The organism is Mesorhizobium sp. WSM3873 (assembly GCF_001672445.1).
In the GTDB taxonomy this organism is placed as follows: Bacteria; Pseudomonadota; Alphaproteobacteria; order Rhizobiales; family Rhizobiaceae; genus Mesorhizobium.
In genome coordinates, this window is record NZ_LYTM01000012.1 from 1 (window position 1) to 57671 (window position 57671).

Sequence of the window (57671 nt, forward strand, 5' to 3'; positions counted from 1 at the left end):
CTCGCCGAACGAGGGCTTGAGGTCGACTATCGCTCGGTCTGGGAGTTCGTCCACGCCGAGGGTCTGTCGTACAAAAAAAGACGTTGGTCGCGGCCGAGCAGGATCGCCCCGACGTAGCGCGCCGACGGGCGCAATGGCTGGCCTATCAGAACCGCATCGATCCTGCCCGCCTGGTGTTCATCGACGAAACCTGGACCAAGACCAACATGGCGCCACTCAGAGGCTGGGCGCCAGTTGGGCAGCGCATCAAGGCAAAGGTGCCGCACGGCGACTGGAAAACCATGACGTTCCTGGCCGCCTTGCGCCATGACGGCATCACCGCGCCATGGCTCATCGATGGGCCGATCAATGGCGAGCGCTTCCGCCTCTATATCGAGACCGTGCTGGTTCCGACCCTGAAGCCCGGCGACATCGTCGTCATGGACAATCTCGGCTCGCATAAGGGCAAGGCCGTGCGTCGCACCATTCGCAAGGCAGGGGCCAAGTTGATTCTCCTGCCCAAATACTCACCCGACCTCAATCCCATCGAACAGTTCTTCGCCAAGCTCAAACACTGGCTTCGAAAGGCGGCCAAACGGACGGCCGAGACCGTCTGCCAGGCGATCGGCGAAATCCTCAACCGGACGACACCCGCCGAGTGCTCAAACTACTTCGCCAATGCAGGATACGACCGGAGATGACTTCATCCCGCTCTAGCTTCAGGCGGTCGCGCACGCCTATGCCGAAGCGTACTTTGAACGAAATGCGCCGGCTTACCCGCAATTAGGTCACGGCTTCCACTTGCGGCCGCTTGAGACCGCGCAGCCGCGCGGCAAAGCTCGGGCTGAACTTGTCGATCTCGTGCAGGATGCGGCGACGGCTGAAATGAACCTGCCGGCGCGCGCGCCAGCGCAGGTCCGTGTCGATGGTCAGGCTGCGGCGGAAATTCGCCAACTCGAGCCCCCGTTCATCCATCGCCTGCTTCATGGGATCATCATAAAAGGCGGCGATCTTCGCTGCCGCCATGCCGGGCGAGGCCATCCACTGCGGCACGTGCACCATGCACAGGCGCTCCACATCGGTGAGAAGGCGGCTGACACCTGTTCCGGCGGCCGGACAGGATGTCTGATAAGCGTCTCCGATCAGGACGACGCCGTCGCGCTTGCAATTTTCGGCGACGGTGATGTCGGTGAGCCAGCTCGAGACGCGGTCGATGACCTCGAAATCGCCAAAGGTCTTGAGGAGTCCCGGAAGCGTTTCGATGAGCGTTTCGCGCGGGCGGTCGCGCAGCGCCTTGACCCACGGGTCGGTATGCTCCCGGAAAACAAAGAGGTTGGCGCGGGTAACGCCGCCGGCCGGGAAGAAGTTCAGGTAATCGATGCCGTCCGAAACGCGTTCGCCGTAATAGGTCAGTGCCGGATGCTTGAACGCGCTTGCTCCCGCCGGCCGGACATTAAAACCGAAAGTCAGCGATTGGCGCTGGTGGACGAACCGGCGCTCGATGCCGACGTCGCGGCGCAGGATGTCGCCCATGCCGGTGGCAAGCACAAGCAGGCGAGCCGTCACATCCGGCTGCCCGATGATCGACACACGTTGCCGCTCCGGCCCGGCCTGCACCGCGCTCACCCTGCCGGCGACGAAGCGAACGGTCTTGGGCAGTTCGGCCCGCATCGCCGCGACGAGGTCGTCGTAAAAGATGCCGTAATGGCGGGCTCGCGTGCGGTCGAGCACTCGCCCCCTGCGCACGTTGACGATCTCGTCGAATGCCGCGGCCGCCGTGGAAAGACTGTCGAGGAGGCCGATCCGGCGCAGCTTGTTGATCTGGTCGCCGGCGATCTTCTCGACACGGAACTCGCGCGGAAAAACGGGATGGCGGTCGATCAATGTGACACGGTAGCCCGACCGGCTGAGGAGAGTCGCGGCAAGTGTCCCGGAGAGCCCGCCGCCGACGACAGCGATCTCCGTGTCGGTTCCCTCCGGCAGCGGACCAAGCGAATGTTCGGCTGTCATTGGGAATACCTCAACAGGGCATAAAGGGCACGGGGATTGGTGGTGAAGTAGCGCCAGAACAGCCGGCGCGGCTCCATCAACATGCGCCACAGCCATTCGAAACCCGCCTTCTGGACCCAGAGCGGGGCGCGCCGGACCTTGCCGGCAATATGGTCGAACAGCCCTCCGGAAGTCTTGATCACACCGACATTCGAGAGCCGCGAGCCAAAATCGCGGACAAAGATCTGCTCGCGCGGCACGCCGAGGCCGAGCCACAAAATGTCCGGTGCAAGCGCGTCGATCTCTTCGAGCTTTTTCTCGAGCGCTTCGCCGGTGAGGTAGCCATGGCTGTGGCCGACGATGCGCAGGCGCGGATAGCTGGCTTTGATGGCGGTCACGGCCTTGGCGTTCCCGGCCTCAGTCGATCCAAGCAGGTAGAAGGTCGCGGCTTCGTTCTCGGCGAGCTTTGCCACATCGTGGAACAGATCGGTGGTGGCCACCCGTTCCGGCAACCGCGTGCGGCACAATAGGCGCGAGGCGAGCACAAGCGGCTGGCCGTCGGCGAAGATCTGGTCGGCTTCGCGGAAGAGGGCGGCGATCTCCGATTTCGCGCGAGCCTGGGCGATGACCTCGCCGTTGGCGGAGGTGAAGTAGTAGGGACGGCTGCCATGGCGGTGCTGCCGCGCCGCCGCGAGCATCAGGCGGGCGGCGCCCTGCCGGTCGATCACGGTGACAGGCAGCCCGCCAAGCTGCACCGTCGGCAATGCAGGCAGGTCCTGCCGGGAAGGGGCTGCTTCCAGCGCTGCCACGGCGGTCACGCTTGGACGTCCGGTCGAAGTCTGGTGCTGCAACCGGGGAAAACGAGAGGTCTCATGGTTCGCGGACGTCAGATGTTGGCTGGAGTGGAGCGGATCCGATCCGCCGGTCGTAACGCTGTGTTGTTCAAAATCTCTTTTTGAAGTTTCTAAAACTTTTCGCATAGGAGAAGTCGCCCCACTCTCCGGTAGTTCAAACTACCTCCTTCATGGCACCATACGTAAAAAAATCAAAAAGTTAAGCGACATGTTAATAGTTAGTTAATATGGACAATTTGAATCGAAATATAAATCAGTTTAACCTTTTGACCTCGACTTCACTTGCTTTTTGGGTGATTTTGAAGCTGCGTTTTCAACACGAATGCGATGCGATCGCCACTGGTGCGACCACATTGCAATGCCAACGAGCTCCTGATCTATCCTAGGTGATCGTCGGGGCCACGAAATAGTTGGTGAGGCGGGCAGCGACATGCATGGCGCCCGCCAGACGCGCAAAGCGGAAATCGTCCGGCGTCAGCTACTCCGGCAAAGGCCAAGACCGATCTTCATGGCTCTATTTCACACCGATGCCGGCGGTCAGGCCGCCGTCTATCTTGTAATCCGCGCCGGTGCAGAAGCTCGCTCTGGAGGAGCACAGAAAGGCGATGAGTTCGGCCACTTCTTCCGGTTCGCCGATGCGGCCAAGCGGATGCGCCGCACCGAAGCGCCTGTACGCTTCCTCGACATCGGCATCGCTGCCGGTTTCGCCACGCGCGGCCTTCTCCAGGATCGGTGTGCGGATCGAGCCTGGGCTGACCGAATTGACCCGGATTCCGGCCGCCGCGTAATCGAGCGCCAGCGAACGCGTCAGCGTGTGGATGGCGCCCTTGGTCGTGGCATAGGCGGCGACGTTCTGCTGGCAGGCGAAACCCTGCACCGAGGCGACATTGACGATGGCGCCGCCACCGCGGCGGATCATTTCGGGGATGCCGAAATGCGCCGTCAGGTAGATCGAGCCGACATTGACCGTCATGGCCTTGTTCCATGTTTCCCAGTCGGTCGTGGTCGCGGTTCCGTAGGGATGGACGGCCGCCGAATTGACGATCACGTCGAGGCCGCAGAACCGTGCCACCCCGGCAGCGACGGCATCGCGGACCTGGTCCGCCACGGAGACGTCGGTGTCGACGACCAGCGCGCCGGCTTCGGAGCTTTCCAGCTCCGCTCTCATTGCCGCATTGGCCGAGCGGTCGATGCCGCAGGCGATGATCGCAGCACCCCCCGCGGCGAGGCGCCTGGCGGTTGCCAGACCGATTCCCGTCGTCCCCGTCACCAGGGCGACCTTGCCAACAAAATCCTTCATTGCGGGAACTCCTTCAGTCACGTGTCGGAACCCGGCTCTTCCGGCAGGAATCGCAGGGCGAAATCCAGATGGCGGCTCATCAGGTAGGCGTAGGCCACCCTGTCGCGCGCGCGCAGGGCGGCGACGATCTCGCCATGCGCGGCGCGGGTGTCGGCCAGGACCGGGCGCATCTCCTTGCCGATGGTCATGATCCGCAGGATCACCGGGGAAAGGAAGGAATACATGTCCGACAGCATGCGGTTGTCCGCCAGCCCGATCAACGCCATGTGGAAGTCGAAATCATTCTCGGCGGCCTCCTGGATCGAGCGGCTCTCGACGATCCGCGCGTTGACCGCGTCGAGCGCTTCGATCTGCTCGTTGGTGGCGTTGAGCACGATGTGGTCGCCGATGCCGACTTCGATGATGCGCCTGAAGCCCTGAATGTCGGCGAAGGAGGAGCGCGAGACATCCATATGCGCGGCAAAGAAGTTCTGGATGGCGATGCTATGCCCGTCAGCGAGCACAGCCCCGACGCGGGGTTTCGGTTCGATCAGCCCGTAGGTCCGGATAGCGCGCAAAGCCTCGCGCACGGTGTTGCGACTGGCGCCGGTGATCTCGCTGAGCTCGCGCTCTGTCGGCAGCACGTCGCCGACATTGAGCTGCCGCGAGCGGATGAGATCGAGGATCCGCCCGGCCGCGGCATCGACCGCCGAGCTGCCGCCGGCGTGGCGGCGGGCGCCGCTCTCGCGCGCGGCGTGAGAATTTTCCAATGACGAATCTCCCAAATTGTTGGACCAGGATATCCCAAGATTCCGGGAAAACAATCGAGTTGGGCGCCGTCTCGATCAGTTTACCGCGCTACCTGTCGGCCATTAGGCGTCCGATAAAGCCCAAATTGTCATTGACTCTCATCGTGGTCCAACAATAACTTGCCGCTCCCTCTCAAAGGAAGGCAGAAAATGGAGCAGTGCTGGCGTTGGTATGGCCCAGACGATCCGGTGACGCTCGATCACGTCAAGCAGGCCGGGGCGACCGGAATCGTCTCGGCGCTGCACGACATCTATGACGGGCGCGCCTGGCCGCTGGAAAACATCCTGGAGCGCAAGCGGATCATCGAGGCGGCGGGGCTGACCTGGTCGGTCGTCGAGAGCATCCCCGTCCACAACTCGATCAAGATCGGCTCGCCGGAACGGCTGCGCTATGTCGGCTTTTACAAGGATACCATCCGAGCGCTGGCGAAGGCCGGCATCGCGACGATCTGCTACAATTTCATGCCGGTGGTCGACTGGACCCGCACCGATCTGGCGAATCGCCTTCCGACGACGGGTTATGCATTGCGTTTCGACGCGATCGATTTCGCGGCCTACGACCTGTTCGTGCTGAAGCGCCGGAATGCCGAGGCCGGCTACATCGCCGCCCGCATCGCCGAAGCGGAAGCGCGATTGAAAGAGCTCAGCGACGAGAAAATCGACCGGATCGAGCGTAACCTTATCGCCGGACTGCCCGCCACCGAGCGCAGCTACAACCGGGACACTTTTCGCGAGGCCTTGGCCGAGTACGATTCAATTGGGCCAAGGGAATTGCGCGACAATCTCGCCTGGTTCCTGCGCGAGATTATTCCGGTCGCCGAACAGGAAGGGGTGCGCATGTGCATCCATCCCGACGATCCGCCCTTCTCGCTCTACGGCCTGCCGCGCATCGTTTCGACAGCTGACGATGCGCGATTCATCCTCAATGCCGTGGACAGCCCGGCAAACGGGCTGACATTCTGCACAGGCTCCTACGGCACGCGCGCCGACAACGACATCGTCGCCATGGTCAAGGAGTTCGCGGGCCGCATCCATTTCGTCCATCTGCGCAACGTCACCATCGAGGATGACGGCTCCTTCTATGAGGCCGAGCATCTCGAGGGCGGCACCGACATGGCGCATGTCATCCTCGCCCTGATGCAGGAGGAAGCGCGCCGTCGGAAGGAAGGCCGCGCCGACTGGCGCATTCCGATGCGGCCCGATCACGGACATCTGCTCGCCGACGACATCGGCAAGACCAGGATCAATCCCGGTTATTCGCTGATCGGCAGGCTGAAGGGCCTCGCCGAACTGCGCGGCATCATGCGGGCCGTCGAACGGTTCGGGCTGGCATAGGAATCGAAGCCTTCCACCGACGCTACCGGCGAGCGAAATCCGCTGCATGATGACCGCGTGCCGACCGACCAATCGGTGTTCGGCAAGCTGATCCTCCACGGCCGCGTCAGTTCTGGTACTCTCAATACCTGGTCGCGGAGGATTTGCCTGGGGCCGGGACGGTCTTTCTCGAAATCGCATGGAAGTTCGTCAAGGCGGTCGGCGTTGACGAGGCGATCACCGGACGCGTGGAGGTCAAGAAGTTGCGCCCCGACAAGCCGATCTGCAAGATCGAGACCAGCCTGCGCAACGGCCAGGGGGAGTTTTGTCCCACCGGCGCGGTGGCCGTGTTGACCGTCCCGCTGCAAGGCGCATGAGCGCGGTGAGCGGCAGCCCGCTTGGCATGGCCGCCGACAGCGGCCGCTGGCGCGTGCTGTCGCTGCTTTGCCTGGCGGTCGTTCTGTCGCTGACCACCTGGTTTTCGGCGACCGCCATCCTGCCCGAACTGAGGCAGGAGCTTGCGCTCGGCGCCGGCGGGGAGGCCTGGCTGACCAACGGCGTTCAGGTCGGCTTCGTGATCGGTGCGCTGGGGGCGAGCCTGGTCAATCTTCCCGATTTGGTGCGGCTCAGCCGGCTGATGGCGGCCGCCGCCTTTGTCGCCGCGCTCGCCAATGCGAGCCTGCTGCTTCATCCCGGGCCAGGCAGCGTGATCGCCGCGCGTATTGTCACCGGCGCAGCGCTTGCCGGCGTCTATCCGCCGGCGCTGAAGCTCGTCGCCACCTGGTTCACGCGCGACCGGGGGCTGGCGCTCGGCGCAGTCATAGGCGCGCTCACCATCGGCTCGGCGCTGCCGCATCTTTTTCGCGCTGTCCTGACCGCGCTCGGCTGGCGGCCGGTGGTCGCGGCCGCCAGTGTAGCAACGACGGTCGGCGCGCTCCTGTTTCTCTTGTTCGCAAGGGAGGGGCCCTATCCTTTCGGCAAGGCGGTGTTCGAGCCATCGCGCATCGGGCAGGTGTGTCGCGAGCGGCCGCTGCTCCTGGCCAATCTCGGCTATCTCGGCCATATGTGGGAACTCTACGCCATGTGGGCGTGGCTGCTTGCCTATACGCGCTCGGCATTCGAGGCGCAGGCGATCGGATCGGCCGCTGCCGCCTCGCTTTCGACCTTCTTCGTCGTCGCCTCCGGCATCATTGGCTGCCTGTTGGGCGGCTATCTGTCGGACCGCATCGGCAGAACCGCGACCACCGCCGGCATGATGATCGTCTCGGGAAGCTGTGCGCTGCTTATGGGCTTCCTGTTTGCCGGGCCGCTTTGGCTCTTCATGCTGGTCGCCGTCGTCTGGGGTATTTCGGTGATCGGCGATTCGGCGCAATTCTCCGCCGCAGTGACCGAGCTTGGCGATCGCCGCTTCGTCGGCACAGCGCTGTCGGTGCAGCTTGGCGCCGGCTTTGCGCTGACGGTGCTCGCCATCTGGCTCACGCCGCGCTTCGCCGACTTCATCGGCGGCTGGCGCTGGGCCTTCCTGCTGCTGGTGCCGGGCCCGCTTCTCGGGGCGGCCGCTATGCTGTGGTTGCGAAACTTGCCGGAGAGCGTGAAAATGGCCGGCGGCCTCCGCTAGCGCTCTTGCTCCTCGACTGTCTAGCGCTGGAGCCGATTGAGAACTTCGTCGCTACGCAAATCGCCAGCGCTGGGCCCGCGCTGCTCCGTTGGGCGTAAGGTTGGCGATTGCACATTTGCCGGGAACAATGCAGCCTAGCTTCGAGGCTCGAAAGCTGCCTCCCGGAGCGGGGCCATGCAGGCAGGATACGCGGCACAGTTACTGGTGCAGATGTCATGACACGCGCCCAGTTGGCCGGCGTCATCCTGGGTCTGTCGCTGGTCGCAGCGCTTACCATTGTCCGGGCGAGCGACCCGCAGCCGTTGAGACTCGCCCGCGAAGCGACGTTCGACCAGTATCAGAGGCTGGCACCTCGCCGCTTCGAGTCGATGCCCGTCCGCGTGGTGGACATCGACGAGGTCTCATTGCAGCAGTTCGGGCAGTGGCCGTGGCCCAGGGATCGCATGGCGGCCCTGGTCGAAAAGCTGACGGAGCTTGGTGCGGCAGCCATCGCGTTTGACATTCTTTTCGCCGAGCCCGACCGGCTGTCGCCTCGCACTGTCCTCCGCGACGTGCCGGGCATCGATCCGGCCCTGCTCGACCGCCTGCCCGACAATGACGAGATCTTCGCCGGGTCGATCGCCGGCAAGCCAGTTATCCTGGGCTACGGCATCTCCAACGAAGGGAACTATCGGCCGCAAATCAAGGCTGGCATTGCCTTTATGGGCGAGAGCCCGATCGCTGCTCCTCCGCCTATCAAGGCAGCCACGCCGCTGCGGCCGCAGCTTGAGGCCAATTCACCCGGCATCGGACACATCAGCCTCAATCCCGGCAGATCGACCGCTGTGGTGAGGACAGCCCCACTCTTTCTGACTGATGGCGAGCAGCTTTATCCGGATCTTGCCCTCGAAGCCATAAGAGTAGCGCAGGGGGCCTCCACCTACCTCATTGCCGGCGCGCCGGATCGGCAGGGCATAATGACCTCCGTCAAGATCGGCGACTTCGTTATCCCGGTGACCTCGGCCGGCGAACTCTGGCTCTATGTCAGTCCCGACAGGGCCGAGCGTTATGTTTCGGCGAAGGACGTGCTTGCACCCGGCGGCGTCTCGTCCGAAACGAGGGCCGCGATCGAAGGCAGCATCGTGTTTGTCGGCACTTCGGCCGCCGGGCTGCAGGACATTCGTGTCACCGCGCTCGGTGAGAACGTGCCGGGCGTCTCGATCCACGCGCAGATCGTTGAACAGGTGCTGTCCGGCCACTATCTGTCTCGGCCCGATTGGGCAAACGGGCTGGAAATCGCGTCGATCGCGATGCTCGGCAGCCTCCTGGTGATTCTGACGATTTTCGTAAGCCCCGCGATTGCGCTCGCCTGCGGCCTTGCGATCACGGGACTGGCGCTCGTCGCATCATGGTTTGCCTTTTCGCTTGCGGGACTGCTGTTCGACCCGTTTGCGCCGATCCTCATGGGCACGATCACGCATTTCGCGACAACCTCTTTCCGCTTCCTGGTGACTGATCGAGAGCGGCGCGCGATCCGGCGGGCCTTCGGTCAGTATTTGTCGCCATCGCTTCTCTACCGGATCGAGCACACGCGCGACGCGCTTCGTCTTGGCGGCGACGACCGAGAGCTGACCGTGATGTTTGTCGATGTGCGAAACTTCACGGAGATCAGCGAAAGACTGCCGCCCACCGCCGTCGTGCGGTTTTTGAACACGCTTCTCGACGCGCTCAGCCGTCATGTCACCGCCAATGAGGGCACGCTCGACAAGTTCATCGGCGATTCGATCATGGCCTTTTGGAATGCCCCGGTCGACGTCACCGATCATCCCCGCAAAGCCGCTCGCGCGGCATTGGCGATGCGCGAGACGATTGCCCGCCTCAACGAAAGCGATGCATTCGGATTCGGGGCCGGGCAGACGGTTCGCATCGGTATCGGAATCCATACCGGCGTCGCCTGTGTCGGAAATATGGGCGCGGAGTCGCGTTTCAACTATTCGGCCGTTGGCGACGCGGTGAACATCGCAGCGCGTATCGAGACAACGTGCAAGACGGTGAGTTTCGATATCCTCGCGTCCGACGACACAGTAAGATCGCTGCAAGGCTGGGCCTTGCTCGATGCGGGATCGCTGGAACTCAAGGGAAAGAGCACGAGGACCAGAATCAATGCCGTCGTCGGCGATGAGAACGTTGCGTCGTCGCCGGATTTTGCGGAATTGCGGCTTCTCCATGGCAAGCTCGTGGAGGCGTTGCAATCGCGCTTGCCAGGCAGCCGAAAGATGATCGCGGCGGCAAAAGTCAAGGCCGCGGGCCTGCCGGCAGGGTTGCAGGAATTCTATGGCCGGATCCCGCGCAGAGCGGACGATTTTGTTGGCAAGCGAGCGGGAGCGGCGATGGAAACGAATGCCGGCTATGCGGAGCAACAATTCGGCTCCGGTTCCTGACCTTCATTCATGCAGGGCGGTCGACCGCTCGACTCGGTGGTGTTCAAGGGCAACAATTTCGTCCACCCCGACGTAGAGGCGAGTTGGCCCAGACCGGTTGGCGAAGTGCGGATACGGACGCGCCGAGAAAAAGAGCGGCTATCCGTTGCTCTTGCCGCTGCCGGCCACCGCCGTCGTCGCTACTTTTTGCCAGGACCCTTGGATTTTCCGGGATTGCTGGGATCGTGCTTGCCCGGATCATTTCCATGGCCGTTGTTGCCGTCATCTTTGTCGCCCCGCGGCGGGCTCGGCGGATCGGGGGTGCCCGGACCGGGTGGTGCCGGTGAGTTGCGCCGCTGCGGCCGCGCCGTATGCTCCTGCTGAATGGCAGCCGTAAGCCCGCAATTTCCGCCGATTGCGTCAAAGCCTCCCGAGAGCTGCTGATTGCCGGTCAGAAACGGCAATGCCCGCGAGGTCCCGAGTGTGGTGAGCACAGATCGATTGACCTTGACAACGTCGGTCATTGAGCCTGACGGCGTCGCGACCACACAATCGCAGCGCCGCTTCAGTTCCCTGCATCCGCCGCCGCTGCAGAATCGGGCCGACCCCTTAAGCAGCACGACGGCGGTTTTGCCGTTGGGCGCGATGTGGACATCGAATGCTGTTCCCCGCACGCCTATTGTGCCTGCGGGCGTCACAATCTGGTAGGCGGACGAAGGCGAGTTCCCGCTTATCCAGCGAAACGTTCCCTTGGCAGCGCGGATGGTGAGCTTCTTCACCGAATTATCATCGTTGAAGACGTATTTGTCGAGGACGACGGAAGAACCCCACCCCACCGCCAGCTTGGTGCCATCCCGGAACACGAATTGGCCAAGCCCGGTGTTGGATGTCCTGATACGTTCGTCCCGATGAACGGGTGCGCTGACCACCAGTGGTCCGGTTGCGCCGGTAACGGCAGTCTTGATCACGACTGCCCGGCCCACTGCTTCGGCGGCTATGGTCGGCGCATTGATGAGATTCGCGGCAAGCGCGACAACTGCAGCCCACCTCAAGGACGGCATGGCATCCTCCCCGAAACGCCTTTATTAGCACATGCTTGAAAGGCTGTCCCCGCGGAGTCATACCTCAATTTGAGTAGGACATGGCTCTTTCGCTCGGGCGACGCTCGAAGGCACAATTGTCGACGTTAGGTCCTGCGCTTGGGTGGGCCGCGCGGGTTGCCCCCTCGCTCATCGGGTCGGAGGTGGGATAACGCCAATGCTGTTACTGAATTCGTCTGGCTGAGGGACAAGGCGATGTTCTGCGTGGGCGGCGCGAGAGCGCCCGCATCTGGGGCATCGATCACGGTTTGTGTCGGCGCGCTGTCTTTGCAGATCTTCAGCCCATTCTTGGGCAGTTTAGCCGCGTCGGCCACGAGGGAGGAGCGCCATCGCCCTGGCCGCATTTCTGAAAGCAAGCAATCGGCCAGCCCGCGACCCGTCTCGATACGAGTGCATGTATCCACCGTGATCTATCTGCAGCGCACGAGGCCGACAAGGCAAATAGGCTGGGCATCGGATCCAATGTGCATAGCAGCTGAGCAGACGCTGCTCAGCATATGAACCCTCTTGGGTAATATAATTTGAAAAAATTGCTCCCTCATGTTCAAAACAGGTCGATAGACCCGCGAGAAATGGGTTCGAATCCTGCGGGGGCCCGCGGTCCTCAGGCGAGAATTCTAAAGAGGTTCGACAATGACCCAGCACGTACAAGATGCTCGAATTCTCATGTACAGCCACGACACGTTCGGGCTCGGCCACTTGCAGCGCTGCCGCACGATCGCGCATTCCCTGGTCGAGGATTTCCACGGACTTCAGGTGCTGATCATTTCGGGCGCGCCTATCGCCGGCGCCTTCGACTACCGCGCCCGCGTCGACTTCGTGAAGATCCCGAGCGTCATCAAGTTGCGCAACGGCGAATACACTTCGCTGGAAAAGGATATCGATCTGCATGAGACGCTAAGAATGCGCCAGTCGATCATTCGCCACACAGCCGAGACGTTTCGGCCGGATATCTTCATCGTCGACAAGGAACCGCTCGGGCTGCGCGGTGAGATCGAGGACACGCTGTCCTACCTCAAGACGCGAGGCACTACGCTGGTGCTTGGCCTGCGCGAGGTGATGGATGCGCCGCATCTGCTGGAAGCAGAGTGGGAACGCAGGGATGTGATGCGCAAGATAGGCCTGTTCTACGACAAGGTCTGGGCCTACGGTCCGCCGGATTTTTACGATCCGTTGACCGGCCTGGATGTGCCGCCGGCTATCAGGGCAAAGATGAAGTTCGTCGGTTTCCTGCAACGGAGCCTGCAGAAGAACGAGTTGCCCGGCCACCGCCCCGAGGGCGACTATATCCTCGTTACGACCGGTGGCGGCGGCGACGGCGCCGATCTGATCCACAACGTTATCGATGCCTATCAGCAGGATCCGCAATTGCAGCATAGGGCGTTGATCGTGCTTGGGCCCTACATGCCGGCGCGCAAGCGCAACAAGTTTCTTAAGAAGGGGTCCAAAATCCCATATATCAAGATCATCGAATTCGACAACCGCATGGAAGAGCTGATTGCCGGCGCCAAGGCGGTAGTGGCGATGGGCGGTTACAACACCTATTGCGAGATACTGTCTTTCGACAAGCCGGCGCTGATCGTGCCGCGCGTCAAGCCGCGCGAGGAGCAACTGATCCGCGCACGGCGAGCAGCCGAACTCGGTCTCATCAAGATGCTTTCGCCGGAAGAAGCCGAGGATTCCCAGCGGTTTGCCGATACACTGAAGGTGCTGCCGGATCGGCCCCGCCCATCGCAGAGCAATCCGCATCTGAGGCTGGAAGGGCTGCCTCATATTTCCGCGATCGTCGCGGAACTGCTCGACAGGCGGGCGGGCCATCATCTTTCGGTCATTGAAGGCATCAACTGAGTTGCAACATCGCAAGATCGTCGTGGTTCTGAAGGGTTATCCGCGGCTGTCGGAAACCTTCATCGCGCAGGAACTGCTCGGGTTGGAGCGAGCGGGGTTCGACCTGATACTCGTTGCGCTGAGGCGGCCAACCGACGCAAAACGCCATCTGGTGCATAACGAGATCAAAGCGCCCGTCCATTATCTGCCGGAATACCTGCATGAAGAACCGCTGCGCGTGGCTCGCTCGCTGTTTGCTTGTCTGCTGCGGCCAGGCTTCTGGCGCGCGCTCGGATCGCTGGCTGCCGACATCCCCCGCGACTTTACGCGCAATCGCGTGCGCCGCTTCGGGCAAGCGCTCGTGCTGGCGGCCGAATGGCCGGAAGATGCGGGCTGGCTGCATGCGCATTTCGCGCACACACCGGCATCGGTGACACGCTATGCCAGCCAGCTTCGCGGTCTGCCCTGGAGCTGCTCGGCCCATGCCAAGGACATCTGGACTTCGGCTGACTGGGATCTGGCCGGCAAGCTTTCCTCGGCGCGCTGGACGGTCACCTGCACGAAAACCGGCTTCGACCGTCTAAAAAAACTCGCTAACGGCAACTCGTCATTACATCTGAGCTATCATGGGCTCGACCTTGATCGCTTCGGCAGCTTCCGCGGGGCGCGGAAACCGCATGACGGCTCGGCACCGGACGAACCGGTTGTCGTTCTGAGTGTCGGGCGCGCCGTTGAAAAGAAAGGTTACGATACGTTGCTGGAGGCGCTTGCCCTCCTGCCTGGTGATTTGGCGTGGCGTTTCGAGCATATCGGCGGTGGCGACGAACTGGAACGGCTCAAGGCGTTGGCGCAAAAGCTCGGCCTGGATGGTCGCGTCTCTTGGAAAGGCGCGCTTGCTCAGGAGGAGGTGCTTGAGCACTACCGCCGCGCCGACATCTTCGCCCTGGCCTGCAGGATCACCGCAAATGGCGACCGGGACGGTCTGCCGAATGTTCTGGTTGAGGCGGCCAGCCAGCGGCTTGCCTGCGTGTCGACCGATATTTCCGGCGTGCCGGAGCTTTTATCTTCGGATGAAACCGGGCTGCTGGTCCCGACAGAAAATCCAATTGCCCTGGCACAGGCGCTGGAGCGCCTTATCCGTGATCCCCTGCTGCGCGCCCGCCTCGGTGACGCTGCAGAGTGGCGCGTGCGCGCCAATTTCGATCATATGACAAGCATTGGGCAGCTCAAGGAACTGTTCGAGCGGGAGTGGCGGGCCGCCGAATGAAGCGACTGCGCGCCTTCTTCTATGTCCAGCACCTCCTCGGTATCGGCCATCTTGCGCGCGCCAGCCGCATTGCGGCGGCTCTGGTCGATGACGGGTTTGACGTAACCGTGGTGACGGGCGGCGCGCCGATCGCGGGGTTTCCAGGATCGGGCGTCAAATCTGTATCTCTGCCTCCCGTCACCTCCGGCGATGAAGGATTTTCCGGACTTGTCGACCTGCAGGGCAAACCCATCGACGATGCTTTCAAGAAATGGCGTTCGGAGATGCTGTTGCAGGCCTATCGGGATTGCGGGCCCGATATCGTCATCGTCGAGGCGTTTCCATTTGGACGCCGGCAGATGCGTTTCGAACTCCTGCCGCTGATCGAGTCCATCGAGGCGACATCACCCAGACCGCTGCTGGCGACGTCCGTCCGTGATATCCTTCAGGAGCGCGTCAAGCCGGGCCGAAACGAGGAAACGGTCGATCTCATCAACAGGCATTTCGACCTTGTCATGGTCCACGGCGATCCGGCTTTCGCAACCATCGACAAGACCTTTCCATTGGCTGGGGCGATCAGGGCCAAGGTTGCCTACACTGGGCTCGTTGCCGCGCCGCCACCGCCCGCGGTCTCCGAGCGCTTCGACGTTCTGGTGTCGGTTGGCGGCGGGGCTGCCGGAAAGAGCCTCGTCAGTGCCACTGTCGCAGCGGCGCGGAATGCCAACGGCGCTTGGAAATGGTGTTTGATCACCGGTCCAAACCTGCCGAAAGGCGAGTTCGATGCGATCGCACGCGATGCCACGCCGGGCCTGTCGATCTTCCGGTTCCGCGAGGATTTCGCCAGCCTGCTGAACGGCGCCCGCCTGTCAGTCTCGCAGGCGGGTTACAACACGGTCTGCGACGTCCTGCGCGCGGGTTGTCGCTCGCTGCTCGTTCCGTTTGCAGCGGGCGCGGAAACCGAACAGACGGTTCGCGCCCTGATGCTCGAAGAACTCGGTCTTGCAACGGTGCTGACGGAAAAGGACCTAACGCCTGAAGGTTTGGCACGAGCGATCGAACAGGCGCTTGCTGGACCGAGGCCGTCCGCGCATCGTCTCGATCTGGAAGGCGCGCGTCGCTCAGCGCAAATCCTGCGCGAGCGACATCGAACATGGTCCCTGAAAACGGAACTCTAGCTAACGCGCGTCGCCCCGGTGAGATTCGCGCGACGTCGTTATTCGAGAGCCGCCACGCTTTGAGCGAAATGCGTTAAACAGTTCCAATCAGCATGAAGCGCGTATAATTTTTTGTCGGCAGTTCGCCCGAGAACCGCACCTCCCGTAGCGCCGCCATTGCTTCGAAGGCTGCCAGTGAAGCCACGCAGTTGATGTGGGTCGGCTCGCTGAAATAATCGTTCGATTGCAGCAATACATTCGTGCCCCGCGGAAGCAGGGCAAGCCAGGCGCGCAGATCGACTATGTGTTCGCAGCTCGTATTGACCACCAGGTCGGGCTGCGCGGCCGCATAGTCAACGGCGTACATATCTGCCGTCAGCGCCCGGAACCGGTCAACGGCATCCCGGTTGAGGGTCCGGGCGACCGGCGCGACTTCGGGATCGATGTCGACGCTATCAATCGCCCCGATGTCGAAGCGAGCATCGTTGAAAAGCATTGCCGGCAGTACGCCGTACCATCCACCCAGAACACATATGCGCCCGAACCGGCCGCCGCAGCTGTCGAACAGCTTGTCGAGTGCCCACATCTTGCAGGCGACCTGCTTGTGGTTGAAGGCGTTGGCGATATCGGCCTGCGGATGCCTGGCGATGACGCGCGCCAGCCCTGCCACGAGAGGGTGGTTGACATAGGCGGCAATTCCCCGCGTGAGGTCCAAGGCCTGTTCGTGCCCGTCCATGCCCGCATTGCGTGGTTGCGTGACATCCATCATACTCGTCTTGTAGGTTGGGATTTCGGGCGACACAACGCAATCTTGCCCCGGCAAGGCTGGTTGGTTCGCGGACGTTGATCATGCTGCACGCCGCTTCGCCATTGCCCCGTGCCGGAGAGGGGCTGTCGCATCAGTCCGGACCATCGGCGTTCATGCGCCAGCATCAGCAGCGCAGCTGTGGCGGCCGTTCGCCAAAACGCCACGGCAGCCGTCAATCGTTTGGCCAGCTGCTTTCTTCGCTGATCAACAATGCCCGTGTTGCGGTCATCGACCATGCGCCTGAACTGGATCGCGCCGCCTCGCAGCGTCCTTTCATCGTTGAGCGCAGGACAATCACGGTGCACTGTGGCTCGAAGCATGTCGTTGGCGATGAAGAAATTGCCGATGCGCCATTAGCCAGGTGCTTCTATGTCCTGCAGCCTTGCAATTGAACGGTCCACGGTCGGATGGAACCCAGTCTAGCCCGCTATATCTGGACGCACACCAAGAAGCAGCAGGTCTGGATATTGATGATCGTCGTGCTTTCGATGATCCCCTATTTCATATCCTTCGATCTGCCGAAGCTGATCGTCAACGGCCCTATCCAAGGTAAGGGTTTCGGAGAACCCGGCGCGACCCAGCCGTTCATGAGGCTGCACTATGACCTGCCGTTCATTGGTGAGGTGCAGTTCTTCTCCGGCTTTCAGCTCGACCGCACGGAGACGCTGTTTGCGCTGAGCATTGTTTTCCTTTTGCTAGTCATCATCAACGGCCTGTTCAAACTCTACATCAACACATACAAAGGCCGACTTGGCGAGCGCATGCTGCGGCGTATCCGTTTCGATCTGATCGATCGCGTGCTGCGGTTTCCGCCGATTTACTTCAAACGCGTGAAATCCGCCGAAGTGGCGACCATGGTGAAGGACGAGGTGGAGCCGCTGGGGGGCTTCATCGGCGATGCCTTCCTGCAGCCGGTGCTGCTCGGCGGTCAGGCGCTGACGGCCATGCTGTTCATCATGGTGCAAAACTTCTGGCTCGGAACGATTGCGGTCGTGATCGTGGTGATCCAGATCGTGCTCATCCCGCGCATGCGGCGGCGGCTGATCGTGCTCGGGCGCGAACGGCAGTTGACGGCGCGCGCGCTCTCGGGCCGGGTCGCCGAAATCGTCGACGGCATCGGCGCGGTTCACGTCCACGACACATCAAACTACGAGCGCGCCGACATAGCTGCCCGGCTCGGCCTCATCTTCAAGATCCGCTTCGATCTTTACCAATGGAAATTCATGGTGAAGTTCCTCAACAATTTTCTGGCGCAGCTCACGCCCTTTCTGTTCTACATGATCGGTGGCTACCTGGTCATCCGGGGGCGGCTGGACGTCGGCCAGCTGGTGGCCGTGATCAGCGCCTACAAGGACCTGCCCGGACCGATGAAGGAACTGATCGACTGGGATCAGGCTCGCCAGGACGTCCAGGTCAAATACCAGCAGGTCGTTGAACAATTCACCGTCGAGGGTCTCATCGCGCCGAGAATTGGAGCGTTGAGGATCGACGCTCCCGGTCCGATGACCAACCCGCTGTCGGCGATCAATCTGTCCATAGCGGACGATGGCGGTGGAATGCTCCTCGACCGGATCTCGCTCCAGGTCAAGCCGGGTGAGACGGTGGCGCTGGTCAGCACCGCAACAGGTGGAGCGGAGGCGCTGGCAGAAGCCTTCGCGCGGTTGAACTGGCCGGACAGCGGAAAGATCGCTTCGGGCGCCGACGACCTGCTTGAACTTCCCGAAGCGGTGACCGGGCGGCGCATGTCCTACGCCTCGTCGGATGTTTTCCTGTTCCATGCAAGCCTCCGCGATAACCTGCTCTACGGGTTGAAGCATGCGCCGCTGACATCGGTGCCTTATGAGGGTGCTGCGGCAGACCAGCAGCGCTGGAACATTCACGAGGCGCGGCGGTCGGGCAATTCGGACCTCGATATCCGGAGCGACTGGATCGACTATGCTTCCGCCGGGGCCACCGGCCCGCACGACCTCTTTGAGGCAGTGCGCCGGGTGCTCGACGCGGTTCTTCTGTCGCGCGACATTCTGGATCTCGGCTTGCGCTCCTCGGCTGACCTGACGCGTCACACGGAACTCGCCAGGCGTATCGTCGAACTGCGTGCGGCGCTGCGAACCAGGCTGGAACAGGAAGGGCTGAGCGGACTGGTGGTTCCTTTCGAACCAGGCGCCTACAACAAGGAAGCATCGATCGGCCAAAACCTGCTCTTCGGCGCCGCCGCCGGCCCCGAACTGGCCGACAAGGCGCTAGCGGCCAATCCCTATTTTGCTTCTGTGCTGAGACAAGCCGGGCTCGACCGCACGCTTTTCGAAATGGGCATGGAGATCGCCGAACAGGCGATCGAGCTGTTTGCCGACCTGCCGCCCGATCACCAGTTCTTCCAGCAGCTCGCCTTCATGGGCGCCGAAGAGATACCCGCCTACGAAACCTTGCTACAACGGCTCAAGAACCGTCCCTACGAGGCAGTTTCGGAGAACGATCGCGCCATGATCGTTACACTGAGCTTTGCCTATATCGAGCCCCGGCACCGCTTCGGCCTGCTGAGCGAGGATTTGATGAGCAAGATCGTCGCTGCACGCAACCGGTTCTATGAAACCCTGCCGTCCGAACTGCAAAATGCGATCGAACGGTATGATCCTGCCAAATACATTGCCGCGGCCAGCGTCATGGATAATGTCCTGTTCGGGCGTGTGGGCAACAACCATCCCGACGCGCCGGATCGCATCCGCTCCATCGTCTATGACATTCTCGACGAATTGGGGCTTTATGCCGAACTTCTGGATGTTGGCCTGGACTTCAACGTCGGCGCCGGCGGCAGGCGGCTGACCGCTGGACAGCGGCAGAAGCTCGACGTTGCCCGGGCCCTGCTCAAGCGTCCCGATTTTCTCATTCTCAACCGGCCGCTGTCGGCGCTCGACCAGCGTGCGCAGGACAAGGTGCTGCGAAACGTGCTCGACGAAGCCAGGTGCGACGGCCATTCGCCGGCAATTGTGTGGGTCGTGACGAATCCAGCAATGGGGATGATGTTCGATCGCGTTATCGTCTTCGACTCGGGTAAATTGGTGGAAGACGGAACGCTCGAGACACTTTTGGCAGGGAAGGGTATCTTCAAGGAACTGCTGTCTTAGACCAACGGGCATTGAGATGGGATCGTTCTGTCGGTGGGAATTGGCTGCAAGGCCACGGGATACGGCGCCTGGCAAACGCGAATTTTGAGAAGGTTTGCGACAATGCTGCTCAAGGATGAAGTTGGAATGCTGCAACGCGTTCCCTTGTTCTCCGGCATCGAACCGACAAAGCTCAAGCTGCTTGCGTTCACATCCGATCGTGTGAGCTACAGCGCCGGCCAGATCCTTTTCCGGCAGGGCGACGAGGGAGACGCCGCCTATGTCATCCTTTCAGGCAGGGCGGATGTTCTGGTCGATTCCGACAGCGGGCCAATAAAAGTTGCCGAACTGGCGCCAAATTCGATCGTTGGCGAGATCGCCATATTGTGCAACAGCTCCCGCACTGCCACCGTCAGAGCGGCAAGTCCGCTGGAAGCCTTGAAAATCAGCAAGGATCATTTCCTGAGGCTTATGAAGGAGTTCCCGGAGATGACCATCGAGATATTGCGGGTTCTTGCCGATCGTCTAAGCCATACGACCGCGGACCTGATCGACGCACGAAACGCCTAGCAGCAGTTGTTTGGCCACGACGGGCGAAGGAGCAGCATGGATTTCCTGGTCAGGTTTTGGGGCGTGCGGGGCAGCATTTCGGTATCGGGACCAGAATTCTCTCGCTATGGCGGCAACACGAGCTGCATTGAGATGCGATGCGGCAAGCATATGCTTCTGTTCGACGCCGGCTCTGGCCTAGGGCTTGCCGGCAGAGCGTTTCGGGCCTCGGGCGTGACCGATTTCGAGCTGTTTTTCACCCATTGCCATTACGATCACATCATCGGGCTGCCGGCTTTCAAACCAATCTATGACCGGAGCGTCAAGGTCAGGCTTTGGTCCGGCCATCTTGCAGGACGCATGACGACCCGTCAGATGGTCGATGAATTCATGCGGCCGCCGTGGTTTCCGGCCAAGCTCGACATCTGCAAGGCAAGCATCGACTGCCGCGATTTCGTATCCGGAGACGTTCTAAGGCCGCGCGAAGGAGTGGTCGTCCGGACCGGCAGTCTCAACCATCCGGGAGGCTGCATAGGTTACCGCGTCGAATGGGGCGGCCGCATCGTGGCGGTGATCACAGACACTGAGCACGAGCCGGGTAAGCTCGATCAGGCGGTGCTCGACCTGATCGAAGACGCCGACCTCGTCATCTACGATTGCACCTACACCGAGGACGAAATGGAAGACCGCCGTGGCAACGGGCACTCGACATGGCAGCAGGGCGTCAAACTGTGTGAGGCAGCCGGTGCCCGAGGGCTTGGGCTGTTCCACCACGATCCGACACGCACCGACGACCAATTGGACGAGATCGAGAAACTGGCCAAAGCCAGGTTTGCCGGCGCTTTTGCCGCGCGGGACGGCCAGACGCTCAAATTTCCAGTCTCATTGCACAAAAAGCGCTGAGCTATTTTGCTCTATCTTATTGTTTTGATGCAATTCCGGAGGAAAATCGCTCACACTTTTCCTGGAATTGCTCTACCGCCGCTACGCCCGATCAATGTCCTGATCGGAAGCCATGCGCAGGCTTCAGTCTGTGCGGCGACTGTGAACAGCCGTTCGAGAAAAAGCCAGGCCGATTCATCGTGGACGAGATGATGGGTGAGCAGGCCGACCGGTTCGCCACCGTCGAATGCATGCCGCAATTGCGCAATGATGGCCTGAACCAAGGACCCATGATCGCGACAGCCGCGCGTGCCATGCCAATCGATGATGTCGACATTGCTGTTGATGACCGGCACTGGGGCCGGCTTCGGCGGCCCAAAGACCGACAATGCCGCAAATCCTACCGATCCAAGCTCCGATACCAAGCCGGGGTCGATTCTGTTCCAGGGTGGCACCAGCATCGGAACGGCACGCGCGCCGTGCAGCCCGGTTAGGCGCGACAGCCCGCGAGCCATATCATCGAGCACCGCCTGGCGTGGCCGATGCGCGCCGAGTTCCTGCTTTTTCTGGTCCTCCGGCGCATAGTTTCGGTGCGCCCAGCCATGGATGGCGACCGAGGCATGCGGCGCCTCGTCAAGCCGGACGACAAGCCTCTCGTCAGTCAGCGCCGGAATGACGGCCAGAGTGAGCGGAACCGCGAATTCACGGGTGAGGTCCAGCAGCCGATCAAGCGCAGCCGTCGGATCCACAGCGTCGTCGTCGCGCAACCAGAACTCCGCCTTGCGGTCCGCCCGTCGCCAGCACGCCAGTTCTTCCACCAAGGGCTGCCAGATCTGATCGAATGTCATGCAACCGCGATCTTCGCAAGGAGTTCGGAAAGACACGCCGCTGCAGTAGCGAGGGAGCGTTTTTCGAGGATGAAACGTCTGGCGTTGCCGGCCATGGCGGTTCTTTCGTCGTCACGGACCAGAAGCCTTTCAATGGCAGACGTGAACGCTGCCACATCGCCCGGCGGGGTGAGAAATCCGGTCTGGCCATCCCGCACGACCTCCGGCACGCCGGCGATGTCCTGCGCCACCACCGGAAGGCCGGCAGCTTGTGCTTCAAGATAGGCAACGCCATAAGCTTCGCCGCAACCCGGCCAGACGTAGATCCCTCCACTGTAGAGGACATCCGGCACGGCGGCTGGCTCGATCGCGCCAAGCCATTCGATCCGGTCGGCGGGCAGGCCGGCGAATTGCGCTTTGACCTCGTCACGGGCAGGCCCGTCCCCGACGACCGACATGGTCCAGGGCAGGTGGCCGATCGGAGCGAGGGCGTGCGCGAGCATGCGATAGCTATCGACCTTGTCGCCCGGTCGCATCATGGCGACGGTAACGAGACGCGTCGGACAACCACGCGCCGGCAGTTCCCGGAATACCGATGTGTCGATGAAGGGCGAAAGCATGCCGAAAACGGCGTCTGGAAGAGCGTCTGTCAGTCCCCGACGATCCCTTTGCGTGAAGCAGATGTTCAGCGCCGCCTGTTCGACGGCTCGCGCCACCAAGGCTTGCATATCGGTCCAAAAACCGACGTTGCGCCGCTTCGAATAGGAGGCTTCCGCGGTCACATAGGGGATGGCAAAGGCCGACGCCAGCTCGGGCCCGATCAGGTCGGGCGCCTTGTAATAGAGATGATAGGAGAACCAGAGGTCGGGCTTGCCGTCACGCTGCCAAAGCTCTGTCAGCCGCGCGACTTCCTGTCGGGCTTCGACCTTGAGCGCATCGAAACTTTTCGACTCCGGTTCGCGTAGATAGAAGCGCAATTCGGATGCCAGATCGACGCGATGCCCTCCATGCTCAAGCGCCTTGATCAACATCCGTGCCATCTGACGGTCGCCAGAGGCAACGGCATGATTGGGCGACTTCAGCGGCGCGTAGAAGGCAATTCGCATCGCCGGAGCCTATCATTCGAAAGCCTGCGCAAGTCAATTTCGAAGCATGATCGAGTTTCACCTTCAAGCAGTGGAATGTGCTATTGCATGCTCATGGAAACAGCCGCAGCGTCCGACCCGTTCGTCGCTTCCTTGCCGGTGTTCGCGAAGTTCGAAAGCGTTGCCGACATCGACAACTATCGGCCGCTCCCCGATGGCTGGGCGCTGGCCACCGCCGACATCGTCGGCTCGACCAAGGCGATCGGGGCCGGGCGCTATAAAACCGTGAATATGGCCGGCGCCAGCGTCATTTCGGCGCTGCTCAATGCGCTGGGTCGGCAAGATCTTCCCTTTGTCTTCGGCGGCGACGGCGCGCTCGTGGCGTTTCCGAGCTCGGCCCTGGAGATAACGCGCAACGCCCTGGCGGCGGTCCAGCGATGGGTGGCGGACGAGTTGGCCCTGACCCTGCGCGCCGCAATCGTGCCGATAGAGGATATAAGAGCGCAAGGCCTCGACGTTCGGGTAGCGAGGTTCCGGGCCTCCGAAGCGGTGTTCTATGCCATGTTTGCCGGCGGCGGCGGCAGTTGGGCGGAGGCCGAGATGAAAGCGGGGCGCTACCTGATCGATCCTGCGCCGGCCAACGCGCGGCCGGATTTGACCGGTCTCTCCTGCCGCTGGAGCCCGATCGAAGCCCGGCATGGCGAAATCGTCTCGATCATAGCCGTTCCGGGGGCCTCGCGCGATGTGCGCGGCTTTCAGGTTCTGGCTTCCGACATCATCGCCCTTGTCGGTCGACAGGAACGCGATGGCCATCCGGTGCCGGTGAACGGGCCGGCCTACGGTTTTTCGCCCGCCGGCCTCGATCTCGAGGCCCGGGCCGTCGCGCCGGCGGGAAGGCGGTGGTTGTCGAAGCTGTGGATAGTGTTCCTGTTGTCGCTTGCGGCTGTGACCGATCGATATGGCTGGACGATCGGGAGGTTCGATCCGAAGATCTACAAACGCGACGTGGCCAGCAATTCGGATTTCCGGAAGTTCGATGACGGCTTGAAGATGACCATCGATGTAGATGCGGATTTGTTGCAGCGGATCGAGCACCGGCTGCAGCAGGCCGAAGAGGCGGGCATTTGCACCTATGGCCTGCACCGCCAGCAATCGGCGTTGATGACGTGCCTCGTCGCCTCGCCGCTGCAGCGCGATCATGTTCATTTCATCGACGGCGCCGCCGGCGGTTATGCGATGGCTGCCGCAAGCCTGAAGGCGAAGGTGTCGGCCTGACGACGGCTTGCGGAGATCCATTTTCCGCAATATGCCTCGGGGTTGTTGGACCCACATGAGCCTCGCCGTGGAAGCGGGCAGTCTGTCCACATTGAGGAAAACAGATTTTTGGACGCCTCACGATCGACATATGACAGTCTGCTGAACCGGATTTCGACGCGCACCGCGCAAGTCGGGGTGATCGGACTGGGTTATGTCGGATTGCCGCTGGCGGTCGCGGTAGCACGCGCCGGCTCCCCGGTTTTCGGCTTCGACATCGAAGCCCAGAAGGTCGAGAATCTGAACAGCGGGCAATCCTACATCGAGGCAGTGACGTCCACTGCCCTTGCCGTCGAGGTGTCGAGTGGACGGTTTCGCGCCACTGCGGATTTTGCCGAACTGGCCGTCTGCGATGTCATCATCATCTGCGTTCCGACGCCGCTGACGAAAAACCGCGAGCCAGACCTCTCCTTTGTCAGGAACACGGCAGGCACCATCGCGAAGCATCTGCGTCTCGGCCAGCTGGTCGTGCTGGAATCGACCACCTATCCCGGCACCACCGACGACGTGATCAAGCCCATCCTGGAACAAACCGGCTTGCAGTCGACAATAGACTTCTTCCTTGGCTTCTCGCCCGAACGCGAGGATCCCGGCAACCGCAGCTTTGAAGTCGCGACGATCCCCAAGGTCGTGGCAGGCGACGGCATTGAAGCGGCGGCGCTCGTGAAGGCCTTCTACCAAGGTGTGGTCAAGACCGTCGTTCCGGTTTCCACCACCGCGACCGCCGAGGCGGTCAAGCTGACGGAAAACATCTTTCGCTCGGTCAACATAGCCCTGGTCAACGAGTTGAAGGTCGTGCTCGGTGCGATGGGCATCGACATCTGGGAGGTGATCGAGGCGGCAAAGAGCAAGCCCTTCGGCTACATGCCTTTCTATCCTGGGCCCGGACTTGGCGGGCACTGCGTCCCCATCGATCCTTTCTACCTGACGTGGAAGGCGCGCGAATACGAACTGCCGACCCGCTTCATCGAGCTGGCGGCAGAGATCAACACGGCTATGCCGCGTCATGTGGTCGATCAACTGGCCAGGGCGCTGGACCGGCGTTGCGGCAAGGCTCTCAGCCGCTCGCGCATTCTCATCATTGGGCTCGCCTATAAGAAGAATGTGCCGGACATCCGCGAGAGCCCTTCATTGCGGCTCATTGAACTCATCGAGGAATGGGGCGGCAAGGCCGAATTCCACGATCCGCACGTCAGAGAAATTCCGGCGACACGGGAGCATATGCCGATCAAGGGGCGTCGGTCTGTCGAATTGAGCGAGGGGACCTTGAAGGATTTCGATGCTGTCGTCGTTGCAACCGACCACGACGCGATCGACTATCAGGCGATCGCCGATCACGCCCTTCTGATCGTCGACACGCGCAATGTTTTCGGCCGCCTCGGGCTAGCCCGAGAGACGGTGGTAAAGGCCTGACGGCGGTCTGAGCCGGCGAATTCTTTGCTCGATGTCAGGATCGTGGTTGCACTCGGCCGGCAGCGTCGACACATAATGCCGCGAGTAAATAGATACAGTTAGCCTGTCGCTCGCCCGCACGGACAGCCAGTTGCGAAGTTCTTCGCCGGCTTTTCCTGCCAAAGCTGGCTTCATTGACTTCGGGGATCTCTTCTTGGGGTCGTTGGCGGACTGTGTTGTGGGCGGATCAAAGGACAATGCCTCGTCTTCGAGGAGTTTCGAGATAGCATGAGCACAACGCAAGCAGAAATTTCCACCATCCTCATGGATAAGGTAGCCGATTGGCTGAACCAATCGGTACTTGCCGGCAACGACCTGGAAACATTGGTAAAAGGCTTTTGCGAACGGCTGGCTGCTGCCGGCCTGCCGTTGAAGCGGGTGCATTTGAGCTTTTCGATGCTTCATCCGCTTTATGATGCGCTTGGCTTCACCTGGGTTCGCGGCCGAGGCTTAGAAATCGAAAGCTTCCGCAATGAGCCCGGCGCGCCGTCCGACAGGTTCCTGACCAGCCCATACTATCATCTGCTCAGCAACAAGCTCGACCACCTGCGACGCCGGCTCGACCCGTCGCTGCCATCGGAGTTTCCTGTTTTCGATGATCTCAGGCTTATAGGCGTCACCGACTATTTGGCTTTCGTGCATTCCTTCAACGGCAACGCCAGTCAGGGCATGATGGGGTCCTGGTCCACCGACAGTGCCGCAGGGTTCAGCGACAGCATGATTTCGGCGCTGCTGCGCATCCAGAACCATCTCGCTATGGCAACCAAGATGGCGGTGCTCACCAAGCTCGCCGACAACATGATGACCACTTATCTCGGCGGCGACGCCGGCAGGCGCGTGCTTGACGGTCAGATCAAGCGCGGCGAGGGCGATACAATCCGGGCCGCGCTGGTCATGGGCGACATGCGCGGGTCGTCAAGGCTTGCCGAAACCTCCGGCCGTGAAATCTATATCGATACGCTGAACCAGTTTTTCGACGCCGTTGCAGCACCTTTCAATCGCAAAGGTGGGCAGATCATGAGTTTCATCGGGGATGGCTTCATCGCCGTTTACCCTTGCGAAAGGCATCGCTCGCAGTCCGAGATCGCCTGCCAGGCTGCTCTTGCGGCAGCACGCAGCGCCACAGCGCGCGTGACGGATCTCAATCTGCGCAGAAAGGAAAAGGGGCTAACCGACATAAAATTTGGTATCGGCCTACATGTCGGCAATGTGATGTTCGGCAATGTCGGGCTTACCGACCGGCTCACATTCTCCGTCTTCGGCTCGGCTGTAAACGAGGTCCAGCGCCTCCAGGTACTGACCAAGAAATATCCGCACAGCATTCTCGCCAGCAAGGACTTCGCCAGCTATTGCGGCGCCAGCAACTGGCTGACGCTCGGCAGCGAGGAACTGGCTGGCATCAAGCAGAAACTGACGGTGCTCTCACCCGATCTGTCGGGTGCTCTCGCAGTCGATGAAGACGGTGCGCTGGAGCCGGTTTATGACCGAAGATCGGACGCCGAGCAGGTCATGCTGCTTCACCGCGATGCCGCGCGGCTGTCGGCGGGCGACCCGAGCAAGCTCCAGTAACCGCCACGACCTGATCCGAAGGGCCCCAGATAGACAGTCCGCTCGCCGGTTCCGCCGCTGGCGACCGTTCCGAATCCAAGTTGCTCTAAGCTGGCAATAGGTTAGTCTCGCTTCCGAACCTGCCAGATTGGGGCTGGTGTGGAATGAATTCGGGTGTTGATCTGCTGCGGATCGAGGATGTTGGCATCTCTTTTGCCATCATCGGCGGACCGTTGCATGCCGTCAGGCGCGCAAATCTTCGCGTCCTGCCCGGCAAGGTTACCGCGCTTGTGGGCGAGTCCGGCTCCGGAAAATCGGTTCTCAGCCAGGCAGTGATGGGCATTCTGCCGGGATCAGCCCATGTTCGCGGCCGTATCCTGTTCTCCGATCCCGAAAGGCCCGGCACCACGCAAGATATCCTGAAGATGCCACGTGACGGACCCGAAATCCGGGCATTGAGAGGCAGCCGCATCGGCAAGATCTTTCAGGAGCCGATGACATCGCTGTCGCCGCTGCACACGATCGGCAACCAGGTCAGCGAATCCTTGCAGATTCATACCCCCATGGCTCGGGCGGAGCGCAAGGCGCGGACCGAGGAAATGCTCGGTCTGGTCGGCTTTCCGAGTCCCAAACGCGCCTATGATATGTATCCCTTTGAGCTTTCAGGAGGATTGCGTCAGCGCGCCATGATCGCCATGGCGCTCATCTGCCGGCCCGCCCTGTTGATTGCCGATGAGCCGACGACGGCGTTGGACGTCACCATCCAGGCGCAAATCCTACATTTGCTGCGCGGCCTTCAGACCAAGCTGAACATGGCGATGTTGCTGATCACCCACGACCTCGGCGTGGTCGCCAACGTCGCCGACGAGGTCGTGGTCATGTACCATGGCGAGATCATGGAAGCGGGACCTGTCGAGGCGATATTCCGCCGACCAGGTCACCCCTACCTGAAGGGCCTGATGGCAGCCGTTCCGCATTTCGACCTGAAGCCTGGCGAAAGGCTAAAGGCGTTGCGCGAGGTGCCGGTGAATGTCGAGAGCCTGCTCGGCAAGCAGACGGCGCCGCCGTCGAAGGGGCCAGACGATATCCTGTTGTCGGTCAGGGATCTGAAAAAGACCTTCACAATCCGCAAGTCCGGATTGTTTGGGGGGGATCATCAAACCACGGTTCGCGCCGTGGGCGGCGTGAGCTTCGATATCAGGCGCGGCGAGTGCCTGGGGCTGGTCGGCGAAAGCGGCTCCGGCAAAACCACGGTCAGCAAGATCCTTATGCGGGCTATCACCCCTAGCGGCGGCTCTGTGACGTTCAACGGCCGCGATGGAGCGATCGACGTCTTGCAAGGCGAGGGAGACGCCCTGCGCATGCTGCGCGCCAAAATCCAGATGGTCTTCCAGGATCCGGTTTCATCGCTGTCACCTCGCATGACGGTGGAGAACATCCTGAGCGAGCCGCTGGAGATCCATCAACGTGGCGATGCCGCGTCCCGACTCGCCACTGTCAAGAGCCTGATGCAGGCGATCGGGCTCGATCCGCGCTTCATCAAGCGCTATCCCCACAGTTTCTCCGGCGGGCAGCGTCAGCGTATCGGCATCGCGCGCGCGTTGGCGCTGGGCCCTGAACTGCTGATCTGCGACGAGCCGGTTTCGGCGCTCGACGTCTCTGTCCAGGCGCAGATCTTGAACCTGCTGAAGGACCTGCAGAAGGAACTGGGCCTGACCTACCTGTTCATATCGCACAATCTGGCGGTGGTGGACTACATGGCAGACCGAATCGCAGTGATGTGCGGCGGGCGTATCGTCGAGCTTGCGCCACGCGAAACTCTGCTGAGGAAACCGATCCACCCCTACACGCGCTCACTCGTCGCCGCAGTACCTTTCCCCGACCTCGACAGGCCGATGGATTTCAAGACGCTGAAGCTCAGCGGCGCTTCCGACACCAGCGCATGGGGACCGCAATTCCGCGACGAGGGCGACGAGGATGTACTGTCGCCGCTCGATCTTGGTGGCGGTCACCTCGTGCTGGCCCGACGTTCGGCCGATGCCAGCGAGCTACGCCATTGATCAGCCGGCGCACCGTCCTTGGACTCATGGCTTCGGCGTTTGTGCCGGGCGCGTTGCGCGCAGGCGATCTGGAGCCGGAATTTCTTCAGCCGCTTCTGAAGGCCCTGGCCCTGCCGGCACTCTCCGAGCGCTTGCCCAAGAGCCCGCGCGTGTTGAATCTCGCTGCGATGGGGCGGCAGCCCGGCCAGTATGGCGGCACGCTGCGCACGATCATCGGCAGTCAGAAAGATATCCGGATGATGACGATCTACGGATATGCTCGCCTCGTCGGCTATGACGAAAAGCTCAACTTGCAAGCCGACATTCTTGAAAGTTTCGAGGTGGCAGACGATCGCGTCTTCACCTTCAAGATACGGGAAGGACATAAATGGTCTGACGGTAGCCTGCTGACGCCGGAGGATTTTCGCTATTGCTGGGAAGATGTCTGGCTGAACGACGAACTTTCGCAAGGCGGGCTCGCCCCGGCCCTGCTGGCCGACGGCAAACCGCCACGCTTCGAGATCGTCGATCCGTTGACGGTCCGTTATACCTGGGATGCGCCGAATCCCGACTTCCTGCCCAAGCTCGCTGCTGCTTCGCCGCTATCGCTTGTTCTGCCGGCCGCCTATCTCAAGCAGTTCCACAAGAAATACCAGGATCCATTCCGGCTCGCCGGCCTGATGGAGGAGAGCAGGGCCAAGAAATGGACGCTCCTGCATATCCGCATGTCGCGGCAGTATCGCCCGGAGAACCCGGAACTGCCGACGCTCGATCCCTGGCGGAACCGGACCAAGCCGCCGGCTGAGCAGTTCGTCTTCGAGCGCAATCCGTTCTTTCACCGCATAGACGAGAATGGCCGGCAACTGCCCTATGTTGACCGGATTGTCATGAATGTGAGCTCGTCGGCGATTATTTCCGCCAAGACCGGCGCGGGCGAGAGCGACCTGCAATGCATGGGAATTGATTTCAGCGATTACTCCTTCCTGAAGGACGCGGAGAAGCGCTACCCGGTCAAGATGCATCTCTGGAAACGCACACAGGGTTCGCGACTGGCGCTGCTGCCCAATCTGAATTGTGCCGACCAGGTCTGGCGTGGCCTTTTTCGCGACGTGCGCGTGCGTCGAGCACTGTCGCTCGCTGTGCACAGGCGCGAGATCAATATGGCCGTGTTCTATGGATTGGCGCAGGAAAGTGCCGATACGGTCCTGCCGGAGAGCCCGCTCTACCGGCCCGAATTCGCGAAAGCCTGGGTTACCTACGATCCTGATCAGGCCAATGCCCTACTCGACGAGGTCGGGCTTCAGACGCGTGACAATGACGGCCTGCGGATACTTCCCGATGGACGCCCGGCGCAGATCGTCGTGGAAACGGCCGGCGAAAGCACGCTGGAAACGGATGCGCTCGAGCTCATCAGCGATCACTGGCGCCAGATCGGTATCGCCCTGTTCATCCGGACTTCGCAGCGCGACATCTTTCGCAGTCGCGCGCTTGGCGGCCAGATCATGATGTCGATGTGGTCGGGCATCGACAATGGCGTGCCGACCGCCGATATGAACCCGTACCAGCTGGCCCCCACCATTGACGACCAACTGCAATGGCCGCTCTGGGGTGCTCACTACTTGTCTCGTGGCAGGCTCGGCGAGGCGCCCGATCTTCCGCCTGTGGTCGAGTTGATGACCTTACTCAAGCGCTGGAACGCATCGACCGAAGCCACGGAGCGCGCTGAAATCTGGAATTCAATGCTGTCGATCTATACCGATCAGGTGTTTTCGATCGGCACGGTGAACGGAACATATCAGCCGGTTCTGGCCTCCTCGCGGCTGCGCAATCTGCCTGACAAGGCGCTCTACGGCTACGACCCGACCGCCTATTTCGGTGTCTACATGCCCGATACATTTTGGCTTGGAGAGTCCTGAGCGTGCTTCGATATATTGTCTGGCGCCTCGCCGTAATGGTTCCAACGCTGCTGATCATATCGGCGCTTGTGTTCACGATCATCGAACTTCCCCCAGGCGACTATTTCGACAGCTATGTTGCCGAGCTTCGGGCTCAAGGCGAAGCGGTGGATTCCGACCGCATCGAGATGATGCGGAAGGACTATGGTTTCGACAAGCCGCCGGTCATTCGCTACTTCTACTGGGTCGGCGGGATGCTGCACGGCGATTTCGGCTATTCCTTCGAATATGAGCTGCCGGTTCGCGACGTGATCGGGGACCGAATGTGGCTGACCGTGCTGGTTTCCTTCGTCACGATCCTCTTCACCTGGCTCATCGCCTTTCCGATCGGCATGTACTCGGCCACGCATCAATACAGCTGGGGCGACTACGGCCTGACTTTCTTCGGCCTTCTCGGCCTTGCCATCCCGAACTTCATGCTGGCGCTGATCCTGATGTATTTCGCCAATATCTGGTTCGGCACGTCCGTCGGCCATCTCATGGACCAGCAATATCTCGGCGAGCCGATGAGCTGGGCCAAGGCGAAGTCGATCCTCGCCCATCTCTGGATCCCGGTCTTGATCATCGGCACCGGGGGCACGGCAAGCATGATCCGGCGGCTGCGCGCCAATCTGCTCGATGAGCTTCACAAGCAATATGTCGTGACGGCGCGCGCCAAAGGCCTTCATCCCTTCAGGACCCTGGTCAAATACCCGCTGCGCATGGCGCTCAATTTCTTCATTTCGGACATCGGCTCTATCCTGCCGGCCATCATTTCCGGTGCCGAAATCACGGCGATCGTGCTGTCTTTGGAAACGACCGGGCCGATGCTGATCAAGGCGCTGCAAAGCCAGGACATGTATCTGGCAGGGTCGTTCCTGATGTTCCTCGCCTTCCTAACGGTCATCGGCGTGCTGATTTCCGATCTGGCGCTGGCACTGCTTGATCCACGAATTCGTTTGCAGGGCGGCAGTACCAAATGAACACGCAATCGCCACTTCCCGCTCCGGGTGCTCCGCTGCAACACTATGTTTCCATCGCGCCCTTTGACCTGCAGTCGGTCGAGGCAATGACGCCGGAGCAGTCGAAGGTCTTTCAGGCGTCGCAGTTGCGGCTGATGTGGTGGAAATTTCGACGGCACCGGCTTGCTCTTGTATCCGGCATATTCCTGGCGGTGCTCTATTTCGCGATACTGATCTGCGAGTTCCTGGCGCCCTACAATCTGCACACGCGCAACATGGACTACATCTATGCGCCGCCGCAGCGGGTGCACCTGTTCCACAACGGCCAGTTCGTCGGGCCGTTCGTCTACGGCCGCCAAATGACGCTGGATATGGACACGCTGAAGCGGAACTACATCGACCAACAGGACGATGTTCAGCGGATCCGCTTCTTCTGCAAGGGCGACAGCTACCGGTTCTGGGGCCTGATCGAAGGTGACAGGCATTTTGTCTGCCCTGCCGAAAACGGCCAGCTCTTCCTGGCCGGCACTGACAGGCTGGGGCGCGATGTGCTCTCGCGCATCATCTATGGTGCACGCATTTCACTGACGATCGGCCTCGTCGGCATCAGTTTCAGCTTCCTGCTCGGTATAGTCATCGGCGGACTGGCCGGCTATCACGGCGGCATCTTCGACCTGATCGTTCAACGGATAATCGAAGTTCTGCAATCGATCCCCAGCATTCCGCTATGGCTGGCTCTGGCGGCTATCATGCCGATAACCTGGAGTCCGATCCTGATCTATTTCGGCATCACCGTCATCCTCGGGCTGCTCGACTGGACCGGATTGGCGCGGGCCGTGCGTTCAAAGCTTTTGGCGTTGCGAGAGGAGGATTACGTTCTGGCCGCGCAATTGATGGGCGCCAGCAGCGGCCGCATTATCCGGCGGCACCTCATTCCGGGCTTCATGTCGCATCTGATCGCGACGGCGACGATCTCCATACCCGGCATGATCCTGGGCGAGACGGCGCTGAGCTTCCTCGGGCTCGGCCTGCGGGCACCGATAACCAGTTGGGGCATCCTGCTTACTGAGGCGCGCAGCGTCAGTGTGATCGCGTTTTATCCATGGCTACTTTTGCCGATCCTCCCCGTCATACTCGTCATTCTGGCGTTCAACTTCCTCGGCGACGGCTTGCGGGACGCTGCGGATCCCTACAAATGACATCGCCAGTCCGCCGCGCTTCAAGGCGCAGACTCCGCCCGGTTCGTCGGGGGCCTGTTCTGTTGCTGTGTTGACCGTTCGCCTCTATATGCGGCGACGCCGGATCGGGCTAACACGTTGCTCTCGGGCTTCATCCTGGTCGCAGGCATTGCCGGTCTCTTGAGCTGGTTCAGGACACACAAACGCATATGAGTCGCCTCGAAAGTTTCATCCGCAGGCTGACCGCACAGCGCGACATTCTCGATCAAGTCTGCGCGGAGGTGGCGAAGATCGAGGGTCCCATCCTTGAGCTCGGCCTCGGCAATGGCCGGACGTTCCACCATCTGCGCGAGCGTCTGCCCGGCCGACGGATCGTGGCGTTCGACCGCGCACTTGCCGCACACGCCAGCTCAATTCCCGAAGCTGAAAACCTCGTGCTCGGCGAAATCCGCGAGACGGCGAGCAGGTTCATCGGCATCGAGGCCGCTCTTGTTCATGCCGACATCGGCACCGGCTATGAAGATCGCGATGCAGTGACCTCTACCTGGCTCCCCGAACTGACCGCGCGCCTGCTTCGCGTCGGAGGCATTGCGGTCAGCGGCACGCCGCTCGATCACCCTCAGTTGCAAAGCCTTCCACTGCCGCCTTCGGTACCCGCCGATCGCTATTTTGTCTGCAGGCGCGTCTGAGGTCCGCAACGGCCCAAGTCTTCAGGGGATCGTGTATACCGCTATCTCCCTCTCGATGCCGCGCAGCGAGACCTCGTGTGGCACGGGCGTCAGCGCGTTCCTGTGCAACAGATCGGCGGTGAGATTGTCGTCGACCACCGCGCGCGTGGCGAAGATCGCCTGTGCGTTGGCAAGGTTCTGAACCCGCGAAGCAATGTTGACCGTCTGGCCGAAATAGTCCTGTCGCTCGTTCATAGACACGGCAATGCACGGGCCGGCATGGACTCCGATCTTGAGCAGCAGATCCTCGCGCCCGCTCTTCTCATTGAGCGCACGCATGGCATCGCGCATCCTCAGGGCCGCGGCAATCGCACGATCCGGCGTCGCGAAGGTCGCCATCACCGCATCGCCGATCGTCTTCACCACCGCGCCTGCCTCGGACGCGACGATCTCGTGCAGGACCTGAAAATGCACGCGCACGAGATCGAAGGCTGAAAGATCGCCCACCCGCTCGTAAAGCTCGGTCGATCCGCGCAGGTCGGTGAACAGGAAGGTGAGGCTAGTGATCTTCAGGCGCTGGTTGATGTCGAGCGTATCGGTGCGATAGAGATCGCGGAAGGTCTGGTTGGTGAGCAGGCGCTTGGCTGTCAGGAACGGCCGGCGTTTGCCCAGGAGATCATGCAATTCCTGGCCGGCGATGAAGACCGTCGGCAGCACGCGGGTGTCGGTCCTGTTTTCCAGCGAAATGCGCAACGGGCCGGGTTGCATCTCCAGCGTCTGGTTCTGGACATGCTCGCGGTCGAAGACCAATGAGAGGCTTCGGCGCTCTCTTGTCGGTTCGCCCTTGACGTCGATGAACTGCACTGAATGGGTGACCGGCTCGAAGACGATGATGAATTCGGACGGAAGCTGTACGGGCAGAACAGCCTTTTCACCGGGCGCAAGCTCGATATCCTCCAGCGAGAACGCTTCCATCGTCTTGGCGAAATCCTCTTCCGGCAGGTCGACGCCGGACGCCCAGTAGATCTGGCGGAAATATTCCACCAACGGCAGTTCGTGTGGATTGTGGGCGGCAATCTTGCGCACGCGAGGACTGACCGTGAATGTCACCTCGACCATCTCGTCGAGGGTCGGTGAATAGCCTTCGGAACACAGCGCGCAGGTATATTCGTCCTTCTGCAGGGTTTTCAGCGTGGCGTTGCTGTCGAGCACGCCGCCACAGCCGGGGCATAGAACATTCCAGGAAATGTCGAACAGGCCCACCCGCGCCGCATGCAGAAAGGCGCCTATGGCGCGTTCCTCATCGAGGCCATGCTTGCTGGCGAAGGCTAGAGCATTGATGCGGCAAAGCTCGCGGTCCTTGCCCTCCGCGATGGTTCGCTTGATCGCATCAATTGCCGCCGGATCGACATCGGTCGATTGCCGCAGAAGCGAGAACAGATCTTGAGCTTCGTTCATCGTGCAGGCTCCGGAACAAGTGCGCCGCCGAAACGTGTCGACCGGACCGGTCTTGGTCCGAATGCGCCATTTTACTTCGAAACGGACCCTACGGCCATTCGAATAGACAAGCCGGGCGATAGCTCAAGTCCGTTTGGCGGATTTTCGCCGGCCGCAAGCGGCACTATGATGATCCATGGCCATTTATTTACGCGGGCTCTCCGATGCCGACATCCGACAATCCGCCGTTTCCCGCCACCCTGCGCCTCTTTTCCTTGGTGGTCATTATCGTCCTGGTCGTAGGCGCCGGCCTGTTCTTCGCGCCCGTGCTGGTCAAGCCGCGCTGGCCGTGGGCCGTCACCCCGTTCAATGCCCGCTTCCTTGGTGGCTTCTACACCGCCGAAATGGTCGTGATGGCGGCGCTGCTGTTCTGGAATCGCTGGTCGCCTGGCAGGCTCGTGCTCGTCATGGCGCTCATCTTCACCGTCATCGTGTCGGTGGCGTCGCTCATCAATCTCGGCTATTTCAACTTCGGGCGCAAAGCGCCCTGGCTCTGGTTTCTGGTCTATCTTGGTTCGGTCGCGGTATCCGGGCTATTCTTGTGGCGGGCCAGGGCCCGTCCTTCTGCAAAAGGCGTGACCTTAAGGCCCGCATGGCGCCGCTACATGCCGGTGGAATCGGCAGTCCTTGGGCTCTATGGCGTCGGCCTGTTGCTGTTCCCCCTGACATTCGGCAGCTTCTGGCCATGGCCGGTCGATGGCTTCCACGCTCAGGTCTACAGCGCCATCTTCCTCGCGGGGGCGGGCGGCATATATGTCGTCTGGAGAAGCGCGCCGCGCGAGGAACTGCTGGTGCTGGGCTTGGCGCAGTTGCTGGTTGGCCTGCTTGCCATTGTTGGACTCGTCATCACCGACGCTGCCGTGCACCGGATCGACTGGGCGGCGATCGGGACATTGTGCTGGCTCGCCCTTTTCGGCTGGATCGGCATCAGCGGCGTCTTCAAAATCTGCGCCGCCACTCGGTATTTTAGGGCGCAATCGGCATCATAGGTTCTAGAGACAGCTGGATTTTCAGGTGACGTAGGGTGCATCGTACCGTGCCGATTGCCATCGCCGGGCACGTTATGACCAACACAACCTCGCCATCCCCCGAGAAAATCCAGCCGCAGCTCCGATCCGTTCGGCTAAGCGATGCGGAGGCGCTTTGCGCCATCTTCAACATGCCGGGCTTCCGCTGGGGCACGCTCAGGATGCCTTTCGAGATGGTGGAGCAGGTGGAGCAGCGCATCGCCAAGTCCGGCCAGGAAACCACCTGGATCGTTGCGGAGGTGGAGGGCAGGGTCGTCGGCCATGGCAGCCTGGTCGTGCAGGGCTCGCCGCGCCGTTCGCATATCGGTGAGATCAATATCGGTCTTGACGATGCCTTTGTCGGCAAAGGCATCGGCTCTGCCATACTTGGCGCGCTGCTCGACGTGGCCGACAACTGGCGCGCTCTGAAGCGGGTCGAATTGACCGTCTATGCCGACAACGAACCGGCCATGCGCCTCTACAAAAGCCACGGCTTCGAGGTCGAAGGTCGGCATGTGAAGGCCGGCTTTACCGACGGGCAGTACCACGACCTCCTGAGCATGGCCCGGCTGCGATTCTGAGGTCCGCTGTTCAGTGTTAACTGTTTGGCCAACCTAGCAATCCAAGCCGAGTTGGCGAACTGGTGGTTGCCGATGGAGAACTCTGTAGGATAATTTCATCTCACACCGTTCTGATCGAGTTGACGATCCATGTGTGGGCCGGCATCCAGAAAGTCTGGTCTCCCTTGGCGTTTGCACCGCGAGGCGCCAGACGGGACAGATGACCACCGTGGCTGACCCAATCCCTACGCCTCCGGTGGAAATTCTGGCCGTGCTGTCGCTGCTCTGCCCGGAGGTCGTGCGTGACATCGAGCAGAACTGGAACGCACCGGTTTCCGATTATGCCCGCCATCTGTGGCGGCCGGTGGCAAGGCCTGCATCGGGCCCGGCGATCGCTGCCCGCTCGATCCTGCGCGACGTGCTGCATCAGCGTCTTGGTGCGATCATGCAGCCTGAAGAGGTCGGGAAGGCCCTCGACGAGTTCGAGCACAGACCGGTGATTCAGTCCGGCCTGCACTGTCTGCTTCTGATGGACCGGATCACCTTCGACGCCCTGCTGCTTGCCTGGCTCGGCGCGGTCGAAAGCGGGCTCTCGGCCTTCTTCTGCTTCATGGGAACGACGATGACCATGGAGACAATCGGCCGGGAGGGGCCCGGATGGCTCGATGTCGGCGACGACAAGGTCAACCTGTTTGGCATGGGGCGCCACAAGCTTTGCCGCAAAAGCGCCTGCGCGGCCGGTCCCGTCTTCCTCAACAAACGCGCGCTCGAAGCGGTTGGTGATGAAACGGATGCCAGCCGCTGGCTGGGCACACTGCTTGCCAGCCGGGACAAGATGTTTGTAACCGCGGCCGACGCGGTCACAGCCCTCAACGAGGATCTGGTCGCCAATTGGGATGGTTCCGACATGACTTGGCCGGTTTTCATCGATGATCGGCTGGCCGCGGCCGCCATGGCTCGGCATCTGGAATATGACGGCAGCCTTCTTTCCAGGCTGCTGTTTAAGTCGGCGAGGCGCCAGCGTCTCGAACGTGCCTTGGAAGAGACCGCATCGAGACCATTTGGCAGATTCCTGCCCAATGCCACAGCCTATTTCTGGGGCATCCGCGACGAGCGTGTGCGCAAGCTCGTCCTCGAGAACGGGCACCTGATCGAGCCCGACAGGCCGCATGGTCTTTCCATGCCGTTCGAGCGAACGCATCTCAAGCAGGCGCTACTGGAAGGCGTGCTGCTGCCGAACTTGTTCCTGACGTTCCTGGTTCTTGCCATACTGCCGCGGGTGCGGGTTGTGGGCGGCCTGAGACAGATTGGCTATGTGGCGCTTTTCCACTCGATCCTGCTGGCCGCGCTTGACGAGAACGCGCCGGAAGAGCGCGATCTGGCTCAGGAGCTGCAGGTTCGGGAAAATGCCTGGGGCGTGCGGGTCATCGATGAAAAGATCTCGGTCCGCGAGCAGCTTGCCGGCCTGCCGCAAGGGGGGCTCTTCCCGAATCTGCTGCGGCAGTATCGCTTGGAAACACTTGCCGAGACGACCGACGACCTGAAACTGGTTCGAGAAGACGCTCGATGGCGCAAGATCGGCCTGGCAGAGATCAAGCCGACCTGAGCTTCGCATCAGGTTTTATTCGCGGAGAGTCCATTCGCTATCGGCCGCAGTTCAAGGCCTGACCTGACATGGCCTCACTTGTCATTGCACGATACCGGCCTTGCGGAGCCCGTCGACGATGAGTTCGAAATCGGCAGGGTTCTTGTAGGGCAAGACCTTGCGTCGGTAGTCGAGCGAATAGTCGGGATTGACGCGAAGCACCTCCTGCCATGCCTCGCGGGCCTCGGCGAAACGGCCCAGATGGCCGTAGCTGGCGGCCAGAAGCGCGCGCGAGACATCGGTGACAGCGTTGCGAGCCAGCCGCTGCAGCAAGAGGTCAACGGCCTCTTCGTACCTTCCGAGTTGAAACGATGCCAAAGCCTGGAAATGCAGAAGCACATCCGGAAAGTATGGATTCAAGGTCTTGCCCCGGGCGTAACTCTCGAGCGCCTGTTCGGATCTGCCCGAATAGTGCAGCGCCTCGCCGAGGATCACGTGCCCTTCGGCGAAGTTCGGGTTGAGAGCTATCGCGTGCTCGGCCTCGTCGATGGCTTCATCGTGCCGTCGTGTATACAGCTTCACGATAGCCAGTGCCCAGTGCGCCCAGGGATCGCTGTCATCCAGCGTTACCGCTCGCGTTGCAGCCTCTTCCGCTTGCGCCATCGATTCCGGCGGCGACGCACTCCACCTGTTCAGGTGATCGAGCCCGTGCGTGAGGGCGAGGAAGGCGTGGGCAGAGGCAAACTTCGGGTCCAGTTCGATCGCACGTTGCAAGAGGTCGCGGGCTGCGACGTTCGTCTCCTTCGTCAGCCGGTGCCACAGCTCCCGGCCCCGCATGAAATAGTCATACGCCTGCGTGTTGCGCGCATACTCGGGCGCCAGCCGCTGACGGTCGCCTTCGGTGAGATTGAGCGCCAACGCTCCGACGATCTGCTGCGTCACGTCGTCCTGCACGGCGAATATATCGGTCAGGTCCCGATCGAACCGCTCCGCCCAAAGATGGCCCCCCGAGGCTGCATCGATGAGCTGCGCGGTGATGCGCACCCTGTTCCCCGACTTGCGTACGCTGCCCTCGAGTACATGCCGCACGCCGAGCTTCGAGCCCACCTCCTGCACATGGACGTTCTGCCCCTTGAAGGTGAACGACGAATTGCGTGCGATGACGAAGAGCTGCGACAGTTTGGACAGCGCCGTGATGATGTCCTCAGAAATGCCGTCGGCGAAGTAATCCTGTTCGGCGTCACCGCTCATGTTGGCGAACGGCAGGACGGCGATCGACAGTTTCGGCGGCGCTGCCGTCGCGGGCCGGCTCGCCGCGGTTTCCGGGGTCGCGGCCGCCTTGGTCCCGGCGCTGCCGACTTGCAGCGAATAGACCCGGATCGGCTCGGCGATGTTCTTGAGTTGTGTGCTGCCGAGATCGCTGACCGAGAGGTCGAGCCGCGCCTTGACCTGGCGATAGGCATCCTCGGACAGGCAGATGGCGCCGGGCGCCGCGACGCCCTCTAAACGCGAGGCGATGTTGACGCCGTCGCCCATCAGGTCGCCGTCGCTCTCTTCGACCACATCGCCCAGATGGATGCCGATCCTGAACTCGATGCGGCGGTCCTGCGGCACGCCGGCATTGCGCTCGACCATGCCGTTCTGAACCTCAATGGCGCAGCGCACGGCATCCACCACGCTGCGGAACTCGACCAGCGCTCCATCCCCCGTGCGCTTGATCACCCGCCCGTTGTGCACTGCGATGATTGGATCAATCAGGTCGCTGCGCAGTGCCCGCAACCTCGCCAAAGTACGATCTTCGTCCTCGCTCGCGAGCCGGCTGTATCCAACCACATCTGCAGCGAGGATTGCGGCCAGCTTCCGGTTTTCGCTCATGGGCACGTGTCCTCGGCTCCATAATAGCAGGAAGGCGGAGGCTAAGAGGGAATTTTCGTGGACGACGGCTACGCAGACGCGCGAGTCGGCAGCGCTCTGCCACCGGGCCTGGACCGATCGCTCGATGCCCCATTTGCGCTGCCGCTTGCTGGCCGACGACTATCGGTTCATTCTTGTCTGAATACCCGGCCGTGAAGTGCGTGGCGAGATCACGCCGTCATGGCTCCAGTGAGGTCTTGCTCGATGGACTGCTCGGGCTGCGGTTTCGAGGTTGAGGGCGGTTTCGCTTTCTGTCCGAAGTGTGGCAGGCGCCAGCCCGTGCCATGCGCCAACTGCGGCTACCTGTGCGCACCCGATTTCGAGTTCTGTCCGAAATGTGGGGCAAGCGTCGGTGCGACGGTAAAAGCCGTCGAACGGCCTGCTCCGACATCAAGCCGGACCATTGTGCCGCCTTCTCGAACTCCGTCGCTGCTCGCGAACATCGAAAGCGAAGATGATGGGTTGCATCCCGTCTCTGAAGCCGATCGCAGGACGGTGACGGTCCTGTTCGCCGACCTTTGCGGCTTCACGACACTCAGCGAGCAGCTCGACCCCGAGGTGATGCAAGCGCTGCAGAACCAACTGTTCAAGGAATTGACGGCAGCCGTGCGAAACTTTGGCGGTTTCGTCGACAAATTCATCGGCGATGCATTGCTTGCCTTGTTCGGTGCGCCGGTCGCGCATGAGGACGATCCGGAACGTGCGCTTCGCGCCGCTCTCGACATGATGGCCCGGACGACGCGGCTCGGCGAAAGCGCTCCCCACTCCGGCTCGCCTCTGTTGCTCCACATCGGCATAAACACTGGTCCGGTCGTCACTGGCGGATTGGGCATCGGCACCGCCAAATCCTATTCGGTGACCGGCGACACAGTGAATACGGCGCAACGCTTGCAATCGCTGGCCGCACCGGGTGAGGTTCTGGTAGGCGAACTCACTCACAGGCTGACCCGGCATGCCTTCTCTTTTGAGCCGCTGGGTGATGTTGTGCTTCGCGGCAAAGCAGGCAGTGTGCTCGTCCATCGACTGGACGCACCGCTTGCGTTGCCGCGCGCAGCGCGTGGGCTCGAGGCGCTCGGCCTCAGCGCGCCGATCATAGGTCGTGGTGCGGAGCTCCATAGAATGCTGGCCAGCCTTGACCAGGCGTGCGGCGGCTCGGCCCAACTTGTTCGCCTCGTCGGAGAAGCCGGTATCGGGAAATCGCGGCTGGTGAAGGAGTTTGTCGCCCGCGTCGGCGACGAGGATCGTTTTCGCAACGTCGCCGTGCGGCAGGCCACATGCTCCCCGCTGGGCGAACAATCCTTTGGCGCCTTGGGCGCAGTGGTGCGCAGCGCTGCCGGGATGATGCAAAGCGATAATGGGGACGAAATGCGGGCGAAGCTCGCAGGCTTGCTGACTGACCTCGGCCTGCAGGGCGAGGAGGCGAAGCGGCTGATGCCTTTGCTCTACCATGTGCTTGGCCTTGGCGACCCCGATGCCACCTTGCAGCATGTCGAGCCCGAGCAGCTGCGGAGGCAAATTCTCTACGCAGTCCGCACGATCATCGAACGGCGGCTTGCGTTGTCGCCGCTGTTGATTGTCGTCGAAGATCTGCACTGGGCCGACGCCGTGTCGCTCGAGGCGCTGCGTTTCGTGATGGACAGGTTGGAACGCACGCGGTTGATGTTGCTGGTCACGCATCGTCCGGCGCCGGACAACGACCAGCTCGACTCAAGCCGGGTCAGTCACACAGCGCTCAGGCTTTCGCCGCTCAACACTGATGACGGACGCGGGCTGCTGGCGGCGCTGTTCGGTGAGAGCTGGGTAAAGTCCGCAGGCAGGCTTGTCGACCAGATCCTCGAGCGCGCCGGCGGCAACCCGCTTTTTATAGAGGAGATCGTTCGCGGCCTGATCGATCGCGGTGTGCTGATGCGCGAGGGCCAGCGATGGCGGACTGCGGCAGGCGAAGTCGCAACCGGCATTCCCGCCACTATCCAGGCAATGCTGCTTGCCCGGGTCGACCGGCTGCCCCAGGAGGTGCGCCGGTTGGCCCAGGAAGCCGCGGTGATCGGCCCGCGCTTCGATGCCACACTTTTGAAAGCCGTGACAGCCGAACCCGGCCGCTTGGAAGCCGGCTGCGAACTGCTTTGCGATGCCGAAATCATCGAGGAGGTCGCCGGATCAGGCTCGATCTCGTCGCCAAGCTACCGCTTTACGCAAACGTTGCTGCAGGACGTGATCTACCAAAATCTGCTGTTGCAACGCCGGACCGATATCCACGGGCGGGTCGGTGCCGCCTTGGAGCAACTGTGTGGCGACAAGCCGGAACGGCTCGAGGATTTGACCGTGCTCGGTCATCATTTCGCGCATAGCGCGGAGCGGGAGAAAGGCGCGCATTATTTGCAGGCGGCGGGCGATCGCGCTCGCATGATATACGCCAACGACGACGCCCTTCGTTTCTACGAGCGAGCGTTGACTGCGTTGGGCGCGATCGGGCAAACGCCGCTCAAATTGGCAATCGCGGAGCGCATTGCCGATTTGAGCGGCCCGGTAGGCCGCCGCGAGGTCGCGCACCAGCACTACGAAACAGTGCTGCAGGCATATCGCGAGTCAGGCAATCGCGTCGCGTCGGCACGAGTTTTGCGCAAGATCGGTCGGCTGCTCTGGGACGTCGGCAAGCGGGACAACGCAGAAACCCGCTATGCTGAAGCCGCGGCGCTCCTCGAAGGAGCGGATGCCCCGATCGAGCAGGCGCAGCTGTGGCAAGAACGTGGCCGACAGGCGTTCCGTAGCGGAGATCACACTCGCGCAGCAAAATGGGCAGACGCGGCGCTGGACGGCGTACGCACTCTGACAACGGAGCATGTCTCCGAGGAAGGGCGTGACGCCACGCTTGTGACCGCCGAGGCACTCAACACCAAGGCTGTCGCGCTGGCTCGCCTTGGGCGAAACCTTGAAGCGGTACGCCAGATTGAGCGTAGCATTGAATTGGCCGAAGCCGCCGGCCTGCTGGGCGCGGCCTGCCGCGGCTACACCAATCTCGGCGTGCTTTACACGACCATCGATCCGGCACAGGCCATAAAGGTCTGTCGGCGCGGCCTTGAAGTGGCGCGCCATATTGGTGATTTGGGTTTTCAGGCGCGCCTCCTCGCGAACCTGGCGGTTGCTTGTTGTACTTTCACGGATCGCTGCCCAACGGAGGGCGTGCCTGCTGCCGAGAAGGCCATCGAGATCGACCGGGCACTCGACCAGCGCGAGCATCTGCCGGTGCCGTTGATCGTGCTTGCGCAGATCCACCAGTGCAACGGTCGTCCGGAACTGGCGGTTGGCTTGTTCCACGAAGCACTGGACGTAGCGCGCGAAACGAGTGAACCCCAACTGCTGTTTCCGTGCTATGATGGTCTGGCAACGCTTAATCTCGACCTCGACAATCTGGCCGAGGCCGAACGCTACTTTTCCCTGGCGCAGGGTGTATGCGCCCAGCACGGGCTAGACCCGGAAGCGCTTGTGGTGCTGCCTTTTCTCGACTAGCCGGGTGGGAGGTTGAACAATGTCCGCGCGTATTGACTTGGTACCGCTTCAACCGGGCGATCGTGCGCCGAACGTGGTGCTCGACGCCATTACCCAGGAAGGCAAGATCGCGCTTGACGACTTCCGCGGACAAAAACCAGTGCTGGTTGGCCTGTTTCGAGGTCTGCATTGTGCGTTTTGCCGGCGCCATATCGCCGCCCAGGCGCGGCTTGATCCGGAACTGCGCGAAAAGGGAGTGGAAAGCCTGACGGTGGTCAACACGCCGATCGAACGGGCGCGCCTCTATTTCCGCTACCACCCGATGCCGAATCTGCTTGCGGCTTCCGACCCTGAACGCGCTTCGCATCGTGCTTTTGGACTGCCCAATCTCGAATTCACCCAAGACGACACGAACTGGCCGTACAAGGTCTCGATGGCAGCGGCAAAGGATATGCGGGTCGACATACCAGGCGAGTTGCCCGCTCCCATGGATCCTTTTGCGGCCAGCGAATTCCTCGACAAGAAGGACCACTACGAAGTGACCGAGGCCGACCAGCAGATGATGGCAACGGGACACGGACAACTGATCGGTCAATTCCTGCTGGACCGGCAGGGGGTGGTCCGCTGGAGCTTCACGGAGGTTCCAGAGGGTGGGCGATACATGTTTGGGGCGCCGAACCCGCAGGAGCTGATGTCAGCCGTGTCCCAGGTCGTTCAATAGACTTGCGAACAAGGTAGTCGGGCGGGACACCGATAAAAAAGCAGAACCCGGTTTGTTCACCGTTCATCCGAGCACGGCCTCGACACGCGCAACAAAGTCTTCGAGCGAGCGATCCCCGCGAACCTCGATGCGCGGAAGGTCGATGGGATCGCAATCGAGATCCGCCGGCCCGTGTTTGCCGCCGAAGCCGATCCGATAGCCGCACTCCCTGGCCAGCCGGCCAAGCCGTCGGTCGGTGACAGAGAAGGGTGCCGCGAACGCCGTGGTTGGCCGACCGGTCCACCGTTCGACGAACATGCGAGAGCGCAGGAGCTCGGCGGCCAAATCAGAACTCGACAGACCATCGATCGCGCGATGCGTCGCCAGATGGCTTCCGAAGAACGCACCTTCGCCGGCGAGACGTCGCACCGTCCCAGCGTCCATAAGCTGCGTCGGCGGACCGCTGTCGATGTCCCACCGTGCACTTTCCCCTACCAAGTCCGTTACCAGGAACACTTCCGCGGTCAGGTCGTTCGCGCGCAAGATCGGCCAAGCATGGTCGGCAAAATTCTGGAAGCCGTCATCGAAGGTGATGAGCACCGGGCGGCCAACGAAAGGTTCACGGTTGGCGATGGACCATCCCAGTTGCTCGGACGTGATGGCGTGAAAGCCATTGGCGCGCAGCCATGCCATCTGGCGGTCGAATGCGGCGGGCGTGAGCCGAAAACGGGCGAGCGCGGCTGGACCATCATCGGCGATGCCGTGGTACATGAGGACAGGGACATGCTGCCGCCGCTCGCTGCGCGCGACGTCGCGGCGCAAGGCCCGTGCCCCGCCCCAGACGATATTTCGCGCGACTCCAACACCGATGGGCGCGTGGATTGGCACATGATCAATCACCGGGTCCGTCGCCACGCCGTCCGGTGACAGGCGGCGGAAGCGGTCTATGCGATAGAGCTCGGTCTGGATCGACCGCTCGAGGACGAGGCCTTCGGTCGCCGCCAGCGTCTCCGAGATCGCTTGTGCGCCGAATGTGTTCCAGTCGAAGCCCGTCCTCTCAACATTGTCTCGGAGCACGAATGCGTGTGCGCTGACGACACTCCCGCCAGGCGTCAACGCCTCAACAAATTTCTTGGCGATGCGCCGCAACTCAGCGAGATCGTCCAGGTAGTAGAGCACTTCCGAACAGACGATCAGATCCATCTTGCCCGGAAGCGTTTCCGCGGAGAAATCCAGTACGCCGAAGTCGACATTCGGCTGATCGCTGCATCGCGCGCGCGCCCGCTCGACGGCTACGCTGGAGATGTCAGTTGCGGTCAAATGGCCGACACGCGGCGCCAGCTGCCGCGTGAAGTGGCCCTCCGCGCAGGCCAGCTCAAGCGCCCGTCCGATGAGACCGGCAGGCAGAATTTCGAGCTGCCGCTCATACTTTTCCTGCTCATAGGGCGAACGATAGTTCCAGGGATCCTCGGTCGCGAAACGGCGATTCCAGAACGACGTGCGATCAGTACCGTTGTCATCCGCGGCCGGTTTACGGCGCGGTGCCGCAAATGGCGCTGCAGGTTCGGCGCTCGACCGAACCAGTTCCTGCGCTTTCGCGGCCAATCGCGCCAGCTTGCCGAAGTGGCTGTCCGGATCGGACGGAGGCTCCGCCATGGACAACGATGCCCCGGCTTCAGACATGTTTGACTTGTCGGCAACGCCGCTCTGCGAGGCCAACTCGATCCAATGGCTCCTTGTCACTTTCCCGAGCGCGCCGAACTGCACGCGAGCCTCGATCCGGCCGTCCATCATCAGATAGGCATAAATTCGATCGATTCCTTCCGGAAGTTCGGTGGAGGCCGGATTTCCGGCGTCGACGCGAATTCCGAGTGTCCGCGCCAATCTGCGCGGCGCGGCGAGATCGTCGGAGTCGAGAAGCATTTGCTCAAGGTGATACTGGACGCGGCGACCCGCTGCGGGATCGTCCCAGACCCTGCCGAGTTCGACGATCAACTCGGTGAGGGGGCCACCGAACCTGTCCCACCTGGCAGCCAATTGCGCTGGCACCGACAGGCTTCCTACCATAAGGCCATCGAAGACCACCCTGGCGATCTCACGCGCCCATTTGCGTGCTGCCGGGACCGCGCGCAGGGACTGCGCGTCGATTGAGCAGGCGCCGCGGCCGCAATCCGACGCGGCGTTCCACAGCTCGAACCACGCGAGTGCTTCGGCAGCGGAGCAGCCGTTCGCGTCGATCGCTCCATTGGCGTGAACCGATGCCGGGTGTTCGACCCTGGGATCAGGAGAAAAGCCGCGGACGATCACGATTGCCGCATCTGCCAGCATCTGCGTCGAATTGCAGGAGAGCGAGTTGGGGCTGACCCGATGGAAAGCGAGAGGCTCGTCGACCATCACCCAACGTTTGCCCAGACGTGCGAGACGCTGCCACAGGTCCCAGTCCTCGCAGGTGCGCAGCGACACATCGAAACCGCCCAACTCGACAATTGTCTTCCGATCGACCAGCAGCGCGTGAGTGCGAATGGCGCGCCGGCGCGCGAAAGTTTCGAAGGGCTCGATCGCAACCTCTGTTGAGATGCTCGACGGGGTCAGTTCGCCGTCGGGCATCACGCGCCGAGAACCGCAATAGGCGGCCACCGCATCGGGAGCGGTTTTCAGAGCGGTCAGCATTTTTGCAAGGAAGCTGGCATCCACCCAATCGTCCGCATCCAGAAACATGAGCCATTGGCCGCGCGCGACCGAAATCCCGCTGTTGCGCGCACCGGCGGCGCTATACGCGCAAGAGCTCAACGTGCGAAATCGGGCATCGTGCTCAACATAACCGGCGATGATCTCGGGGGTTTGGTCCGTGGAGGCGTCATCGACGATGATCGCCTCCCAATCCGCTATATCCTGACCGAGAAGGCAATCGAGTGCGCGCGCCAGCGTTGCCTCGGCGTTGTGCGCAGGAACCACGATTGAAACCAGAGGACTATGCGCCACGCCGTCTTACCCGCGCCTGCTTCCGAAGATAGAACAAGAGGTCCCAAACCATACCCGGCGATTTCCTGCAGGCAAACAAGACCTGAAAACAGGCTTGAGTGGCCCAGCGCGCTCATGCCCCACGATTTGGTCTAGCGTCAGGCCGATGCGCCGGGACGCTGTTTTCGCGTCACATCCCGAGGCACTCGCGCTTACCGAAGGGGCTGTCGGGGCAGACTGGATTAGCGTAAGCTGTTGTCCACAGGGGGTGCAAGCATGCACCGTGTCATCGCCCTAGCGATCCTAGTTCTGGCGGCCGTGTTCAGTTCCGCGAGGGCTGAAGTGCTGATCGGGGTCTCGTCTGCGATGACAGGGCGGCTTGCCTGGATCGGCGAGCAGGGGCAACGCGGCGCGGAGAGGGCGGTGGCCGACCTCAACGCGGCGGGTGGCGTGCTCGGCCAGAAGGTGAGGCTGATCTCGGTCGACGATTTCTGCGATCCCGAGCAGGCGGTCGCGGCCGCCCAGAAGCTGGTGGCCGACGGGGTGGTGCTCGTCGTCGGGCATTATTGCTCTGGAGCCTCGATCCCCGCATCAAAAGTGTATGAGGCGGCGGGCGTCGTGCAAATATCCCCAGGCTCGACCAATCCGCAGCTGACCGAACAGGGCCGTGGCAATGTCTTCCGCACCATTGGCCGCGACGACGCGCAGGGTTTCATCGCCGGCAACTACCTTGCCGATCACTGGGGCGACAAGAAGATTGCAATCCTTCACGACAATTCGACCTATGGGAAGGGTCTCGCCGACGAGACCAGGAAGCAGCTGAACAAACGGGGCGTGACTGAAGCTTTTTACGACGCATACAGGCCTGGGAAGGACGACTATTCAGCCGAGGTCGCTGCGTTGCAGACCGCCGGCATTTCGGCCTTGTATGTGGGCGGGTATCATGCCGACGTTGCGCTGATCGCTCGCGCTGCAGGCGACCGGGACTACACGCTTCAGCTCATATCCGGAGATGCTTTGGCTACCGAGGAATTCGCCCTGATCGCAGGCTCAGCGGCGGAGGGGACCCTGTTCACCTTCCCGGCGGACGCGCGGCGAAACGCCGGCGCGGCCGCGATCGTGGAGCAGTTCCGTGCGGACAACTTCGAGCCCGCGGGCTACACGCTGTTGAGCTACTGCGCGGTCCAGGTCTGGGCCCAGGCGGTGGCGAAGGCAGGTTCGCTGGCGCCAAAGGCGGTCATAGCGGCACTGCGCGAACAGCAATTCGACACCGTCATTGGCAGGGTCGATTTCGACGCCAAGGGCGACCTCACGAGGCAGAGCTGGGTTTGGTACGTCTGGCGGGGCGGGGAGTACGTGCCGGTTGAATAGGGTGCGCCGAACGCCGGCGTGACGCTGAGACGTCTAGTCTGATGCAGACCAGTGTGGCTGGATTGTTCCGACTCCCCACGATGCTTGAACGCCTCGGCATACGCGGTCGGCTGTTGCTCGCCTTTTTCGGGATCAGCGGCCTTGCGGTGCTGGCTACCGCTGCGGCGCTTTATGCCTTCCTCGAAGTCGGCGACGTCGTCGACCGAATTACCAGAGATCGGGTGCCATCGGCGCTGGCCTCCCTCCAGCTGTCGCGCCAGGCCGAACGGGTCGCTGCTGCCGCGCCATCGGTGCTGGCGGCGACAAGCAGGGCTCAGCACAGCAAGGTCTCGGCGGCCGTCGCGCTCGAGATGTCCCGCCTCGAGGCCCTGCGTACGGATCTCAGAGATGCTACGCTGGGCACAGTGCCTTTAGCTGAGATCGAGGAAGCTGCGGTTGTCCTGAGGCGCAACCTGAAGGAGCTCGACTCTCTTGTTGTCGCCCGCCTCGATGTCGTCGCCCGCAAGGAGGAGCTTCTGAACCGCCTCGCCGCGACGACGACCGGCAGCCAACGCCTTCTGGCCACCGGCATCGTGGTGATGGATTCCAGGCTCCCACAATGGCGGGCGGTCGCGGCCGATACGTCGCTGTCGCCCGATCGACGCGCAGCGGCAATGGCCGACATGGTCCATGCGATTGCGGCTTACATCCCCCAGCAGAAGGCGCTGCTGGAGATCTCGGCAGTCAACGACGCGCTGGTGAAGGCCGCGACCGCGCCGACGCGGGGCGACCTGGCGTTGATCCTGTTTCCGCTGCACCGCTCGCTCGCCGCTCTGGAAACGGCTTCCTCGGAGATCGACGAAAAGCTGCAAACCCGTTTTCGGCTGCGGGTGGACGAGTTCGAGGCACTCACCGATGGTGAGAGCAGCATCCCGAAGGCACGGGAGGAGGAGCTTGCGGTCCTCGCGCAGGGCGAAAAACTTCTGGCCGAAAACAATCGGCTGTCGCGCAGTCTGACCGCAGCCGTCGACCGTCTTGTCGCCGCAGCGGACCGCGAGATCGCTGCCTCCGGTCGCGAAGCCGCGCTCGTCCAGCGCTACGGCACCGGAGTTGTCCTCGGCTCTGCCTTTCTCAGCCTGTTGAGCTCGGTTCTGGTCGTCTGGCTCTATGTCGACCGCAGCCTACTCGCCCGTCTGGGAGCGGTGAGTCAGGGCATGCTCGCGATCGCGGGCGGCGACCTTCGTGCGCCGCTGCCTGCGGCGGGCAGCGACGAAATCGGGCGCATGGCCGAGGCGCTGAGCCTCTTCCGGGATACCGCTGTCGAGGTCGAGGAAAAGAACCTGCGCGACGTTGCAGAAGCGCGTCAGCGGCTGGTCGATGCCATCGAAAGCATTTCCGAAGGTTTCGCTCTCTATGACAAAGAGGACTGGCTTGTCCTTAGCAACAGCCGCTACCGCGAACTGCTATACGCCGGTCTGGAGGCAGAGCTAACCCCCGGCATGGCATTCGAGGAGATCATTCGCCGATCCGCGGAGCGTGGCTACATCAGGGATGCCGAGGGGCGGGTCGATGAGTGGGTCGCGGAGCGCCTATGGCGGCACCGTAACCCCGGCGAACCGTGGGTGCAGCGGCGGGGCGACGGACGATGGATCATGATAAGCGAGCGGCGGATCAGCGCCGGCGGCACGGTCGCCGTCTATTCGGACATCACCGAGCTGAAGCAAAGGGAGGAGAACCTCGCCGAGAAGTCCGCTGCCCTGGAAGCGCTTTCCAGCAAGCTGGCCAAATATCTGGCGCCCCAAGTGTACAGCTCGATATTCACCGGCCGCCAAGACGTTAGAATCGCCAGCCAGCGTAAGAAGCTGACCATATGCTTCTCCGATATCGCCGGCTTTACCGAGACCACCGACAAGATGGAATCCGAGGATCTCACCCAGCTCCTCAATCACTACCTGACGGAAATGTCGAAAATCGCGTTGGATCATGGTGCCACGATCGACAAGTACGTCGGCGACGCGATCCTGATGTTTTTCGGCGACCCTGAGACGCGCGGCGTCAAGCAGGACGCGCTGGCTTGCGTGCAGATGGCGCTTGCCATGCAAAAGCGGATCAGCGAGCTTGCCGAAGTCTGGCGGGACATGGGGATCGAAACACCGCTGCGCTGCCGCATCGGCATCCATACCGACTACTGCACCGTCGGTAACTTCGGCAGCGAGGACCGGATGGACTACACGATAATCGGCGGCGCCGTGAATCTCGCCTCGCGCCTGGAACAAGAGGCGGCTCCGGGGACCATCCTCATTTCCTACGAGACGTTTGCGCAAGTGAAGGACACGATCGATTGTGAGGAGATGGGGCACGTCCAAGTCAAGGGGATCGCCTATCCCGTCGCCACCTACCGCGTCATCAAGGCCAATCTAGCGGGCGCCTGTCGCGTTGTTCGAACCGAGCTGCCGCACTTCAGGCTGGAACTTGAACCGGGGCTAATGTCCGCCGATGAGCGTGGCGGTGCCGCCACTGCGCTTCGAGACGCGCTGGACCGGCTTTCCCACAAGCCCCGGCAGTAGGAGTTGGGTGCCGCGCCTGGCAGCAAATCACCGAACCGGGTCCGAGCAAGTCACGAACGATGTATTCGGGTCGGACAGGTGTGAGATGGTAGCGGAGGAGGGACTTGAACCCCCGACCCCAGGATTATGATTCCCGTGCTCTAACCAACTGAGCTACTCCGCCAGGAGCGGCGAAGAGGCTCGAAGAACCACACCGGTCGTGGGCAATTCGAGGCGTTCGCCAAGGTCGCGCGGATATAAGGTTGGCAGGGCAAAGCTGTCAAGCCGAACTCATCAGCATAATCTCATCCCGGAAAAGCCTTGCCGGGCAGACGCTGAAGCGCATGCATCGGGGTTGAGTTCGACGGGGCACGTCGCTATGTCTCGGCCACGAAATTCTAGAGTTTGAACGAATGAAGCCGCGCATCGCCGTCCTCGGTTGCGGATACTGGGGCAGCAACCACATCCGCACCCTCAAGGCGCTTGGCGCGCTCCATGCCGTTTCCGACGTCAACCGTGCCCGCGCCGAAGGCTTTGCCAGCGAGCAGGACTGCCTGGCGATCGGGCCGGACCAGCTGTTCGAGCGCGCCGATGTCGACGCCATTGTCATGGCGCTGCCGCCGCAGTTCCATGCCGACATGGCGCTGCGCGCCATCGAGGGCGGCAAGGACGTGCTGGTGGAGAAGCCGATCGCGCTGACAGTCGCGGACGCCGAGCGTTCGGTGCAGGCGGCCAGGAACAATGGCTGCGTCTTCATGGTGGGCCACGTGCTGCGCTTCCACCCCGCCTTCGAGACGCTGAAGGCGCTGATCGACAATGGCGAGCTTGGTGAGGTGCGCTACATCCACTCGCACCGGCTCGGCCTTGGCAAGTTCCACACCGAGAACGACGCGCTCTGGGACCTTGCGCCGCATGACCTCTCGATGATCCTCGCCATCACCGGCACCGAGCCGATCGAGGTCAGGGGCGAGGGCGCGGCACTGCTCGACAACCTCAGCGACTTCGCGCATCTGCACATGCGCTTTCCGAACGGCGTGCGCAGCCATCTCTTCGCTTCTCGTCTCAATCCCTATCGCGAGCGCCGGCTGACCGTGGTCGGAACCAAGGCGATGGCGGTGTTCGACGATGTCGAGCCGTGGGAGCGCAAGCTTGCCGTCTACAGGCACGCTGTCTGGCAGGACAGCGGCCAGTGGGCGTTCACCGCCAACGAGCCTTCCTACGTTGCGGTCGGCGAAGGCATGCCGCTGACGCGCGAGCTCGCCCACTTCATGCAGTGCATCGAGACGCGCGCCGAACCCCGCACCGACGGCGAGGAAGCGATCCGGGTGCTGCGCATCCTGACGGCTGGGACGGTGGCGCATAGCGGGTCGCCCGCTTAAGGCGCGTCCACAAAAGGGAATCCTGAGGCAAAGCGCCCGATTGAAGGCGTGGGTTACTCGGCGGGGACGTGCGCGGGCTGCGCAAGCCTGGACAGCATCGCCTCGGCCTCGGCGCCGCGCTCGGAGCGCTCGATAAAGCCGCCGCCATAGACTCGCGCCTCATTGCCGTCATCGGAATAGAGCACGCAGGCCTGTCCGGGCGCGATGCCGGATTCGCCGTCGACCAGCTCGACCGAGGTCACGCCGTCGCGGTGATGCAGCACGGCCGGGCGCGGCGGCCGGGTCGAACGGACTTTTGCGAAAAGCTCGATCCCGCCGGCCGGAACGTCGGAGAGCGGGCCGTCGCCGAGCCAGTTCATGGCGCGCAGGTAGATCCTGTGCGTCTCCAGCGCCTCGCGCGGGCCGACAATGACGCGGGCGCGGTCGGCGTCGAGATGAACGACATAGAGCGGCTCGCCCGAAGCGATGCCGATGCCGCGGCGCTGGCCGATCGTGAAGCGCAAGATGCCTTCGTGACGCCCGAGCACGCGACCGTCGATATGGACGATATCGCCCGGATTGGCGGCCGCCGGCTTCAGCTTGGCGATAATGTCGGAGTACTTGCCCTGCGGCACGAAGCAGATGTCCTGGCTGTCCTGCTTGGCGGCGACCGTCAGCCCCATCTCCTCGGCGATCGCCCGCACCTGCGGCTTGGGAAGTCCGCCGAGCGGGAAGCGCAGATAGTCGATCTGCGCCTGGGTCGTGGCGAATAGGAAATAGCTCTGGTCGCGGTCTGCATCGACCGGCCTGTAGAGCGCGCGATGCGCGCCATTGGCGCGCGAGCGGATGTAATGGCCCGTGGCCAAAGCATCGGCGCCGAGATCCTGGGCGGTGGCCAAAAGGTCCGCGAACTTGACCGTTTGGTTGCAGGACACGCAGGGGATGGGCGTCTCGCCGGCGACGTAGCTCTCGGCGAAGGGATCGATGACCGCCTTGCGGAAGCGCTCTTCATAGTCGAGCACGTAATGCGGGATGCCGAGCGTCTCGGAAACGCGGCGGGCATCGTCGATGTCCTGGCCGGCGCAGCAGGAACCGGCGCGGTGCGTTGCCGCGCCGTGGTCGTAAAGCTGCAGGGTGACGCCGACGACATCATAGCCTTCGCGCTTCAGGATGCCGGCAACGACCGATGAATCGACGCCGCCCGACATCGCGACGACGACGCGGGTGTCTTCTGGGCGTCCGGGAAGATCGAGGCTGTTCATGGTTCTTTCAATCTGCGTGGCGCTGGCTGCCAATGGCCGGAATATAGGTCAAGCATCCCGGCGGCGCCAGCTTGGCTCCTCAAGCGATTTTATCGGCGATATTTCCGGGCAAAATCAGGGCCGGACCGCGATTATCTCAAATGCCGAACGAAAACCTAACGCGACGTTCACGATCCTTACCTAGTCATTAGGCTTCGCTTAGGCAATTTTTAAAGCTGTGGCGGTACGGTGGCGGGGATTGGGTCTTTGAGTTTTTAGTAGAGAGTACGATGACCGATCTGGTTAGACCTAGAGTCAAATATGTTATCGGGCCCGACGGCAGCCCTCTCACGATAGCCGATCTACCGCCGACGAATACACGGCGCTGGGTTATCCGGCGCAAGGCGGAAGTGGTCGCGGCGGTCCGCGGCGGACTGCTCAGCCTGGAAGAGGCCTGCCAGCGCTACAAGCTGACCACCGAGGAGTTTCTCTCCTGGCAGGCATCGATCGACGAATATGGCCTTGCCGGGCTGCGCACGACGCGGATCCAGCAATATCGCCACTAGGCTCCGACTGCCGGAAACCAAAGAAGGGCGCGGAACTCCGCGCCCTTTTGCTTCCGGGATCTGCGCTGATCAAACCGTCAGCACAACCTTGCCGATCGGTCGGGTGGCGAGCAAGGCATGGGCGGCACCCGCCTGGTTCAGCGGAAAAGCCTTCGCCACGTGCACGGCGAGCTTCCTGGCATCGACTAGCCTGGCGAGTTCCACCAGCCCCTCGCGATCCGGCACCACCGACATGCGCTCGACGCGGATGTTGCGCTCCCCGGCCTTGGCCCTTGTCGCGTCGTGGACGTTGAGCAGCGACACCAGCACGCCGCCTTCGCGCAGCACTTTCAGCGACCGGTCGGCATGGTCGCCGCCCATTGCGTCCAGCACCAGATCGATATCGCGGACCCGTTCGGTGAAATCGCCGTTGGTGTAGTCGACGACCTCATCGGCGCCGATCGAGCGGACGTAATCAAGCTTGTCCGGGCTCGCAGTGGCGATGACCCAGGCGCCGCGCGCCTTGGCGATCTGCACAGCGAGATGGCCGACGCCGCCGGCGCCGGCGTGGATCAGGACGCGCTGGCCGGATTGCAGGCCGCCGTGGCGGACGAGACCCTGCCAGGCGGTCAGTCCGGCCAGCGGCAGCGCCGCGGCTTGGGCATGGTCGATGGCGGCAGGCTTGGCTGCGATCTCGTCCACCGGCGTGGCGACGAACTCGGCATAGGCGGCGGCCTGCTTGGGGAAGCGCGGCATGCCGAAGACCGCATCGCCGACCTTGAAGGCGGTCACGCCGGTGCCCAGCGCCTCGACGGTGCCCGAGATATCCCAGCCGAGAATGAAAGGTGGTTCGCCGATGAGAGGGAAGTAGCCGGCGCGCACCGCGCCATCGACCGGGTTGATGCCCGCGGCCTTGACGCGGACCAGCACTTCGCTGGCCTTGGGCGCGGGGGCCGGCTGTTCGGCGACGAAGAGGACGTCGGGTTCGCCAACGGTATTCTGGGTAACGGCACGCATTGGATGGTCTCCTGCTTGATTGCTGCCGATATCATTTGGATAGTAACAATCTCTTGTCTAGTATGCACCTTTCGGATATATAGATACCTCATGGATAGTGAAGACAGCGGTTCCTTTGGCTACGATGCATTCCGGCGCACATGCCCGTCGCATACGGTGCTCGAAATGCTGGCCAGCAAATGGGTCTATCTGACAGTTTGCGCGTTGCGGCGCGGCCGCCTGCGCAATGGCGAGCTCGCCCGCAAGCTGGAAGGCATCACGCCGAAAATGCTGACGCAGACGCTGCGCGTGCTGGAGCGCGACGGGCTCGTCCGGCGCGAGGTCTATCCGGTCATACCGCCGAGGGTCGAGTATGAATTGACGGAGCTCGGCCAGAACCTTGCGGGACTGCTCAGCCAGATCAGGTCCTGGGCGGAAGAGCATGCCCCCGACATCAAGGATGCCCGTGCGCGGGCGTCGGCGGACCATCAGGATGATGAGACGGCGATGCTGCCCTAGGCCGGAGGCCGGGCTTTTTCGGCTCGTGGTTCGACACCACGATGCCGGCAGTCCTCCGAGGTATCAATTGCGTTCGGCGGTCAGCCGATCATGGCGCTGCGGCCGCCCACTTCCGTGTCGCGGATCTTGCTGTCGCGCGATTCCAGCATCTCCGCCTTGGAAAGCTCCGCTTCAGCTTCGCCGAGTAATGATTCGGCCATGGTTCGCTGCTGGGCAAGATCGTTCTGCGAGTTCCTGAGGTTGTCGCGGCGCAGGCGTGCCGCCTTGGCGAAGGTCGGATAGGCAAAATGATTGATGTCGGTGATGCCGGCTTTTTTCTCTTCGGCGACGATTTGCGCCTCCAACTCGACGGCCATGCGTTCGAATTCGGCGATCATCATGTCCAGCTGCAACAGCTGGCGCCGCTTCTCATTCACCTGAAACTGCTTCAGCCGAACGAGGTTTTCACGTGACTTCATGACTCGGTACTCCGCAAAACGCACACCTGCATATCGTCCCATCGACCTCGAAAGGCCTACGCGTCGCCCGTTTCCACCGGCTTTCCCCGCTCTATGGGAAACAAAGCCCTAAAGATTTTTGCCGGCGGTAACCATTCGTTTACGGGCATTGTTAATCATACGGGCGAGGACTTAAGGCCGGGTAAAAATTCCGGACAGCGGCAGGAAGCGCGGCCTGCGAGTCTCTGGAGTCACTTAGGCTTGCTTATTAATGTGGTACATGAGCGATTTGGGTCTACGATTCGTTATTAGATTCAAGTGGGTGTAGAAAGGGGTTAAAAAATCTGATATCGTGGCCGACACGAAATTAGGATTTGTTAACCAGTCGGTGGCACCTTCTGTTCAGGCAATCACTGCTCCGGGTTCGGGACGGGTCGTGACGCGACTCGGCGGCAGAAAAGGGGAATGAAATGCGTATTCTGCTGATTGAAGACGACAGTGCAACCGCACAGAGCATCGAGTTGATGCTGAAATCGGAAAGCTTCAACGTCTATACGACCGACCTTGGCGAAGAAGGGGTCGATCTCGGCAAGCTCTACGATTACGACATCATCCTCCTCGATCTTAACCTTCCCGACATGTCGGGCTACGAGGTGCTGCGCACGCTTCGCCTCTCCAAGGTCAAGACGCCGATCCTGATCCTCTCCGGCATGGCCGGAATCGAGGATAAGGTGCGCGGCCTCGGCTTCGGCGCCGACGACTATATGACCAAGCCTTTCCACAAGGACGAGCTGGTGGCGCGCATCCACGCCATCGTGCGCCGCTCCAAGGGCCACGCCCAGTCGGTCATCACCACCGGCGACCTGGTGGTCAATCTCGACGCCAAGACGGTCGAGGTGGGCGGCCAGCGCGTGCACCTGACCGGCAAGGAATATCAGATGCTTGAGCTGCTCTCGCTGCGCAAGGGCACGACGCTTACCAAGGAAATGTTCCTCAACCACCTCTATGGCGGCATGGACGAGCCGGAACTGAAGATCATCGACGTCTTCATCTG

General features: G+C 61.9%; 45 protein-coding genes, 1 tRNA gene and 1 pseudogene (1 of these 47 running past the window's edge). 32 read left to right on the top strand and 15 right to left on the bottom strand.

Going from position 1 to position 57671, the window contains the following annotated elements:
• Window positions 1-680 (top strand): annotated as a pseudogene (locus tag A9K71_RS09890) (IS630 family transposase); the annotation flags it as partial.
• Between the two features lie 82 nt (window positions 681-762).
• Here A9K71_RS09890 and A9K71_RS09895 read toward each other — a convergent pair.
• From A9K71_RS09895 to A9K71_RS09910, 4 genes are all read right to left on the bottom strand, one after another.
• Window positions 763-1989: an NAD(P)/FAD-dependent oxidoreductase gene (locus A9K71_RS09895; RefSeq protein ID WP_066994022.1), complete on the bottom strand. Its 1227-nt coding sequence runs from the start codon at window positions 1987-1989 to the stop codon at window positions 763-765.
• Window positions 1986-2666, bottom strand: coding sequence for a WecB/TagA/CpsF family glycosyltransferase (locus A9K71_RS09900; protein WP_245299590.1), 681 nt, complete (start codon window positions 2664-2666; stop codon window positions 1986-1988). The genes A9K71_RS09895 and A9K71_RS09900 overlap by 4 nt, the downstream gene beginning before the upstream one ends.
• A gap of 670 nt (window positions 2667-3336) precedes the next feature.
• A complete protein-coding gene (locus tag A9K71_RS09905; protein ID WP_066994025.1) occupies window positions 3337-4122 on the bottom strand; it encodes an SDR family oxidoreductase in 786 nt (261 codons plus the stop codon).
• 17 nt (window positions 4123-4139) lie between these two features.
• Window positions 4140-4871, bottom strand: coding sequence for an FCD domain-containing protein (locus tag A9K71_RS09910; protein ID WP_066994028.1), 732 nt, complete (start codon window positions 4869-4871; stop codon window positions 4140-4142).
• A gap of 189 nt (window positions 4872-5060) precedes the next feature.
• Between A9K71_RS09910 and uxuA the strand changes: the two genes are divergently transcribed.
• The 4 genes from uxuA to A9K71_RS09930 all read left to right on the top strand — a co-directional run bounded on the left by uxuA (window position 5061) and on the right by A9K71_RS09930 (window position 10262).
• A complete protein-coding gene (uxuA, locus tag A9K71_RS09915; protein WP_066994031.1) occupies window positions 5061-6245 on the top strand; it encodes a mannonate dehydratase in 1185 nt (394 codons plus the stop codon).
• Window positions 6246-6388: 143 nt separating this feature from the next.
• Window positions 6389-6601: a hypothetical protein gene (locus A9K71_RS09920; RefSeq protein WP_066994034.1), complete on the top strand. Its 213-nt coding sequence runs from the start codon at window positions 6389-6391 to the stop codon at window positions 6599-6601.
• Window positions 6598-7842: an MFS transporter gene (locus A9K71_RS09925; RefSeq protein WP_066994038.1), complete on the top strand. Its 1245-nt coding sequence runs from the start codon at window positions 6598-6600 to the stop codon at window positions 7840-7842. The genes A9K71_RS09920 and A9K71_RS09925 overlap by 4 nt, the downstream gene beginning before the upstream one ends.
• Before the next feature lie 215 nt (window positions 7843-8057).
• On the top strand, window positions 8058-10262 hold the full coding sequence (locus tag A9K71_RS09930) for an adenylate/guanylate cyclase domain-containing protein (RefSeq protein ID WP_066994041.1): 2205 nt from the start codon (window positions 8058-8060) through the stop codon (window positions 10260-10262).
• A 179-nt stretch (window positions 10263-10441) separates the two neighbouring features.
• On the opposite strand, the gene A9K71_RS09935 is transcribed toward A9K71_RS09930, so the two are convergent.
• Window positions 10442-11302 (bottom strand): FecR domain-containing protein, encoded by an 861-nt coding sequence (locus tag A9K71_RS09935; protein ID WP_066994044.1) that lies wholly within the window; start codon window positions 11300-11302, stop codon window positions 10442-10444.
• A gap of 672 nt (window positions 11303-11974) precedes the next feature.
• On the opposite strand from A9K71_RS09935, the gene A9K71_RS09940 reads away from it, so the two are divergent.
• From A9K71_RS09940 to A9K71_RS09950, 3 genes are read left to right on the top strand one after another with little or no spacing between them, the layout of a single operon-like run.
• A complete protein-coding gene (locus A9K71_RS09940) occupies window positions 11975-13189 on the top strand; it encodes a glycosyltransferase family protein (protein WP_066994049.1) in 1215 nt (404 codons plus the stop codon).
• Between the two features lies 1 nt (window position 13190).
• Window positions 13191-14435, top strand: coding sequence for a glycosyltransferase (locus A9K71_RS09945; protein WP_066994052.1), 1245 nt, complete (start codon window positions 13191-13193; stop codon window positions 14433-14435).
• Window positions 14432-15589, top strand: a complete 1158-nt coding sequence (locus tag A9K71_RS09950) for a glycosyltransferase family protein (protein ID WP_066994055.1) — start codon at window positions 14432-14434, stop codon at window positions 15587-15589. Before A9K71_RS09945 ends, A9K71_RS09950 begins: the two co-directional genes overlap by 4 nt.
• Before the next feature lie 73 nt (window positions 15590-15662).
• Here the strand turns inward: A9K71_RS09950 and A9K71_RS09955 are convergent, their stop codons facing one another.
• Window positions 15663-16334 carry a class I SAM-dependent methyltransferase gene (locus tag A9K71_RS09955; RefSeq protein WP_082980460.1) on the bottom strand — a complete coding sequence of 224 codons (672 nt, stop codon included), beginning with the start codon at window positions 16332-16334 and terminating at the stop codon, window positions 15663-15665.
• An 83-nt stretch (window positions 16335-16417) separates the two neighbouring features.
• Between A9K71_RS09955 and A9K71_RS09960 the strand changes: the two genes are divergently transcribed.
• From A9K71_RS09960 to A9K71_RS09975, 4 genes are all read left to right on the top strand, one after another.
• Entirely contained in the window at window positions 16418-16768 is a 351-nt protein-coding gene (locus tag A9K71_RS09960; RefSeq protein ID WP_156752630.1) for a hypothetical protein, read from the top strand.
• Between the two features lie 15 nt (window positions 16769-16783).
• Window positions 16784-19498 (top strand): ABC transporter ATP-binding protein, encoded by a 2715-nt coding sequence (locus A9K71_RS09965; protein WP_066994064.1) that lies wholly within the window; start codon window positions 16784-16786, stop codon window positions 19496-19498.
• Between the two features lie 102 nt (window positions 19499-19600).
• Window positions 19601-20047 (top strand): cyclic nucleotide-binding domain-containing protein, encoded by a 447-nt coding sequence (locus A9K71_RS09970; RefSeq protein ID WP_066994067.1) that lies wholly within the window; start codon window positions 19601-19603, stop codon window positions 20045-20047.
• A 36-nt stretch (window positions 20048-20083) separates the two neighbouring features.
• Window positions 20084-20929, top strand: coding sequence for an MBL fold metallo-hydrolase (locus tag A9K71_RS09975; RefSeq protein ID WP_066994070.1), 846 nt, complete (start codon window positions 20084-20086; stop codon window positions 20927-20929).
• 50 nt (window positions 20930-20979) lie between these two features.
• On the opposite strand, the gene A9K71_RS09980 is transcribed toward A9K71_RS09975, so the two are convergent.
• Together A9K71_RS09980 and A9K71_RS09985 are read right to left on the bottom strand one after the other, a co-directional pair.
• A complete protein-coding gene (locus A9K71_RS09980) occupies window positions 20980-21756 on the bottom strand; it encodes a polysaccharide deacetylase family protein (protein ID WP_066994073.1) in 777 nt (258 codons plus the stop codon).
• Window positions 21753-22841, bottom strand: a complete 1089-nt coding sequence (locus A9K71_RS09985) for a glycosyltransferase family 4 protein (protein WP_066994077.1) — start codon at window positions 22839-22841, stop codon at window positions 21753-21755. Before A9K71_RS09985 ends, A9K71_RS09980 begins: the two co-directional genes overlap by 4 nt.
• 75 nt (window positions 22842-22916) lie before the next feature.
• Between A9K71_RS09985 and A9K71_RS09990 the strand changes: the two genes are divergently transcribed.
• The 8 genes from A9K71_RS09990 to A9K71_RS10025 all read left to right on the top strand — a co-directional run bounded on the left by A9K71_RS09990 (window position 22917) and on the right by A9K71_RS10025 (window position 33936).
• Complete coding sequence (locus tag A9K71_RS09990; protein WP_066994080.1) at window positions 22917-24095, top strand: DUF3095 domain-containing protein; 1179 nt, start codon at window positions 22917-22919, stop codon at window positions 24093-24095.
• Between the two features lie 108 nt (window positions 24096-24203).
• A complete protein-coding gene (locus tag A9K71_RS09995) occupies window positions 24204-25547 on the top strand; it encodes a nucleotide sugar dehydrogenase (RefSeq protein WP_066994083.1) in 1344 nt (447 codons plus the stop codon).
• A gap of 267 nt (window positions 25548-25814) precedes the next feature.
• A complete protein-coding gene (locus A9K71_RS10000) occupies window positions 25815-27155 on the top strand; it encodes an adenylate/guanylate cyclase domain-containing protein (RefSeq protein WP_066994087.1) in 1341 nt (446 codons plus the stop codon).
• Between the two features lie 143 nt (window positions 27156-27298).
• Window positions 27299-29194: an ABC transporter ATP-binding protein gene (locus A9K71_RS10005; RefSeq protein ID WP_066994090.1), complete on the top strand. Its 1896-nt coding sequence runs from the start codon at window positions 27299-27301 to the stop codon at window positions 29192-29194.
• On the top strand, window positions 29191-31089 hold the full coding sequence (locus A9K71_RS10010; protein WP_066994093.1) for an ABC transporter substrate-binding protein: 1899 nt from the start codon (window positions 29191-29193) through the stop codon (window positions 31087-31089). Before A9K71_RS10005 ends, A9K71_RS10010 begins: the two co-directional genes overlap by 4 nt.
• A gap of 2 nt (window positions 31090-31091) precedes the next feature.
• Window positions 31092-32090 (top strand): ABC transporter permease, encoded by a 999-nt coding sequence (locus A9K71_RS10015; RefSeq protein WP_066994096.1) that lies wholly within the window; start codon window positions 31092-31094, stop codon window positions 32088-32090.
• On the top strand, window positions 32087-33268 hold the full coding sequence (locus A9K71_RS10020) for an ABC transporter permease (RefSeq protein WP_066994099.1): 1182 nt from the start codon (window positions 32087-32089) through the stop codon (window positions 33266-33268). The genes A9K71_RS10015 and A9K71_RS10020 overlap by 4 nt, the downstream gene beginning before the upstream one ends.
• 188 nt (window positions 33269-33456) lie before the next feature.
• Window positions 33457-33936: a class I SAM-dependent methyltransferase gene (locus A9K71_RS10025; protein WP_066994102.1), complete on the top strand. Its 480-nt coding sequence runs from the start codon at window positions 33457-33459 to the stop codon at window positions 33934-33936.
• Between the two features lie 21 nt (window positions 33937-33957).
• Here A9K71_RS10025 and A9K71_RS10030 read toward each other — a convergent pair whose 3' ends face one another.
• Window positions 33958-35373: an adenylate/guanylate cyclase domain-containing protein gene (locus A9K71_RS10030; protein ID WP_066994105.1), complete on the bottom strand. Its 1416-nt coding sequence runs from the start codon at window positions 35371-35373 to the stop codon at window positions 33958-33960.
• 305 nt (window positions 35374-35678) lie between these two features.
• On the opposite strand from A9K71_RS10030, the gene A9K71_RS10035 reads away from it, so the two are divergent.
• From A9K71_RS10035 to A9K71_RS10045, 3 genes are all read left to right on the top strand, one after another.
• Window positions 35679-36401 carry a hypothetical protein gene (locus A9K71_RS10035; protein WP_245299578.1) on the top strand — a complete coding sequence of 241 codons (723 nt, stop codon included), beginning with the start codon at window positions 35679-35681 and terminating at the stop codon, window positions 36399-36401.
• Between the two features lie 74 nt (window positions 36402-36475).
• Window positions 36476-37000 (top strand): GNAT family N-acetyltransferase, encoded by a 525-nt coding sequence (locus A9K71_RS10040; protein ID WP_066994112.1) that lies wholly within the window; start codon window positions 36476-36478, stop codon window positions 36998-37000.
• 199 nt (window positions 37001-37199) lie between these two features.
• Window positions 37200-38585 (top strand): hypothetical protein, encoded by a 1386-nt coding sequence (locus A9K71_RS10045; protein ID WP_066994115.1) that lies wholly within the window; start codon window positions 37200-37202, stop codon window positions 38583-38585.
• Between the two features lie 81 nt (window positions 38586-38666).
• Here A9K71_RS10045 and A9K71_RS10050 read toward each other — a convergent pair whose 3' ends face one another.
• Window positions 38667-40439 (bottom strand): adenylate/guanylate cyclase domain-containing protein, encoded by a 1773-nt coding sequence (locus A9K71_RS10050; RefSeq protein ID WP_066994118.1) that lies wholly within the window; start codon window positions 40437-40439, stop codon window positions 38667-38669.
• A gap of 243 nt (window positions 40440-40682) precedes the next feature.
• Here A9K71_RS10050 and A9K71_RS10060 point away from each other — a divergent pair, with 243 nt between their 5' ends.
• Window positions 40683-43985 carry an adenylate/guanylate cyclase domain-containing protein gene (locus A9K71_RS10060; RefSeq protein WP_066994124.1) on the top strand — a complete coding sequence of 1101 codons (3303 nt, stop codon included), beginning with the start codon at window positions 40683-40685 and terminating at the stop codon, window positions 43983-43985.
• Between the two features lie 19 nt (window positions 43986-44004).
• Window positions 44005-44685: a redoxin domain-containing protein gene (locus A9K71_RS10065; RefSeq protein ID WP_066994127.1), complete on the top strand. Its 681-nt coding sequence runs from the start codon at window positions 44005-44007 to the stop codon at window positions 44683-44685.
• 63 nt (window positions 44686-44748) lie between these two features.
• On the opposite strand, the gene A9K71_RS10070 is transcribed toward A9K71_RS10065, so the two are convergent.
• Window positions 44749-47646 (bottom strand): trifunctional glycosyltransferase/class I SAM-dependent methyltransferase/polysaccharide deacetylase, encoded by a 2898-nt coding sequence (locus tag A9K71_RS10070; protein WP_066994129.1) that lies wholly within the window; start codon window positions 47644-47646, stop codon window positions 44749-44751.
• A gap of 255 nt (window positions 47647-47901) precedes the next feature.
• Between A9K71_RS10070 and A9K71_RS10075 the strand changes: the two genes are divergently transcribed.
• Both A9K71_RS10075 and A9K71_RS10080 read left to right on the top strand, forming a co-directional pair.
• Window positions 47902-48996 carry a branched-chain amino acid ABC transporter substrate-binding protein gene (locus A9K71_RS10075; protein ID WP_066994132.1) on the top strand — a complete coding sequence of 365 codons (1095 nt, stop codon included), beginning with the start codon at window positions 47902-47904 and terminating at the stop codon, window positions 48994-48996.
• A gap of 80 nt (window positions 48997-49076) precedes the next feature.
• A complete protein-coding gene (locus A9K71_RS10080) occupies window positions 49077-51542 on the top strand; it encodes an adenylate/guanylate cyclase domain-containing protein (RefSeq protein WP_066994135.1) in 2466 nt (821 codons plus the stop codon).
• A gap of 86 nt (window positions 51543-51628) precedes the next feature.
• Here A9K71_RS10080 and A9K71_RS10085 read toward each other — a convergent pair.
• A tRNA-Met gene (locus A9K71_RS10085) sits at window positions 51629-51705 on the bottom strand.
• Between the two features lie 229 nt (window positions 51706-51934).
• On the opposite strand from A9K71_RS10085, the gene A9K71_RS10090 reads away from it, so the two are divergent.
• The gene (locus tag A9K71_RS10090) at window positions 51935-52900 is read left to right on the top strand and encodes a Gfo/Idh/MocA family oxidoreductase (RefSeq protein WP_066994138.1); all 966 of its coding nucleotides are present in this window, start codon (window positions 51935-51937) and stop codon (window positions 52898-52900) included.
• Between the two features lie 53 nt (window positions 52901-52953).
• On the opposite strand, the gene mnmA is transcribed toward A9K71_RS10090, so the two are convergent.
• Complete coding sequence (mnmA, locus tag A9K71_RS10095) at window positions 52954-54141, bottom strand: tRNA 2-thiouridine(34) synthase MnmA (RefSeq protein ID WP_066994141.1); 1188 nt, start codon at window positions 54139-54141, stop codon at window positions 52954-52956.
• Between mnmA and A9K71_RS31335 the strand changes: the two genes are divergently transcribed.
• Together A9K71_RS31335 and A9K71_RS10100 are read left to right on the top strand one after the other, a co-directional pair.
• A complete protein-coding gene (locus A9K71_RS31335; protein WP_127246013.1) occupies window positions 54140-54325 on the top strand; it encodes a hypothetical protein in 186 nt (61 codons plus the stop codon). The genes mnmA and A9K71_RS31335 overlap by 2 nt on opposite strands.
• Window positions 54326-54410: 85 nt before the next feature.
• Window positions 54411-54686, top strand: coding sequence for a DUF1153 domain-containing protein (locus A9K71_RS10100; protein WP_006203587.1), 276 nt, complete (start codon window positions 54411-54413; stop codon window positions 54684-54686).
• 69 nt (window positions 54687-54755) lie between these two features.
• On the opposite strand, the gene A9K71_RS10105 is transcribed toward A9K71_RS10100, so the two are convergent.
• On the bottom strand, window positions 54756-55682 hold the full coding sequence (locus tag A9K71_RS10105) for an NADP-dependent oxidoreductase (RefSeq protein WP_066994144.1): 927 nt from the start codon (window positions 55680-55682) through the stop codon (window positions 54756-54758).
• 90 nt (window positions 55683-55772) lie between these two features.
• Here A9K71_RS10105 and A9K71_RS10110 point away from each other — a divergent pair, with 90 nt between their 5' ends.
• Window positions 55773-56180, top strand: coding sequence for a helix-turn-helix domain-containing protein (locus tag A9K71_RS10110; RefSeq protein ID WP_066994146.1), 408 nt, complete (start codon window positions 55773-55775; stop codon window positions 56178-56180).
• Window positions 56181-56260: 80 nt separating this feature from the next.
• Here the strand turns inward: A9K71_RS10110 and A9K71_RS10115 are convergent, their stop codons facing one another.
• Window positions 56261-56638: a flagellar export protein FliJ gene (locus A9K71_RS10115; protein ID WP_066994149.1), complete on the bottom strand. Its 378-nt coding sequence runs from the start codon at window positions 56636-56638 to the stop codon at window positions 56261-56263.
• 449 nt (window positions 56639-57087) lie between these two features.
• Here A9K71_RS10115 and ctrA point away from each other — a divergent pair, with 449 nt between their 5' ends.
• Window positions 57088-57671, top strand: partial view of a cell cycle two-component system response regulator CtrA gene (gene ctrA / locus A9K71_RS10120; protein WP_066994150.1) — the 5' portion only. It continues 112 nt past the right edge of the window; the window shows 584 of its 696 coding nt (coding positions 1-584); the start codon lies at window positions 57088-57090; its stop codon lies beyond the right edge, outside the window.

What these genes read in the sequence shown, in the direction of transcription:
- A9K71_RS09895 (WP_066994022.1), bottom strand. Translation starts at nt 1,989, where the DNA reads ATGACAGCCGAACATTCGCTTGGTCCGCTGCCGGAGGGAACCGACACG.
- A9K71_RS09900 (WP_245299590.1), bottom strand. Translation starts at nt 2,666, where the DNA reads ATGCTCGCGGCGGCGCGGCAGCACCGCCATGGCAGCCGTCCCTACTAC.
- A9K71_RS09905 (WP_066994025.1), bottom strand. Translation starts at nt 4,122, where the DNA reads ATGAAGGATTTTGTTGGCAAGGTCGCCCTGGTGACGGGGACGACGGGA.
- uxuA (WP_066994031.1), top strand. Translation starts at nt 5,061, where the DNA reads ATGGAGCAGTGCTGGCGTTGGTATGGCCCAGACGATCCGGTGACGCTC.
- A9K71_RS09925 (WP_066994038.1), top strand. Translation starts at nt 6,598, where the DNA reads ATGAGCGCGGTGAGCGGCAGCCCGCTTGGCATGGCCGCCGACAGCGGC.
- A9K71_RS09930 (WP_066994041.1), top strand. Translation starts at nt 8,058, where the DNA reads ATGACACGCGCCCAGTTGGCCGGCGTCATCCTGGGTCTGTCGCTGGTC.
- A9K71_RS09935 (WP_066994044.1), bottom strand. Translation starts at nt 11,302, where the DNA reads ATGCCGTCCTTGAGGTGGGCTGCAGTTGTCGCGCTTGCCGCGAATCTC.
- A9K71_RS09940 (WP_066994049.1), top strand. Translation starts at nt 11,975, where the DNA reads ATGACCCAGCACGTACAAGATGCTCGAATTCTCATGTACAGCCACGAC.
- A9K71_RS09950 (WP_066994055.1), top strand. Translation starts at nt 14,432, where the DNA reads ATGAAGCGACTGCGCGCCTTCTTCTATGTCCAGCACCTCCTCGGTATC.
- A9K71_RS09955 (WP_082980460.1), bottom strand. Translation starts at nt 16,334, where the DNA reads ATGGATGTCACGCAACCACGCAATGCGGGCATGGACGGGCACGAACAG.
- A9K71_RS09960 (WP_156752630.1), top strand. Translation starts at nt 16,418, where the DNA reads ATGCTGCACGCCGCTTCGCCATTGCCCCGTGCCGGAGAGGGGCTGTCG.
- A9K71_RS09965 (WP_066994064.1), top strand. Translation starts at nt 16,784, where the DNA reads ATGGAACCCAGTCTAGCCCGCTATATCTGGACGCACACCAAGAAGCAG.
- A9K71_RS09970 (WP_066994067.1), top strand. Translation starts at nt 19,601, where the DNA reads ATGCTGCTCAAGGATGAAGTTGGAATGCTGCAACGCGTTCCCTTGTTC.
- A9K71_RS09975 (WP_066994070.1), top strand. Translation starts at nt 20,084, where the DNA reads ATGGATTTCCTGGTCAGGTTTTGGGGCGTGCGGGGCAGCATTTCGGTA.
- A9K71_RS09980 (WP_066994073.1), bottom strand. Translation starts at nt 21,756, where the DNA reads ATGACATTCGATCAGATCTGGCAGCCCTTGGTGGAAGAACTGGCGTGC.
- A9K71_RS09985 (WP_066994077.1), bottom strand. Translation starts at nt 22,841, where the DNA reads ATGCGAATTGCCTTCTACGCGCCGCTGAAGTCGCCCAATCATGCCGTT.
- A9K71_RS09990 (WP_066994080.1), top strand. Translation starts at nt 22,917, where the DNA reads ATGTGCTATTGCATGCTCATGGAAACAGCCGCAGCGTCCGACCCGTTC.
- A9K71_RS10000 (WP_066994087.1), top strand. Translation starts at nt 25,815, where the DNA reads ATGAGCACAACGCAAGCAGAAATTTCCACCATCCTCATGGATAAGGTA.
- A9K71_RS10005 (WP_066994090.1), top strand. Translation starts at nt 27,299, where the DNA reads ATGAATTCGGGTGTTGATCTGCTGCGGATCGAGGATGTTGGCATCTCT.
- A9K71_RS10020 (WP_066994099.1), top strand. Translation starts at nt 32,087, where the DNA reads ATGAACACGCAATCGCCACTTCCCGCTCCGGGTGCTCCGCTGCAACAC.
- A9K71_RS10025 (WP_066994102.1), top strand. Translation starts at nt 33,457, where the DNA reads ATGAGTCGCCTCGAAAGTTTCATCCGCAGGCTGACCGCACAGCGCGAC.
- A9K71_RS10030 (WP_066994105.1), bottom strand. Translation starts at nt 35,373, where the DNA reads ATGAACGAAGCTCAAGATCTGTTCTCGCTTCTGCGGCAATCGACCGAT.
- A9K71_RS10040 (WP_066994112.1), top strand. Translation starts at nt 36,476, where the DNA reads ATGACCAACACAACCTCGCCATCCCCCGAGAAAATCCAGCCGCAGCTC.
- A9K71_RS10045 (WP_066994115.1), top strand. Translation starts at nt 37,200, where the DNA reads ATGACCACCGTGGCTGACCCAATCCCTACGCCTCCGGTGGAAATTCTG.
- A9K71_RS10050 (WP_066994118.1), bottom strand. Translation starts at nt 40,439, where the DNA reads ATGAGCGAAAACCGGAAGCTGGCCGCAATCCTCGCTGCAGATGTGGTT.
- A9K71_RS10060 (WP_066994124.1), top strand. Translation starts at nt 40,683, where the DNA reads ATGGACTGCTCGGGCTGCGGTTTCGAGGTTGAGGGCGGTTTCGCTTTC.
- A9K71_RS10065 (WP_066994127.1), top strand. Translation starts at nt 44,005, where the DNA reads ATGTCCGCGCGTATTGACTTGGTACCGCTTCAACCGGGCGATCGTGCG.
- A9K71_RS10075 (WP_066994132.1), top strand. Translation starts at nt 47,902, where the DNA reads ATGCACCGTGTCATCGCCCTAGCGATCCTAGTTCTGGCGGCCGTGTTC.
- A9K71_RS10080 (WP_066994135.1), top strand. Translation starts at nt 49,077, where the DNA reads ATGCTTGAACGCCTCGGCATACGCGGTCGGCTGTTGCTCGCCTTTTTC.
- A9K71_RS10090 (WP_066994138.1), top strand. Translation starts at nt 51,935, where the DNA reads ATGAAGCCGCGCATCGCCGTCCTCGGTTGCGGATACTGGGGCAGCAAC.
- A9K71_RS31335 (WP_127246013.1), top strand. Translation starts at nt 54,140, where the DNA reads ATGGTTCTTTCAATCTGCGTGGCGCTGGCTGCCAATGGCCGGAATATA.
- mnmA (WP_066994141.1), bottom strand. Translation starts at nt 54,141, where the DNA reads ATGAACAGCCTCGATCTTCCCGGACGCCCAGAAGACACCCGCGTCGTC.
- A9K71_RS10100 (WP_006203587.1), top strand. Translation starts at nt 54,411, where the DNA reads ATGACCGATCTGGTTAGACCTAGAGTCAAATATGTTATCGGGCCCGAC.
- A9K71_RS10105 (WP_066994144.1), bottom strand. Translation starts at nt 55,682, where the DNA reads ATGCGTGCCGTTACCCAGAATACCGTTGGCGAACCCGACGTCCTCTTC.
- A9K71_RS10110 (WP_066994146.1), top strand. Translation starts at nt 55,773, where the DNA reads ATGGATAGTGAAGACAGCGGTTCCTTTGGCTACGATGCATTCCGGCGC.
- A9K71_RS10115 (WP_066994149.1), bottom strand. Translation starts at nt 56,638, where the DNA reads ATGAAGTCACGTGAAAACCTCGTTCGGCTGAAGCAGTTTCAGGTGAAT.